At 49.9% G+C, this 55,523-nt stretch carries 71 protein-coding genes and 1 tRNA gene (1 of these 72 only partly in view); 3 read left to right on the top strand and 69 right to left on the bottom strand.

The features are described 5' to 3' along the window. From G451_RS0121670 to G451_RS0121630, 9 genes are all read right to left on the bottom strand, one after another. On the bottom strand, window positions 1–794 hold the 5' portion of the coding sequence (locus G451_RS0121670) for an FAD-binding oxidoreductase (protein WP_027185888.1). The gene continues 598 nt to the left of window position 1, outside the view; only the first 794 of its 1,392 coding nucleotides appear in the window; it begins with the start codon at window positions 792–794; its stop codon lies beyond the left edge, outside the window. Next, a complete protein-coding gene (gene smpB / locus G451_RS0121665) occupies window positions 791–1,252 on the bottom strand; it encodes an SsrA-binding protein SmpB (protein ID WP_027185887.1) in 462 nt (153 codons plus the stop codon). The genes G451_RS0121670 and smpB overlap by 4 nt, the downstream gene beginning before the upstream one ends. Before the next feature lie 251 nt (window positions 1,253–1,503). Next, window positions 1,504–3,291 (bottom strand): phosphoenolpyruvate--protein phosphotransferase, encoded by a 1,788-nt coding sequence (gene ptsP / locus G451_RS0121660; RefSeq protein ID WP_027185886.1) that lies wholly within the window; start codon window positions 3,289–3,291, stop codon window positions 1,504–1,506. A 20-nt stretch (window positions 3,292–3,311) separates the two neighbouring features. Further along, complete coding sequence (locus G451_RS0121655) at window positions 3,312–3,650, bottom strand: HPr family phosphocarrier protein (RefSeq protein ID WP_245587858.1); 339 nt, start codon at window positions 3,648–3,650, stop codon at window positions 3,312–3,314. Between the two features lie 195 nt (window positions 3,651–3,845). Beyond that, window positions 3,846–4,634 (bottom strand): PTS system mannose/fructose/sorbose family transporter subunit IID, encoded by a 789-nt coding sequence (locus G451_RS0121650; RefSeq protein ID WP_084448710.1) that lies wholly within the window; start codon window positions 4,632–4,634, stop codon window positions 3,846–3,848. 44 nt (window positions 4,635–4,678) lie between these two features. Further along, complete coding sequence (locus G451_RS30965) at window positions 4,679–5,089, bottom strand: hypothetical protein (protein ID WP_051261756.1); 411 nt, start codon at window positions 5,087–5,089, stop codon at window positions 4,679–4,681. 105 nt (window positions 5,090–5,194) lie between these two features. After that, window positions 5,195–6,022, bottom strand: coding sequence for a DUF3859 domain-containing protein (locus G451_RS0121640; RefSeq protein ID WP_027185883.1), 828 nt, complete (start codon window positions 6,020–6,022; stop codon window positions 5,195–5,197). Further along, the gene (locus G451_RS30960; protein WP_051261755.1) at window positions 6,009–6,695 is read right to left on the bottom strand and encodes a TIGR04282 family arsenosugar biosynthesis glycosyltransferase; all 687 of its coding nucleotides are present in this window, start codon (window positions 6,693–6,695) and stop codon (window positions 6,009–6,011) included. The genes G451_RS0121640 and G451_RS30960 overlap by 14 nt, the downstream gene beginning before the upstream one ends. Further along, complete coding sequence (locus G451_RS0121630) at window positions 6,685–7,419, bottom strand: TIGR04283 family arsenosugar biosynthesis glycosyltransferase (RefSeq protein WP_245587857.1); 735 nt, start codon at window positions 7,417–7,419, stop codon at window positions 6,685–6,687. Before G451_RS0121630 ends, G451_RS30960 begins: the two co-directional genes overlap by 11 nt. Window positions 7,420–7,484: 65 nt before the next feature. Between G451_RS0121630 and G451_RS0121625 the strand changes: the two genes are divergently transcribed. Both G451_RS0121625 and G451_RS0121620 read left to right on the top strand, forming a co-directional pair. After that, complete coding sequence (locus G451_RS0121625) at window positions 7,485–7,955, top strand: pyridoxamine 5'-phosphate oxidase family protein (RefSeq protein WP_027185881.1); 471 nt, start codon at window positions 7,485–7,487, stop codon at window positions 7,953–7,955. Between the two features lie 47 nt (window positions 7,956–8,002). After that, window positions 8,003–8,587: a GDSL-type esterase/lipase family protein gene (locus G451_RS0121620; RefSeq protein ID WP_027185880.1), complete on the top strand. Its 585-nt coding sequence runs from the start codon at window positions 8,003–8,005 to the stop codon at window positions 8,585–8,587. A 181-nt stretch (window positions 8,588–8,768) separates the two neighbouring features. Here the strand turns inward: G451_RS0121620 and G451_RS0121615 are convergent, their stop codons facing one another. The 9 genes from G451_RS0121615 to G451_RS0121575 all read right to left on the bottom strand — a co-directional run bounded on the left by G451_RS0121615 (window position 8,769) and on the right by G451_RS0121575 (window position 16,844). Beyond that, the gene (locus G451_RS0121615; protein ID WP_034643379.1) at window positions 8,769–9,389 is read right to left on the bottom strand and encodes a 3'-5' exonuclease; all 621 of its coding nucleotides are present in this window, start codon (window positions 9,387–9,389) and stop codon (window positions 8,769–8,771) included. A 92-nt stretch (window positions 9,390–9,481) separates the two neighbouring features. Next, window positions 9,482–10,033, bottom strand: a complete 552-nt coding sequence (locus G451_RS0121610; protein ID WP_027185878.1) for a single-stranded DNA-binding protein — start codon at window positions 10,031–10,033, stop codon at window positions 9,482–9,484. Between the two features lie 91 nt (window positions 10,034–10,124). Next, a complete protein-coding gene (locus G451_RS0121605) occupies window positions 10,125–10,472 on the bottom strand; it encodes a hypothetical protein (RefSeq protein WP_027185877.1) in 348 nt (115 codons plus the stop codon). Between the two features lie 16 nt (window positions 10,473–10,488). Next, on the bottom strand, window positions 10,489–11,139 hold the full coding sequence (locus G451_RS0121600; protein WP_027185876.1) for a hypothetical protein: 651 nt from the start codon (window positions 11,137–11,139) through the stop codon (window positions 10,489–10,491). 75 nt (window positions 11,140–11,214) lie between these two features. After that, window positions 11,215–13,476, bottom strand: a complete 2,262-nt coding sequence (locus tag G451_RS0121595; RefSeq protein ID WP_027185875.1) for a carboxyl transferase domain-containing protein — start codon at window positions 13,474–13,476, stop codon at window positions 11,215–11,217. A 68-nt stretch (window positions 13,477–13,544) separates the two neighbouring features. Then, entirely contained in the window at window positions 13,545–14,963 is a 1,419-nt protein-coding gene (locus tag G451_RS0121590) for a biotin carboxylase N-terminal domain-containing protein (RefSeq protein ID WP_027185874.1), read from the bottom strand. Continuing rightward, complete coding sequence (locus G451_RS0121585; RefSeq protein ID WP_027185873.1) at window positions 14,960–15,355, bottom strand: PilZ domain-containing protein; 396 nt, start codon at window positions 15,353–15,355, stop codon at window positions 14,960–14,962. The genes G451_RS0121590 and G451_RS0121585 overlap by 4 nt, the downstream gene beginning before the upstream one ends. 6 nt (window positions 15,356–15,361) lie before the next feature. Next, window positions 15,362–16,099, bottom strand: a complete 738-nt coding sequence (locus tag G451_RS0121580) for an OmpA/MotB family protein (protein ID WP_027185872.1) — start codon at window positions 16,097–16,099, stop codon at window positions 15,362–15,364. Then, on the bottom strand, window positions 16,086–16,844 hold the full coding sequence (locus G451_RS0121575; RefSeq protein WP_027185871.1) for a motility protein A: 759 nt from the start codon (window positions 16,842–16,844) through the stop codon (window positions 16,086–16,088). Before G451_RS0121575 ends, G451_RS0121580 begins: the two co-directional genes overlap by 14 nt. A 125-nt stretch (window positions 16,845–16,969) precedes the next feature. Between G451_RS0121575 and G451_RS0121570 the strand changes: the two genes are divergently transcribed. Beyond that, window positions 16,970–17,797: a purine-nucleoside phosphorylase gene (locus G451_RS0121570; RefSeq protein ID WP_027185870.1), complete on the top strand. Its 828-nt coding sequence runs from the start codon at window positions 16,970–16,972 to the stop codon at window positions 17,795–17,797. A gap of 80 nt (window positions 17,798–17,877) precedes the next feature. Here G451_RS0121570 and G451_RS0121565 read toward each other — a convergent pair whose 3' ends face one another. The 51 genes from G451_RS0121565 to G451_RS35105 all read right to left on the bottom strand — a co-directional run. After that, a complete protein-coding gene (locus G451_RS0121565) occupies window positions 17,878–18,297 on the bottom strand; it encodes a PqqD family protein (RefSeq protein WP_027185869.1) in 420 nt (139 codons plus the stop codon). Further along, on the bottom strand, window positions 18,284–19,132 hold the full coding sequence (locus G451_RS0121560) for a hypothetical protein (RefSeq protein ID WP_034643376.1): 849 nt from the start codon (window positions 19,130–19,132) through the stop codon (window positions 18,284–18,286). Before G451_RS0121560 ends, G451_RS0121565 begins: the two co-directional genes overlap by 14 nt. Window positions 19,133–19,236: 104 nt before the next feature. After that, window positions 19,237–20,706: a sensor histidine kinase gene (locus G451_RS30955; RefSeq protein ID WP_034643375.1), complete on the bottom strand. Its 1,470-nt coding sequence runs from the start codon at window positions 20,704–20,706 to the stop codon at window positions 19,237–19,239. 82 nt (window positions 20,707–20,788) lie between these two features. Then, on the bottom strand, window positions 20,789–21,517 hold the full coding sequence (locus G451_RS0121550; protein ID WP_027185867.1) for a molybdopterin-guanine dinucleotide biosynthesis protein MobB: 729 nt from the start codon (window positions 21,515–21,517) through the stop codon (window positions 20,789–20,791). A 78-nt stretch (window positions 21,518–21,595) separates the two neighbouring features. Continuing rightward, a complete protein-coding gene (locus G451_RS0121545) occupies window positions 21,596–22,105 on the bottom strand; it encodes a hypothetical protein (protein ID WP_027185866.1) in 510 nt (169 codons plus the stop codon). 129 nt (window positions 22,106–22,234) lie between these two features. Next, window positions 22,235–23,281, bottom strand: a complete 1,047-nt coding sequence (gene selD, locus G451_RS30950) for a selenide, water dikinase SelD (RefSeq protein WP_084448707.1) — start codon at window positions 23,279–23,281, stop codon at window positions 22,235–22,237. A 15-nt stretch (window positions 23,282–23,296) separates the two neighbouring features. Beyond that, window positions 23,297–24,199, bottom strand: coding sequence for a selenium metabolism-associated LysR family transcriptional regulator (locus G451_RS0121535; RefSeq protein WP_027185865.1), 903 nt, complete (start codon window positions 24,197–24,199; stop codon window positions 23,297–23,299). A gap of 84 nt (window positions 24,200–24,283) precedes the next feature. Continuing rightward, window positions 24,284–24,745, bottom strand: coding sequence for a 50S ribosomal protein L17 (rplQ, locus tag G451_RS0121530; protein ID WP_027185864.1), 462 nt, complete (start codon window positions 24,743–24,745; stop codon window positions 24,284–24,286). Beyond that, window positions 24,732–25,778 (bottom strand): DNA-directed RNA polymerase subunit alpha, encoded by a 1,047-nt coding sequence (locus tag G451_RS0121525; RefSeq protein WP_027185863.1) that lies wholly within the window; start codon window positions 25,776–25,778, stop codon window positions 24,732–24,734. The genes rplQ and G451_RS0121525 overlap by 14 nt, the downstream gene beginning before the upstream one ends. Window positions 25,779–25,806: 28 nt before the next feature. Then, window positions 25,807–26,433 (bottom strand): 30S ribosomal protein S4, encoded by a 627-nt coding sequence (gene rpsD, locus G451_RS0121520; protein WP_027185862.1) that lies wholly within the window; start codon window positions 26,431–26,433, stop codon window positions 25,807–25,809. Between the two features lie 108 nt (window positions 26,434–26,541). Then, complete coding sequence (gene rpsK, locus G451_RS0121515) at window positions 26,542–26,928, bottom strand: 30S ribosomal protein S11 (RefSeq protein WP_027185861.1); 387 nt, start codon at window positions 26,926–26,928, stop codon at window positions 26,542–26,544. A gap of 64 nt (window positions 26,929–26,992) precedes the next feature. Continuing rightward, on the bottom strand, window positions 26,993–27,364 hold the full coding sequence (rpsM, locus tag G451_RS0121510; RefSeq protein WP_027185860.1) for a 30S ribosomal protein S13: 372 nt from the start codon (window positions 27,362–27,364) through the stop codon (window positions 26,993–26,995). Window positions 27,365–27,376: 12 nt separating this feature from the next. After that, window positions 27,377–27,490 carry a 50S ribosomal protein L36 gene (rpmJ, locus tag G451_RS0121505; protein WP_027185859.1) on the bottom strand — a complete coding sequence of 38 codons (114 nt, stop codon included), beginning with the start codon at window positions 27,488–27,490 and terminating at the stop codon, window positions 27,377–27,379. A gap of 41 nt (window positions 27,491–27,531) precedes the next feature. Continuing rightward, window positions 27,532–28,296, bottom strand: a complete 765-nt coding sequence (gene map, locus G451_RS0121500; RefSeq protein WP_034643486.1) for a type I methionyl aminopeptidase — start codon at window positions 28,294–28,296, stop codon at window positions 27,532–27,534. A gap of 2 nt (window positions 28,297–28,298) precedes the next feature. Next, entirely contained in the window at window positions 28,299–29,612 is a 1,314-nt protein-coding gene (secY, locus tag G451_RS0121495; RefSeq protein ID WP_027185857.1) for a preprotein translocase subunit SecY, read from the bottom strand. A 1-nt stretch (window position 29,613) separates the two neighbouring features. Beyond that, entirely contained in the window at window positions 29,614–30,072 is a 459-nt protein-coding gene (gene rplO / locus G451_RS0121490; RefSeq protein ID WP_027185856.1) for a 50S ribosomal protein L15, read from the bottom strand. Then, the gene (gene rpmD / locus G451_RS0121485) at window positions 30,069–30,251 is read right to left on the bottom strand and encodes a 50S ribosomal protein L30 (protein ID WP_027185855.1); all 183 of its coding nucleotides are present in this window, start codon (window positions 30,249–30,251) and stop codon (window positions 30,069–30,071) included. Before rpmD ends, rplO begins: the two co-directional genes overlap by 4 nt. Window positions 30,252–30,255: 4 nt before the next feature. After that, complete coding sequence (rpsE, locus tag G451_RS0121480; RefSeq protein WP_027185854.1) at window positions 30,256–30,747, bottom strand: 30S ribosomal protein S5; 492 nt, start codon at window positions 30,745–30,747, stop codon at window positions 30,256–30,258. Window positions 30,748–30,766: 19 nt separating this feature from the next. Further along, complete coding sequence (rplR, locus tag G451_RS0121475) at window positions 30,767–31,126, bottom strand: 50S ribosomal protein L18 (RefSeq protein WP_027185853.1); 360 nt, start codon at window positions 31,124–31,126, stop codon at window positions 30,767–30,769. 9 nt (window positions 31,127–31,135) lie between these two features. Further along, the gene (gene rplF, locus G451_RS0121470) at window positions 31,136–31,675 is read right to left on the bottom strand and encodes a 50S ribosomal protein L6 (RefSeq protein ID WP_027185852.1); all 540 of its coding nucleotides are present in this window, start codon (window positions 31,673–31,675) and stop codon (window positions 31,136–31,138) included. Between the two features lie 9 nt (window positions 31,676–31,684). Further along, window positions 31,685–32,068 (bottom strand): 30S ribosomal protein S8, encoded by a 384-nt coding sequence (gene rpsH, locus G451_RS0121465; RefSeq protein WP_027185851.1) that lies wholly within the window; start codon window positions 32,066–32,068, stop codon window positions 31,685–31,687. Between the two features lie 10 nt (window positions 32,069–32,078). Beyond that, window positions 32,079–32,264 (bottom strand): type Z 30S ribosomal protein S14, encoded by a 186-nt coding sequence (locus G451_RS33880; RefSeq protein WP_084448706.1) that lies wholly within the window; start codon window positions 32,262–32,264, stop codon window positions 32,079–32,081. Between the two features lie 12 nt (window positions 32,265–32,276). Next, on the bottom strand, window positions 32,277–32,816 hold the full coding sequence (gene rplE / locus G451_RS0121460; protein ID WP_027185850.1) for a 50S ribosomal protein L5: 540 nt from the start codon (window positions 32,814–32,816) through the stop codon (window positions 32,277–32,279). 11 nt (window positions 32,817–32,827) lie between these two features. Then, complete coding sequence (gene rplX / locus G451_RS0121455) at window positions 32,828–33,160, bottom strand: 50S ribosomal protein L24 (RefSeq protein WP_027185849.1); 333 nt, start codon at window positions 33,158–33,160, stop codon at window positions 32,828–32,830. A 12-nt stretch (window positions 33,161–33,172) separates the two neighbouring features. Beyond that, a complete protein-coding gene (rplN, locus tag G451_RS0121450) occupies window positions 33,173–33,541 on the bottom strand; it encodes a 50S ribosomal protein L14 (RefSeq protein ID WP_027185848.1) in 369 nt (122 codons plus the stop codon). Window positions 33,542–33,552: 11 nt separating this feature from the next. Then, complete coding sequence (gene rpsQ, locus G451_RS0121445; protein ID WP_027185847.1) at window positions 33,553–33,819, bottom strand: 30S ribosomal protein S17; 267 nt, start codon at window positions 33,817–33,819, stop codon at window positions 33,553–33,555. Continuing rightward, the gene (gene rpmC, locus G451_RS0121440; protein ID WP_027185846.1) at window positions 33,820–34,020 is read right to left on the bottom strand and encodes a 50S ribosomal protein L29; all 201 of its coding nucleotides are present in this window, start codon (window positions 34,018–34,020) and stop codon (window positions 33,820–33,822) included. It abuts the gene before it with no gap. Window positions 34,021–34,023: 3 nt separating this feature from the next. After that, complete coding sequence (gene rplP / locus G451_RS0121435; protein ID WP_027185845.1) at window positions 34,024–34,437, bottom strand: 50S ribosomal protein L16; 414 nt, start codon at window positions 34,435–34,437, stop codon at window positions 34,024–34,026. Continuing rightward, a complete protein-coding gene (gene rpsC / locus G451_RS0121430) occupies window positions 34,437–35,078 on the bottom strand; it encodes a 30S ribosomal protein S3 (protein ID WP_027185844.1) in 642 nt (213 codons plus the stop codon). Before rpsC ends, rplP begins: the two co-directional genes overlap by 1 nt. An 8-nt stretch (window positions 35,079–35,086) precedes the next feature. Further along, window positions 35,087–35,419, bottom strand: coding sequence for a 50S ribosomal protein L22 (gene rplV / locus G451_RS0121425; protein WP_027185843.1), 333 nt, complete (start codon window positions 35,417–35,419; stop codon window positions 35,087–35,089). 22 nt (window positions 35,420–35,441) lie between these two features. Beyond that, window positions 35,442–35,723 carry a 30S ribosomal protein S19 gene (gene rpsS / locus G451_RS0121420; RefSeq protein WP_027185842.1) on the bottom strand — a complete coding sequence of 94 codons (282 nt, stop codon included), beginning with the start codon at window positions 35,721–35,723 and terminating at the stop codon, window positions 35,442–35,444. A gap of 9 nt (window positions 35,724–35,732) precedes the next feature. Next, window positions 35,733–36,563, bottom strand: a complete 831-nt coding sequence (rplB, locus tag G451_RS0121415) for a 50S ribosomal protein L2 (RefSeq protein ID WP_027185841.1) — start codon at window positions 36,561–36,563, stop codon at window positions 35,733–35,735. A gap of 2 nt (window positions 36,564–36,565) precedes the next feature. Next, a complete protein-coding gene (gene rplW / locus G451_RS0121410) occupies window positions 36,566–36,856 on the bottom strand; it encodes a 50S ribosomal protein L23 (protein WP_027185840.1) in 291 nt (96 codons plus the stop codon). A gap of 2 nt (window positions 36,857–36,858) precedes the next feature. Then, on the bottom strand, window positions 36,859–37,479 hold the full coding sequence (gene rplD / locus G451_RS0121405) for a 50S ribosomal protein L4 (protein ID WP_027185839.1): 621 nt from the start codon (window positions 37,477–37,479) through the stop codon (window positions 36,859–36,861). Window positions 37,480–37,490: 11 nt separating this feature from the next. Next, window positions 37,491–38,123 (bottom strand): 50S ribosomal protein L3, encoded by a 633-nt coding sequence (gene rplC / locus G451_RS0121400; RefSeq protein ID WP_027185838.1) that lies wholly within the window; start codon window positions 38,121–38,123, stop codon window positions 37,491–37,493. Between the two features lie 11 nt (window positions 38,124–38,134). Then, the gene (rpsJ, locus tag G451_RS0121395; protein ID WP_027185837.1) at window positions 38,135–38,452 is read right to left on the bottom strand and encodes a 30S ribosomal protein S10; all 318 of its coding nucleotides are present in this window, start codon (window positions 38,450–38,452) and stop codon (window positions 38,135–38,137) included. A gap of 3 nt (window positions 38,453–38,455) precedes the next feature. After that, the gene (gene tuf / locus G451_RS0121390; protein WP_027185836.1) at window positions 38,456–39,649 is read right to left on the bottom strand and encodes an elongation factor Tu; all 1,194 of its coding nucleotides are present in this window, start codon (window positions 39,647–39,649) and stop codon (window positions 38,456–38,458) included. 9 nt (window positions 39,650–39,658) lie between these two features. After that, complete coding sequence (gene fusA, locus G451_RS0121385; protein WP_027185835.1) at window positions 39,659–41,731, bottom strand: elongation factor G; 2,073 nt, start codon at window positions 41,729–41,731, stop codon at window positions 39,659–39,661. Between the two features lie 15 nt (window positions 41,732–41,746). Further along, complete coding sequence (rpsG, locus tag G451_RS0121380) at window positions 41,747–42,217, bottom strand: 30S ribosomal protein S7 (RefSeq protein ID WP_027185834.1); 471 nt, start codon at window positions 42,215–42,217, stop codon at window positions 41,747–41,749. Window positions 42,218–42,235: 18 nt separating this feature from the next. After that, window positions 42,236–42,607, bottom strand: a complete 372-nt coding sequence (rpsL, locus tag G451_RS0121375; protein WP_027185833.1) for a 30S ribosomal protein S12 — start codon at window positions 42,605–42,607, stop codon at window positions 42,236–42,238. A 213-nt stretch (window positions 42,608–42,820) separates the two neighbouring features. Further along, complete coding sequence (gene rpoC, locus G451_RS0121370; protein ID WP_027185832.1) at window positions 42,821–46,975, bottom strand: DNA-directed RNA polymerase subunit beta'; 4,155 nt, start codon at window positions 46,973–46,975, stop codon at window positions 42,821–42,823. A 126-nt stretch (window positions 46,976–47,101) separates the two neighbouring features. Further along, on the bottom strand, window positions 47,102–51,202 hold the full coding sequence (rpoB, locus tag G451_RS0121365) for a DNA-directed RNA polymerase subunit beta (protein WP_027185831.1): 4,101 nt from the start codon (window positions 51,200–51,202) through the stop codon (window positions 47,102–47,104). A 219-nt stretch (window positions 51,203–51,421) separates the two neighbouring features. Then, complete coding sequence (rplL, locus tag G451_RS0121360; protein ID WP_027185830.1) at window positions 51,422–51,811, bottom strand: 50S ribosomal protein L7/L12; 390 nt, start codon at window positions 51,809–51,811, stop codon at window positions 51,422–51,424. A 43-nt stretch (window positions 51,812–51,854) separates the two neighbouring features. Further along, the gene (gene rplJ, locus G451_RS0121355) at window positions 51,855–52,376 is read right to left on the bottom strand and encodes a 50S ribosomal protein L10 (RefSeq protein ID WP_027185829.1); all 522 of its coding nucleotides are present in this window, start codon (window positions 52,374–52,376) and stop codon (window positions 51,855–51,857) included. Window positions 52,377–52,543: 167 nt separating this feature from the next. Then, on the bottom strand, window positions 52,544–53,251 hold the full coding sequence (gene rplA, locus G451_RS0121350) for a 50S ribosomal protein L1 (protein WP_027185828.1): 708 nt from the start codon (window positions 53,249–53,251) through the stop codon (window positions 52,544–52,546). Between the two features lie 28 nt (window positions 53,252–53,279). Next, on the bottom strand, window positions 53,280–53,705 hold the full coding sequence (gene rplK, locus G451_RS0121345; protein WP_027185827.1) for a 50S ribosomal protein L11: 426 nt from the start codon (window positions 53,703–53,705) through the stop codon (window positions 53,280–53,282). 36 nt (window positions 53,706–53,741) lie between these two features. Next, entirely contained in the window at window positions 53,742–54,317 is a 576-nt protein-coding gene (nusG, locus tag G451_RS0121340) for a transcription termination/antitermination protein NusG (protein ID WP_051261754.1), read from the bottom strand. Then, window positions 54,314–54,619, bottom strand: a complete 306-nt coding sequence (secE, locus tag G451_RS0121335; RefSeq protein WP_027185825.1) for a preprotein translocase subunit SecE — start codon at window positions 54,617–54,619, stop codon at window positions 54,314–54,316. The genes nusG and secE overlap by 4 nt, the downstream gene beginning before the upstream one ends. 85 nt (window positions 54,620–54,704) lie before the next feature. After that, a tRNA-Trp gene (locus G451_RS0121330) sits at window positions 54,705–54,780 on the bottom strand. A gap of 65 nt (window positions 54,781–54,845) precedes the next feature. After that, window positions 54,846–54,995 (bottom strand): 50S ribosomal protein L33, encoded by a 150-nt coding sequence (rpmG, locus tag G451_RS0121325; protein WP_027185824.1) that lies wholly within the window; start codon window positions 54,993–54,995, stop codon window positions 54,846–54,848. Between the two features lie 3 nt (window positions 54,996–54,998). Beyond that, window positions 54,999–55,523 (bottom strand): EF-Tu C-terminal domain-related protein (locus tag G451_RS35105; RefSeq protein WP_034643372.1); only part of this gene is annotated, 525 nt, incomplete at its 5' end.

Below are 55,523 nucleotides of genomic sequence, written 5' to 3'. Positions count from 1 at the left end.
GCATCCAGCACATCTTCGGCCATAAACTCCATCGCCGTTGGAAGTACTCCGGCCGCAAATAATGCCTGTGCGGCAATAAGCGCTTCTTCCAACCCGAGGAAGCCTGCCAAAACCGACGCCGTCGCTTCTGGCAAAGGAAGCAGTTTGACCGTAATTTCTGTAAAAAAACCGAGTGTACCCTCGGAACCAACAAACAACTTGGTTAAATCATAGCCAACAACATTTTTATGGGTACGGCTTCCCGTCACGATGACCTCTCCCCCGGGAATAACCGCTCGCAGTCCAAGGATATGGTCACGCGTTGCACCATATTTTACGGCAGACATGCCCCCCGCTCCCGTGGCAACATTCCCTCCAATGGAACAGAAGTTTTTGCTTGCCGGGTCTGGAGCATAAAACCGTTTATGTTTGGCTAACGCGGCCTGCAAATCGGCCGTCACAACGCCGGGTTGGCAACGTGCAATGAAATCATCGTCTGAAATTTCGAGAATCGCATTCAAATGGGCTGTGGAGATGACAATCCCTTTGGGGTCGGGAATACACAGACCGACAACATTTGTTGCCCTGCCCCGCGGATAGAGAGGAATGGCTTCTTCGTGGGCAAACTGAAACAGTTCCCGCAACTGGGATTCATCCCGAGGTCTGACAACTGCAGCAGGCAATGAAAACAATCGGCTGGCATCGGACCCAAAAACGGCTGTTTCTTCATGAGAAAACAGTGCATCGTTTTTATCGAATAGCGACTCCAGCCGTTTTTTCTGATTGTCGCGAAGCCCGGGGCAAACGTCGCTCATGCTCTCGCCAGCTCCCGTGCTGCATCGCGTTTAAGATCGCGGTCTTTGCGGTCTTCCTTGCGGTCGTAGACTTTTTTGCCTCGTGCAAGAGCGATTTCCAATTTGACTTTCCCTGCTGAAAAATACAGCCGGACCGGGACAACGGTCAGCCCGCGCTGTTCCACCTTGCTCTTCAAGAGTCGGATTTGCGCAGCATGCAACAGAAGCTTTCGTTCCCGTTCCGGATCGTGGCCATCGTATCGGCCGGCATGTTCATAGGGAGCAATATGAACGCCAACTAAATAGGCCTCGTTCCCTTTAAATTTGACATATCCGTCTTTGAAGCTGACACGTCCGAGACGGAGCGACTTGACTTCAGGTCCAACAAGTACCAAGCCAGCTTCATATTTATCGAGGAACTCATACAGGTGCCGCGCCTTTTTATTGACGCCAATCACCTTTTCCCCACGACTTTTCATAACATACTCTCACTTTGGCAAACAAAAAGACTGAACGAAGCGTTACCACACCTAGTGGTTCACTGTGCTCACGGCGTCATATCTTGCCCGCGTTGAAGTCGAAAAACTCAGAATGCATCCAGACGATACAATCATTGCAATAACGCCGCGTATCCCATATCCGCCTGTTGCAGTACCTCTTTGTATATAATCCAGAATAGTGTCGTATAATCATCTTGGGCAGACAAGGCAAATCGGAGTCTTGGCATTGATCAGGACAAAGGGACTTCTTCTGTATCCAATAAGGAGGAGAAAAAGGTCAATTCTTCGGGAAAACGTTGAAAAATCCGATTCTGAACAAGATGGTTGGAAGTGCTGACCGCAGTGCTCTGAAGAACCTGCCTGAGGAGGCTTTTACACTCTTCCATGGTCGTTTGTCTGATAATGCGCTTAATGCCTGGAATAGCCTGTGGATTGAGACTAATGGTGTCGATCTGCATGCCGAGCAGTATCGGGATGCAATACGGATCAGACGCCATTTCTCCACACAAACTGACTTCGATGCCTGCCTGGTGGGCAGCATCCACGGCATGTTTGATACTGCGGACAATGGACGGGTGCAACGGTTGATATAAGTGCGACACATACCGGTTTGTGCGATCGATACCCAATGTGTATTGAATAAGATCGTTCGTCCCGATACTGAAAAAATCGACTTCCCGAGCCAGAACCTCGGCAATCATAATCGCCGAGGGCAATTCAATCATAATACCGATAGGAAGATCAGCATTGTGAGCAATGCCATCCTTTCGCAACGAAGCCACACATTGACGCAGTTGATGCATCGCTTGTCGTACTTCGCTCAATGACGAAATCATGGGAAACATGATGGCGATATTGCCGGTCGTCGCTGCTCGCAAAATGGCACGCATTTGTGTCCGGAACAAATCGGTATGGCGCAGGCAAAAACGGATGGCACGCAATCCCATAGCCGGATTTTGCTCTTCCAACGTGCCAAAATGCGCCATGAATTTGTCGGCACCCAGATCAAGCGTTCGGAGGACAACTCGCTTGGGAGACATAATCGCAGCAAGGTCTTTGTACTCTTCGTACAACTCGTCTTCCGTCGGCAAGGTCTTGCGGTTGAGATACGAATACTCGGTCCGATAGAGGCCGATGCCTTCGCCTCCATTATCGATAGCGGAGGTGACTTCTTCGAAGCGCTCGATATTGGCCAAAACCTTAACCCGATACCCATCGATGGTTTCCCCGGGCAAATGGCAGGTACGAAAAATCTGAGCCTGGTAATCCTCAAATTTATATTTGAGGTCAGAATAACGAGCGAGTTCCTCTTCGCTCGGCTCAACAAGGATAATTCCTTTGAGCGCATCGACAATAACGAGCTGGCCATCGCTGACGTAGTCTTCGAGTTCGGTTACGCCAACCACCGCCGGAATCGCCAATGAACGGGCCAAAATACCGGTATGCGACGTTTTGCCACCTTGAACCGTGACAAATGACATGATCTTCGACGTTTCCATCTCTACCGTATCGGCTGGCGTCAAATCGTACGCCATAAGAACGACACGAGATTCAATAGCACGCATTTCCTCGGTATCGCCGGCAAGCTTGGCCATCACCCGCTCGGCCACAAGGCGAACATCTTGAACACGCTCGCGAAAATACGGATCATCCAAAGCATTAAACGCTTCTTCAATCTCCGCTACGGCCTTTTCCAAAGCCCATTCGGCATTTATTCCGAGTTCCTTGACATGACCTATAGCTTTGCCTGCCAACTTGGGGTCACGCAAAATCATGAGATGCGAATCAATGATCATAACATGATCACGTAATTCAGCAGGCATTCGCTCTCGAATAGCGCTTAACTCGGAATCTGCGTCGCGAAAAGCGTTCTCAAGACGTGCTTCTTCATGAGGCAACGCCGCTTGGGACAACGTTTGACGAGGGAGAATCCGGTAGTGCGACCGGTTGAGAAAAAAAGCCTTTCCGATGGAAATCCCCACAGAAATGGCAATACCACGAAGAATATGTTTGGCCACGCCGGGTGCCCTTGTTATGTTTAACGAAACCGGTTTTTGAACATTTCGGAAAGATGGTCCAAAGCCTCACTGGCATCGTCGCCTTCTGCACGCAACTCCAGATTGGATCCTTGGCCAGCGGCCAACGTCAGAATATCAAGAATGCTTTTTGCGTCGACTTCGGTATCAGCTTGGCACAAAGTTATCATCGATTTAAACTTCTGTGCCTCCTGTGCGAGCCTGGCCGCAGGACGGGCATGCAGCCCTTGATCATTAATGACGCAAACTTGAACAGAACATACTCCAGCTCCATTCTCGGCCACAACGCCGACCTGACCGGTTTCCGAGGCTAACTCTTCACTGTGCATAGAATCATTCATAATATTGCACGGGCACACTTTCCGCCCGGATGTTTTTCACGGATCCCAAAAACAACAGGACAGGCTAGATTTTTTTTCATTTTGACACGCATTGGCGTGTGACGAGTGCCGAAAAACACTTCTCTTTCCCGGCATGTTGATGCTGACAGTGCATACAATTCCACATCATCCTGATTTGTCAAGCACTTCACCGAATCAGTCTCCAAAAAGACATACACTAACATCATTTCCCGCCACAAGAAATGCAATCACCAGGGCAGCGACGAAAAGTTCACGGGGAATTGGAAAACGTTTCATTGCCACAGCCGAGCCTACAATCAGCAGAATGCTTATTGCCCAATTTCCAGCACAAGAAAACGGCCGGGCGAGCAAATACCATAAAGCAGCCAAAAGCACGGCGTTAAAAATTTTCAATCGACGGCTCCAGTCGATGAAATTCCACCGTTTGAGCCGATTCAAGACTTTATACCCTTCTCGGTATCCAAGCCAAAATGTTACCGCTTTGAAAACTTGTGCCGCAACGAGAAGAAAAATCGTTAACGCAATGAACCAGCCCAGATTTCCATGTATTGCCAATATTGTCGCGCCAATGGACCATACCCCAATAAGCGCGCTTCCGAAAAAAGCATCCCCCACACCGGACAGTGTATATACCAGCGTGTCTTTAATGGCTTGCAACGTGGTTTCAGGAATGACCCCTCGGGCAATCCTGATTTCCATAAATAAAAACACCCCCACTAAAAGCGGTGTCCAAAAGGGATGCGTATTATAAAACGACGTATAGCGCCGCCAAGCGCGATGCCGCTTTGCCGGATCGGAATAAATGCTATTGAGGCCCGGTTCCATGATGTATGCGAGGCCAATATTCTGCAACCCTTTGGAGTTGTAGGCTGCTCCGACAAAATAGCAACGAAAGAACGTTTGACATAATACCGAAAAATTCGGTTCCCCTGACATGGCGGCATACTCCATCGTCTTGCGCATAAAGACTTCGAACCCAGATCTTGGCGCAAGCCCCTCCGAAAGACTTATTGGATAATGACGGTCAGTTTATAATCCGACCCGCCGCGCATGGCTCCGACATCAATCTTGTAGTTTCCCGAAACAGCCAGACGACCACGCCAATTGGCCGCATCGCTTGTGATAAGGCCGCCCTTTGGACCATACAAATTAAAGACTGCATTTTGCTCAACAGAGGAGACAATCACTTCCATCATTTGACCGGCATTGGCTTCAAGCTCATAGCAAGCATGCTCGCCACGAGCGATGCCATTTTCAAGAGACGCCGAATACGCTCCTCGCTTGAACTTGATCGTAGAACACTTGGCTTGGGCATGCAGTACCGATCCCAACATCATCATGCCAGCAATGCCAAGCACCATGACGGTCCGAGAAAACCACGCCATACCCCGATGAGAATTCCACTGCAGTTTCGACACCGTCTCTTTCTCCTCGTTGTAAATTCATTGCAGAGACCGTTCACACAGTCCAACCATCACGAATCATACATAGAGCGGCCAGCCTTTTCAAAGAAAAAAGTAGGCCTATTTATGATTTGCACTATCCGTTTTTCCCAACACTCCGAAAAACGGCGTTTTGATGCCGATCAGTTCACCATAGCGTTCTTGTGCTTTGGGTTCTCTGTAATAGATGGTGACGTCCTCTCCTGATGCGAGACGCGAGACCACATCGACCACTTGTATATAGAATTCCGGATTCTCTTTGGCTGATAACATGAACTCCCCTTTCTCCGTAGCCAAGAAAGCGGCTTGTCCCATGGTGGAGACACGGAGAAAATGCGTTTTAACAAAACGAATTGGGGAAGGCTTTGGCGGGGGCGATGCGTTCTTTTGCGACGTTGCTCCTTCCGATGCGACCGAAACGACAAAGGTCTGTTCGGCAAGGGGAAGTTTGCCATTAAAAATACGCCAAACGTATTGTCCGGGAACAAGCTCATAGGATTTTTCAAAGACAAAATACTCCGCTTCTGATCGTCCTACGGCCGATTGAAGCTGATAGACTTGCCCCGTTGTTGCTTCACCCGTTGCCGGGTTTGTTATTGGCGGGTGTTTGAGGGCCACCGTCAATATGATCGGAGCGCCGTCGGGATGTCCCGATGTCGTGTATCGAAAGCCAAATCCTGTCCCTAAACTGGCCTGGACCTTGGACGCATGCCCGACAAACCGAATATCACCAAGTCCCTTTTGGGAAGTGGTCGCGGCGATAGTGCCGGATTCCGTGACCAACACTCCATCGACCAATGCACTCTGAGCATAGGCATCGTGTCCGGAGGCTAACACAATCAACATTACGCACAGAAGCCAACACGCATTCATGAGCATGCTGAACCGTTCTTTTTCACATCGAGTCATGAATCTGCTCCACGACGGCCGCACTTCGAGGAGCAAGCTCCTCATCTACTGCTCGCAAATCGGCCCACGTATCAACATCCTGGTACGTTTGCATTACGACCGGCGACATACCTGCGCGAGAAAATCGTTTCATCGTTTCCTCAAAAACCTGCCCTGTACCCCATGTCATATTGGAAAACACCTCAGGCAGTAGTGCATGGCGTTGGAACCCGATAAGATAGTATCCCCCATCAAGCGCCGGACCGATCACCGATGGAGCTTTCTCCAAACACGTTAATGCTGACTGTATATCGTGTGTTTGCAATTGTGGAATATCACTCCCGATTAATACAGCTCGTTGGTCTCCCTGAGCAAATCCCCATTCAAACGCTTTATACATGCGTTCGCCGAGATCGTTTCCAACTTGAGAAATCGTCTTGCATCGCGTTTTCCCATGTAGATGCAACCATTCTTCAACGCGCAGGGGACGATCATCGGCATGAATTGTCGTTGTCACTCCGGAGCCAAGGCGCTCAAGCATATCGAGCATATCCAAAACAAAGGCCTCATACGCATGCAGCGCAAGATCATGTCCCACCGTCGCGGCGAGACGTGTTTTGACCCGACCCCGCTGGGGCAACCGCATAAAAAAATGTACACGGCATGGATTCTTGGCAACGGCATCATGCGTCATAGCGATAGAGCCGAGATAATTTCTGCGGTGAAACACCAAGAAAGTATAATCCCACCAACAACCAGTTGCGAAACGTACATGCCCAAATTCCTTCGCGTTCCCAACGTCTTGCCGATGTCATGACCTTTTTTCCAAGAATCTCCATCTTTATGCCCGACCGTTTAACGCGCCGCATAATGTCAACATCCTCCATAATGGGAATATCAGCAAATCCTCCAAGCGCGTCAAATACATCGTGTCGAAAAAATTGTGCCTGATCACCATATGGCAGACGTGTGAGGCGAGAACGCCATGTTCCCACCCGTTCGACAAGACGAAGAGCCCAACGACTCGAACGAATACCGAGATCAAAGGCTCCACAACCCGCTCCACGACGAATAGCATCCTCCATGGCCTCGAATGCTCCTGACGGCAAATGGGTATCGGCATGCAAAAATACAAGAATGTCACCGCGCGCGCGAGCCGCGCCGGCATTCATTTGCCTGCCACGACCACGCCCCGAAGGGACCGTTGTCACGTTCTGCCGATGCAAGGCTGCAAGGGTTCCGCGATCGGCAGCCCCGTCAACAATGACGATCTCAACAGGCTTCCCGTATCCAACAACTCGGATATGGTCCACGAAGTTGTTGACGTGTTCCTCTTCTCCCAGCACGGGAACAACAACGGAAAACGTTACGGCCATATCTCCCCCACATTCTCGCATCGGTCCGGTCTTGCTCTTCACTGCCACTGTCCTGTATTATTGCTCCGCCTTTGCTGCCTGAAACGCTTGAAAAAAGGAAGACGCCTGTGCGCAGACATGAAAAAGAAGTGACCGATTCCAACGCCCTTGAATACATTCTCAAACATGCGCAGATTTGCCATCTCGCCATAAACGACGAAGACATTCCGTACATTGTCCCCGTCAACTTTGGATATGAGGACAACGCGCTTTATATCCATAGCGCCACGGAAGGCAAAAAAATTGATTTGCTCAACGCGAACCCGCATGTCTCTTTTTGCATCGTATCTCAAGCTGAAATCCAGCCAGCTCCCAAAGCGTGCGGATATACGACGATCTTCTCCAGTGTGACCGGACAAGGAAAGGTAACGTTTCTTTCATCAATGGATGAAAAAAAATATGGCCTCTCTGTCATCATGAAGCACCATAACGGCCCACATGATGATTTTCCCGATGACGTTATGCAACGGACCGCCGTTATTCGGATATCGATTACATCCATGATAGGAAAAGCATCAAAAGAAGCATTGCCCGCATAATAAGGAAGACGAGGACCAACACAAGAGATTACGAAGAGGAGAATACCATGCGTATCTGTTTTCTTGGAGATTCCATCACCAATGGCATCGGAGACCCTGAGTTCCTCGGGTGGCCTGGCCGATTGTGTAAACGGGAAGCTCCATCACTCGCCGACCTGACAGCATATAACCTCGGGGTACGTGCCGATACCACAGCGTTGCTCCTGGAACGTGCTCTTCCCGAAATTACCCATCGCCTGCCAGACGGTGTCGATGGACGAGTTGTTGTCTCGTGTGGCGTTGCCGATGCATTTCTTATGGGTGACCTTCCCCGCATCCCGAGTTTCGATTCGCTTGCCAACCTCAGGCAAATCCTTGACCAGTTAACACCCCGTTACCCTCTTCTCGTCGTCGGCCCAACACCCGTGGCTGATCCCAGACGGAATGCTCAAGTCGCCGAAATCAACTCTGTCTATGCGAATGGCCTCGCGGAGACCGATATTCCCTTCTGCAATGTGTATGAGAGGCTCGGCCAATCCGCAGCATGGCAACATGACTTACAAATTGGCGACGGAGTTCACCCTAAAGCAGATGGATATACGGCAATGGCCGATATTATTGCAGATTGGAAGGGTTGGCGGTCCTGGTTTTAGAGAAGAAGGACAACTTTATGACGATACAAGTCGAACAAATCCAGCCTTTTGTCGTGGGATAACACGACGCGAAGACATGAGTCGGAGGAAAGACAGGCGGTGCGATAGCGTCTCTCGTGAAAAGGATATCTTTTCTCTTTCCTCTGGACTCTCGGACAAAAAAACTGTGAAACAATGCCACTCACAGAAGCTGTAGGCCCTTCATCGCTTGGTGAAGTTGAAGGCTGACCCAGGCGTCAGTTGCCGCATAGTCTATCTGCTGTCTCGTGAGATTGACTTTGCTCCAATTGGAGCACTGGGCTTTTTTGGAAATGCGTATTCTCAACAAATTGGCCGCAAGCGTCCGCAGACCGCTCGTTTTGAGTCCCCAATGTCTCGCAACTTCTCCTAAATCGACAAAAGCTTGCGCGTCAAGTGGGTGGATGCGTCCAAGACCGGTAATATCGTCTCGCACGGCAACCCCCGTTTTCACAACATCGGGGCGCTCTAACAGTGCCCAAATTCGATTTGGATAACGTAGCGCTTTAAGCCGAAAGAGATAGACTACATTGACACCGGCAAGTTGTAAGATAGCAGGAGGATACGAACGGCCTTTCTTGAACGAAGGCCGTGTCTCCGTATCGAATCCAAGAACAGCCTGGGGCTCCAGTACGTCGGCGGCGCGATCGGCATGTTCTTGAGATAGAACATATTCAACACGCCCTTCATAACGACGTAAAGGCAACGTGTTGATTTCGTCTTTGGTGACTTGACGCTGCAACTCTTCAAGTTGTTCTGCGTCAATGAGATTTTGAAAATGCATGCCTAGCTTCGAATCATAAAACAAGAGGTTTGCGAGACACCATGTCTCACACACAGAAAGTGCCTGCGTAGCCCGACGTTACTGTTCGCACGTTAGAAAGGAACGTCGTCCATTCCACTGGCTTCTGAAGGGAAAGCCGGTCCCATGTCATCCTGGTCCTCGTAAAGAGGAGCCTTGGCAGTTTGTCCAGCAGGAGCGCGGTTTGCCTGTCCCGGTGCTTGTTGACGTTGCGGAGGGGCACCATACTCTTGCCGCCCTTGCTGTGGGGCTCGACCGGCATACCCACCTTCAGCTTGGCTGCGTGACTCCAAGAACGTGACGGTTGATCCCGGTCCGGAAACAACAATCTCGGTGATATATCGCTTTTGCCCCTGTTGGTCATCCCAACTCCGGGTACGAATTTGCCCTTCAATATAAACAAGGCGGCCCTTACTCAAATAGTTGGAACAAATCTCGGCCACCCGACCAAAAACTTTAATTCGGTGCCATTCAGTTTGTTCGACTTTTTGGCCATCGCGATTCGTGTAGGATTCGTCGGTCGCCAAAGAGAATTCGGTCACTGGGCTGCCCGAAGGTAAATACTGAAGCTTCGGATCCTGGCCGAGTCGACCAATCAACATGACTTTATTCAGGCTTCCGGCCATATCCTCTCCTCTTCAATGAGTTCTTCTGCATATCGAATCAATATAGCGCGCTGAAGCAATATCTGCAAACACATCTCGACGACGTGCGCTTTCAGATTTTTGGCGCTACCCGCTCCATGTCGGTGAGTATATCTTCCAGTTCATACGTTAATGTGTCGGCTTGGGAAGCACGACGTTCGGCAAGTGCATTGTCTAACTGCTCTTTTACGGCGAGTGCCTTTTCGACAAATGGACTCAGCGTGGTTTTTACGGTTTTATCAAGATCACCGTAATGGACGATGTCCCAAAGGGCATCAACCAGCTCAAGGACCCCTTCCGGCTCGTGGGGTGGCGTGGGCCTATTCGGTGTCACCAGGCCGAAAAGACGCGGCCAGGCGCGCTGTACCTCACTCGGATCATACGTCGTTGCAGACACGCGAATCTGTAAAAACTTCCCCACGGCACCCTCCTTCAGGCTAGTCCCGCTCTTCCCATTCCGATTGTACCCGATTGACCACGTCCTGGATGAGGCCGACCTGATCTTCAGGGCATACCCCAATGAGCGGACTCCCTGCATCAACGTTTTGATTGTGCTCGAAATACACCGTGTAAATTTTTCCTTCAGGCCCGGTATAATGCAGGAGCTTTTCCCGCTTCATACGAGATACGATAAACAGCTCCATCCCGTCGATGACGGTCACCGTACGGCTCCCCGAGGCTTTGATCTTTTTATCCACATCGGGCGTAAAATAATAGGTAGCACGTTCAGGCGCCTCAAACAAATATAACACTTGCTTGAGAATGGTTTCGATGACCTCGTCACTGGAAAGAAAGTGACGAATCGTCAACAAGGGTGTCCCCGCTTCAACAAAGCGAGAGTTTAAATCCATATTGATGGATTGAATCTCGCCTTTCAGTTGAGCATGAATAAACTTCTTATTACGCTCCCGCTCCAGTGAAGCCAAAAGCGTGCCTGGCTTTTCACGCCAAGTTCCCGACGGACCAACCACTTTTTGATTCGAGGTCAGCTCGGCAAATTCCACCACGCCGGTATGCGGCGCCAAAACCTCTATCTCTTCGAAAGGCGAGGCCTTGATTTCATCCAGTAGCTCTTTGACGTCGATCATAGTCATATACTCATTACAGCCTCGTATCACCCCAGCGACGCGGCCGAAGCCTAGTCTCGCCGGGCGTACCGGCGATTAGCGATAATACAGGTTGCGTCCACCGATGGTCAAAAAGGCCTGTGACAGATTCTTTTTGATGTCGCGTCGATCCCATATTCCCTGAATGTGGCCACGGGCCAACGCTTGATGGGCTCGGTGGTAATCAGGAGGCATGTCAACACCCGTCGTTTCCTTGATGACCCCGGGACCGGCAAAACCGATATTCGCCGAGCGCACCGAAAACTGATACGGTGAGCAGCCAAGAAAGCTCGCCACAGGACCAGCGTACGAGTTCGTATCATACAGCACAACGTAAAGGCCACCAGCTTCAATATATCGACGGACAGCAAGTGTACATCGTGGCATCTGGATAACACCGTTGGTGCCTTCCTGGATACGGATACCAGCCGTCCCATGGACGTAGGCCAAAAACGGATAGTGTTTTTTTCTGGCTCGTGATGCTGCCCGGATAAACTTTTCCCCTTCTGCCGCGCCGACAGTTCCTCCACGGAACGGCGCAAGGAACAACGCGACAACAAGCTTGACCCCATCAATACGTGCTTCAAAAGTAATGCACGAGGAAAGTCGACCGGTCTTTTTCTTGGCAATATCCAACTTATTATTGAACCCGGCATATTCCAAAGGATTTCCGGCTTCAACTTCGGCGTTAAACTCTATCACCGAACCTTCGTCAAAAATATTATTGACAAACCACTGGTATTCCATGGGAAAATGATGTCCACAATACGAACATACCCCGGCAAAATCACCATACAGGTCTGGTGCCCACAAATCGAGGCATCCATGAGTTTTCGCATTGGGGCAGGTGACAGCACGATCCTCTTTGGACAACGGGCTAATATAACTCCACCCCCAGTCCTCAAGGCATACCCCCTCTTCCGGGCAGGAAAGCTGTGTCAATTTCTCGCGCTTTTCCTGATCAAGCCCATTTTTAGGAGCAATTTTGTTCCCTATCTTACGGAAAGGTGAAAGCAGCTTGTTCTGAACAACGTGTATCTCGGCTTGCATTTCTTCAACCGTGCGCGAGACTTTCTTTTCGTGTTTCCCTAAGAAGTCATAACGCAGAAAAGAATACGCCGACCATAACGCATTTTGTGCACCGGCATATGCTTTTGCCGCCGAAGTACTCGAGTCGATATAGGCATGTTTCGCCATACGACGAAACTTCTGATAGCGTTTCCAAATCAAACGATCGACCGATCCCGGTTCCAGTCCCCAGCGCACATGCATGCTGTCTGAATCCACACCATGCAACTTCTTCCGGCGCTGAATCGCCATGGATCGAAAGAGCTTAAAGCCTTTGACCCCCAGAAAGACTTCATCGGTGGCCAACACGACTTCCTGACGCAATTTTTTGAAAAAATCATAGTGATGCGGTCTGGCACCTAAAGGAGGTTCTTCAATAACGCGATCAATGTACCCCATCGAGAGGTTGTCTTCAGCAGTAATTTTCAACCGCTTGACACACTCCTCCACCAATCCAGCTGGAGCCCGCTGGCCCTGGCGAATGCCGGATTCGATTGCGGCTGCACCTTCAGGAGAAATGACCGAATAATATCCATGGGAAAGCATCAACCGAACATCAGCTAATGCGATGGCTTCAGCACCACCGGAACCACCTTCGGAAAACACGCTGATAACTGGCACTTTGAGGTGTGCCATTTCATATAAATTGCGTGCAATCTGCTGGGCTGCACCCGGGTAATCTTCGACAGGAAACGCCCCAGGGGTAAAAACATATGTATGAATGGGAATATTTTCGGTTTCCGCGACCTTCATATATTGCAACGCTTTCGCGTTACCCCACGGTTTCACCGAACCACCATTCCGAAAATCCTGACCATGGCCTTTTTCCTGACCAATAACCATGACAGGCTGGTTGAACACCTTGGAACCTCGACGCCGTGTGATATAGGCGCGAGCGATAATCATGGCCGGATCGATGCTGTATTCGTCCTGACCGCCGATTTCAGTATAGTTGTCGTAGACGTTTTCAAGAATATCTTTGAGGCTGATGCGATGTGGATGTCGTACGACCCGGACCTTGTCCATGGGGGTGAGTTGATCGTTGAGCTTCTTTTCGAGAAAATCGAAAAGATCCTCAAGTTGCGCGAGCAGCTTGATCGCCTCATGCAGAGGAACAGTACTTTCACGTTGGAGAAACTCTTCAAGCTTCGTCTCCAACAGTTTGATATTTTCGTTACTATGCGAATCGAAAATATCGTGAATATATTGAAGCCTATCCCGGAGTTCTGTAATACGTTTGTCGATGTCCATACTCATATCTATGTCAACGTAGACCGGAGCCTCGTTGTATTTTTGAGAATTGATGAAGCGGCGTGTCGTTAGAACCGCAGAAGATCGGCCGTTCTGTCACGCAAGAAGGCGACATTGGATCGGAGCGGTTGGCCTGCTTGATCCTCGCCGGTCAGTTTGAAATCGTCGAGAAAGGAAACCCCACGTTGTTTTGCATCAGCGAGATTCGATCCCCAGATGATGGCCAAAGCCAAGTTCGGGTCGTAATCCGTCGGGATTTCGTAGGGTTCGTCACGAGGAATCTGGCTGTGGACAGATAACCAATCATGCTCGGGCGGTGAAAAGGTATCAATCCGTCCAACCCATGGAGTGAATTTATTATCGGGATCTTCCGCAATTATACGGTATTCAATCCCCACTCCCTCAAAGGATATGTCGGCTTGCGTATATCCCAAAGGATCCCCCAGGCCGGTTCGAATTTGCTCGGCGATAAGGTCCACTCCGCCAGTACCACGAATGCGGGCAATCGCTGCGGAAACACCATTTTCAACCTGAATGCGGGTATTGACTTCCATGAGGAACGGATGCCCAGCTGGCGACACAATCCATTCCCATGTCCCGACCGAATCGTATCGCACTTCTTTGGCCATAGCCAAGGAGTGGCGAATAATATCGTTCAGAACCTGTGCCGCATTGAATCCATAGTCGAGCTCATCAGGCGAAAAACCAGGCGCAACTTCAATGCGCTTTTGCCGTCCAGTACTCTGCACCGTGCAGTTTCGCGTACCGAAATGGACAATGGCTTCACCAGTCCGGTCGCCAATGATCTGAACTTCCAAATGGTTGAAATCGTAAATGCGTTGCTCGATGAGAACGCCTTCATCATGGAATTGGCGTTTAGAATAGTTTCGGATTCGACGATAGACGGTTTTAAAGGAGTCGAGATCATCGACTTCTTCGATTCCCATTCCCCCGCCTCCAGCTGAGGCTTTGACCAGAACAAGCGGCTTCTCTACTCCTTGCTCTGCCTGAAAAGAAAACAGGTTTTCGGCAATTTCCTCGGCTTCCAATTCGTCATACACCGGTCGGTCAGAACCTGGCACAGTCGGTACGCCAAGGCTACGCGCCAATCGTTTTGTGTTAATTTTGTCGCCAAGAGATCGGATAATGCGCCAGGACGGACCAAGAAAAATCATTTTATTAGTCCGCTCGCTCACGCGCCGAGCAAAACGATAATCCTCGGCAAAAAAACCATAGCCTGGATGCACGGCGGTTGCGCCAGCATGATCGGCGACGGAGAGAATTTCGTTGGCGTCATGATAAGACGAAACCTTAAATGCGGCCTCTTCTCCTCCCAATTCGCGGGCAAGAGTCAGGTGGCCGGAATGTTTATCGGCTTCGGTGTACACACAGACAAAATCCAGAGCCAATTTTTTACAGGCCTGGATAATACGCATGGCGATTTCCCCTCGGTTCGCCACCAGAACTTTATGTGATGATGCTGTCACGGATTACTTGACCCATTCTCGTTTTTTTCAGCGTTTTTCTTCAATTCAATCAAGCGCTTTTGGACTTCGAGTACGAGCTTGTCCAGCCGGACCTCCTGACGTCGTTCAAGTTCACTGAACTTGATGCCAGCAGTACCATCGGGCAAAACCCGTAAAATCGAGCACGGCAACCCCTTAAGATAGAGCCGCTTGGATATGAAAAGATCGATCGTAGTTTGTTGGCCTTCTTTGACATGTGAAGCGGCGTCTATAATGCCCAAACCCGAAACACTCAAGTCTTTTACAGTGAACTCTTCGTCGTAATCCCCCAATTTGGCAGTCAAGCCAGGGACTTTTGTTCGAAAGGCGCCGCGTCGCAGTTCGTGTGACGAGAGTTTGAAGTCGAAATCCATATGGCGCTACCCCCCGATGCGTTTTTCCAGGACGAACTCGACGCGCCTGTTCTTCTGCCTGTTTTGCTCCGACGTGTTTGGGTAGAGGGGTTCTAAATCAGCTAACCCCGTAGCTGTCAATCTATTGGGTGACATTCCTTGCGACACAAAGTATCGAAGCACATTGACGGCACGCATCGCAGACAATTCCCAATTATCTTTATAATGAGACCCCATTTCAAGCGGGGTATCGTCTGTAAACCCTCGAATATTGATGGTTTCGTCAGGCACTTTGATGAAGTAGTCTTTCAAACTCTTGAGGACACGTTGCCCTGCTGGCGTTAATTCTGCATCTCCTCGTTTAAAAAGCACCTCGGACGGCACCTTGATCGTAATTTTCCCAGAATCAAGTTTCGCCGCCACAATACCTTCAATACCCTTTCGCGAAACATAGGATTCAAAATCCTGATATGTTCGGCGTTGTTCCCGTAGAATCTGCTGTTTGAGCCGAGCCTGTTCAACAAGCAGCGTGGCTTCGGTTGGTGATGTCGGCCCCGTCATCAGTTGCTTGCCCGAGGCTCCAAGCGCCTTCTTGACCGACTGAAACGAGTCGAGAAACTTTTCCACATCCGGAGAGGACATGGAATACAGCAGAACGAAGAATGTCATCAAAAGAAGCGAGATGTCAGCGAACGTTGTCAGCCACTGCTCTCCACATTCATTTTCCTTTTCGTCGTCTATTTCGAATTCATCATTTTCGATCATAGGTTCTGTCCTTTGGCGCCATGAACGAAGACAGTTTCTCGTAAACAAGCCGCGGGTTATTGTTTTCAAGAATGCACTTGGCTCCCTCGAAAATAATGTCCAGGTGCAAGACTTCCTGCTGCGTTCGGGCTCGGAGTTTACCGGCAATTGGTAAAAACAAGAGGTTTGCCATGATCGACCCATAAAAAGTGGTGATGATGGCAACAGCCATGGCTGGGCCGACGGTTTTGGGATCTTCCAATCGCGTCAGCATTTGGACGAGACCGATGAGTGTACCGATCATCCCAAAAGCGGGAGCAAAAGAACCAAATGATTTGAAAACATTTTCACCAATAAGATGGCGACGTTTCATTGATGCGATTTCAATATGTAATGTATCTCGAATCAAGGTAGGATCGGCATTATCTGCAATAAGCTGACAGGCTTTTTTCAAGACGGTGTTTTCAGTCTGAATATTTTCAAGAGCAAGGAGACCTTCACGGCGACTTATTTCCGCTACCCGGACCATGATATTGACGACTTCGCTGTCCTTGACTTTCCGTGAGGCAAAAATTTTAAATCCAGCATAAAATGCCTGGACCACCTCCTCGAAAGGAAATGCGACACAAACAGCCGCCAAAGTCCCACCGGCGACGATCATAAGGCTTGGTAAGTTAACGAATTCACGGAGGGTTCCCCCCATGAAGATCGCGCCCAATACAAGTCCAACGCCGGTTGTCAATCCAAGTAACGTAGAAATATCCATGGAGCGGCCTCTGGTTTTTTTTCCGGGGTACGCGTAGTAAACGAAGCGCCTTTACAGTAGTAATCTTGTGTATGTCGTATCAAAACAGAACGACAGTATTGTTACCCTCGAGCACCCGGAGAATTATGCAAATTCAAGATATTGTCCAGAACGCAGCGGCATATTTGCACAAAAACCTCCCTCAACAACCGCCCAAAACTATCGGCATCATAGCTGGAACCGGGCTTGGAGGAGTGGTCGATCTCCTAGAAGACCCTATTATCACTCCCTATACCGCCATTCCGAATTTCCCGGTTTCCACAGTGGAAAGCCATGCTGGCCAACTTGTTGTAGGATCAGTCGCCGATACACAGGTCTACCTTTTCCAAGGTCGATTTCATCTGTATGAAGGATACAGTCCTGCACAAGTTGTTATGAGCGTACGTACGCTCGGGGTTCTCGGTGTCAAAAAACTCATTTTGACGAATGCAGCCGGCGCAATCAACCCCCTCTTTCACGAGGGGGAAATCATGGCGATTACCGACCATATAAACTTTACGGGAACCTCGCCTCTTATCGGTCCCAATGTCGACAATTGGGGTCCACGCTTTCCCGATGCAAGCGAAATTTATTCGCGAGTGCTTCTCGACCTCTGCGCGAAGCAGGCTCTGCAACTCGGCATCCCGTTATACCAGGGCGTATACGCTGGTGTCGTCGGCCCCAACCTCGAAACACCTGCTGAAACACGTATGTTCAAAATGCTTGGTGCCGATGCAATCGGTATGTCCACCGTCATGGAAGCATTGGCGGCCATGCATATGGGTATGGATATTCTCGGGTTGTCGTGTTTGGCAAACCAAAATTTACCCGACTGCATGGCAAAAGTGAGTCTCGAACAGGTTGTTGCCACAGCCGGAGCAGCCTGCGATAAGCTTGTCCGACTTCTCAGCCACATTCTTCCTCAAATCGCATAGTACCTGTGGGCCGGCATTTTCAAGTAAAAGTACGCCTCGTTAACGCGAAACGCCGGCCCCCCTTCCGGGGATGCATCATACTACCGCTTCTCACTCGCTGTATCACGTTCAGCCAAAGCAATTAAGCCACGCCGACCGAGTTCCCGTAAAAACGCCGCCAGACTCGTTTCGGCCTCTCTGTTTTGAAGATTGTAGCGTTTCGCAAAAGTATCGACAAGGTCAAGAAATCGATTGTGCCCATCGATCAGTTCCCACGCTGCCGTTCCCATCTCATCAAGTTCAATCGTTTTTTGCGTGGGTTTTCCATCCCATGCACCAAATCGCTTGGCGAGCGATGCAAACCATGGTTTCACGGTTACAGGATACGACAAGCGTATCACTCCGGATGCAAGACGCTCTTCACTCACCTGCCGATTCTTGACCGGACACATATCAAGCGAAACATTTCGAGAAGGCGAACTCGTGGTCCCCTTGGGATTTATTTTTTTAAAAAGTCGCATATGCAGACACAAATGGATTGAGATCATCACGTGTCACGACATGACGCGATGAAAGCAAGATCCCTAGAAGCTTATTGGCAGTTGCCACATGCCAAAATTGCGCGACCCGATATGGCCGTCGACTTGTTTTTGCCATAAGATCGTACAGAGCTCCACCCAATCCTTGGGGCCTGATCGTATCGACCCAAATGCAATTTTCTTCATCTTCGGACATCACTTGTAATCGGCCGGAAAACGCAGCGACAACCCCTTCTTGCACGAGTTGTTCAAATGAAAATCGTCGCAAGAGTACATCGGCTGGAGCAAATCGATACAATCGTAATGTGTCGTGTCCGCGGACAAATTCAATATCAAATCGCCCCGGGGCAAATGACGATGAGGATAATGCCCAGGCAGGAGCGAGTCGAATGCGGATATCGTAGACCATCCAATCCACACGCTTTTCAGTACATAGATCGGTCAATGAAGAAAAAACTTGAGCGAATTGTTTATAAAAATCTGCAAGAAGACGTGATTGTACAATAACAATACGGCCACAGCGTCGACAACACAGCACGGCTCCCAATTCCTGAACATTCAGTTTGTCTGTCCGGCCAAAATAGACGACATCAAATCCTTGTGGTGAATCGACTGCAAAAGGCCATACCTGTGCAGAACGCGTTTCAAAACGTGCAGAAGAAGGGAGGCGTCGACGAATTTCACGTACAGCCTGGTCCAGCGTTTTTCTCGGACGACTTACAGACCACTTTGCTTCAAGTAGCGGTCCAACAGCATTCTCAAGCCCTATCTCTCCCTTGCCAATCCGCCCAGGAACCCAATCTTCAGGGACTTGCATACGCAATCCATCCCAAGCGATAAGACGCCGATCATGCATCGAAAGAGTAGTGCGAGAAGATGACGACAAGAGAATGATCTGGTTGCAGTGAATTTGAAGTGACATTACGCCGTGCGCAAATCGCAGGCGTCGCTTTCTGGTCCAAGATCGCGGGGTAAAATAAAATAGAAATTATTTCCCTGAGGTGTGGGTTCATATCCACACACTCCACCATGGAGACGAACAACTTCTCGAATAAAATACAATCCATGGCCTGTTCCGTACTCTCCCTTGGCATTGACCCCACGAAACCCTTCGTCAAAAAGATTGGACGATTCCTCCTTACTCAAAGGTGGACCAGAAGAAAACACGTTGAGCTTCACTCCATCACGTCCCGGCCCAAAATAATTCTTCATCACATCCCAGCCATACGACAAAAACTTTCGAAGCCGCCCGCGGTCATCCACTTCACGGGCATATTTCACCGCATTGGAAAACAGATTCGAATAGACTTGGCTTATAAGGCCAATATCGGCAACGACCTCAATCTCTTCATCAGGAACACCACCAAGCGATGTATCGATTTCAACTTGGCGCTCAGCCAAACGAGGCCGGAATCGTTCAAGTTGTGGGTCAATGATTTGGCTTTTGAAATTACACGCACGCTTTTCAAGAACGTATCGCCCTTTTTCAAAATGACTTCGTCGCAATAACGTTTCCAGAAAAAGACTCGTATTTTTATAATGATTGTAAATTTGCTTATATTGGTCGCGTAACCCCTTATAGATATACCCCATTTCGTCCGTCAGTTCCTGGCGTCGCTCTCTATCCAAAGCACCTTGTGCTTCACACCGTTCTAAAACACCGTCAAGTTTTTGCGCGAACTCGTCGATGAGATTAATTCTGGCATCCAATCGACGATAAAACAATTTGAAGTACATATTGGGAACAATAACATTGTGCCCGATATCTTTTACGAGGGTACGAATGAATTGAATATGTTCTCGATTTTTTTGACCAATAATACGATTATGCAACTGGTATCCGATACGATTCGCATATCGCTCCCAAAAAAGTCGATCATGCTCGCATAATGTCTTGGTGGGATATATTTCCAAAACACCAATGATATCCCCTTGGCAATCGAATGGCAGAAGAGAGATCAACTCGTGATTCCCTTTGATGGGGATGATATAACGTCCGTCAACGTGTTTCGGTTGAACAGGTAAAGGCAGTTCACAGAGATCTGGGGTTGCAACGGGGCTCTCTTGCAGGGTTGATCGAACAACAACATCCCCTTCCGACTGTAAAATATATAATGTAGCGTCAAGACTAAAGAGGATTTTAGGGATCATTACGCAAATAGCGTAGAGATCTTCAACATCGTTGAATTCTTGGGCGAGATCGAAAAAAATATTGAGCGCTGAACTTTGTTCAGGATTAAAATTATACTCTGTATAGTCGTCTATTTTCTCATGGATACGCTTTTGAACACTCATAAGCCGCAGTTTACCAAACGGTGATAATGGATTGGGAACATCATTCGGACGTATTGTGTCCAGGGTGAATTCGTCTGTCAAATTTTTTTCGACCATCCCAGGACCCCTGATAAAAAAGGAAAATTAATGTTTTCCCTTGTTATATGATATATTCCCGGTGAAATAGCAAGCACTTACCTCAGGTAGATTTCCCGCCTCCCTTGAGATGAATGTGAACGTCTGTTCCAGCATATCCTTTGAGCTGGGCAAGCATACCGCGAATACTGCCGGCCACAATCGATGCGACAAAAGGATTGAGTCCGAGTTCGGCACCTCCGACTGAAATTGAAAGCTCCGACGAAGTCGCTTTGCAGTCTGAACGAGAACACTGACCGGATACAATGCGGGCCGCCATCTCACGGCACGTTTCAAAGCCACATGCAGAACAATCAAGCCCAGGAAGGAGAAAGCCTTGCGCTAAAACAATATCAGCTAAATCCGCCACGGTTTCAACGTGCGGAATGCCTGGGACAGCAATCGAGCCAAACGTTGCCAGAGTAATACCACCAGGGACAGCTCCAAGATCAGCTGCTTCAGATGGATCGCGCAGGACAACAATTTGCGGCAAAAATCCTAACGCTTTGCCCCCCTCAACGACAAGAGCTTCGCCGCGTAGCAAGGGGAGCAAGTCGAGTAACGAACGCTTTTCAGGAAAAGCAACGCCACATTGGGTCGGTGCCAATGCGGCGACAGACGTCGCAACTTCCAGCAATCTGGCGGTATCAGTATCGGCCTTATCCAGCGTGAGTTGATGCGTCGATTTGGCAGCTGCGGTCTGCACATTGCGCCGCATGAGTTCGGCAACGAGATCGACAGTCAGAGTAGTTTTACCCGATTTTTTAAAACCTACAATCTTCACGGCAATCATTCATCATTCTCCACATGTATAGGCCAAAAAAAACCGGACGAAGTCGCCCGGTTTTTCATGAAAAAAAGGCGAGTCAGATTATTCTTCAGACTGCACCTGCTGCAGCAGTTCAATGGCCTGCGTCAGCTTCTCAGTCTGAGACTGGGAATCAAGCTGTGTACGCAGAAAAGCAGCCTGCTGAGCAATCTGAACTAACATGTTGTTATAAATAATCTTTTTCGTTTTTTCAGGCAAAGTTTCAAGCTCAGCCAGACGCGAATCAAATGTACCCACAGTCTGGGAAAGTCCAGTCATGTCACCCTTTACAGCGTCAACGGCGCTGGCAACATTCTTGGATTCTTCCATAGCGCTAGCAATCTGCGTGTCCATCTCATGCATATGCTCTTGAAGTCCGGCCATTTTTTTCGTGCCAGCAAAATAAAGCACAACAGCGATAACGACGGCCAGCATGGCGATAATCATGCCGACACGCCCCATGTCATGGGCAGTTTTCGTCATAATTTCAGCACGCAGTTCTTGTTCCTTTTCCTGCATGCGAGATTTTGCTTCATCCAAAACTATGACCTTTTCGTTGCCATTCTTTTCCAATGTCTCCTCCTTGAAGTGAACGTGAATCAACACTCTCGTGGCGTTGTTTCGTATCTGCAAAACTGTGATTAAATACGCCGCGAAACTCGAAATGTCTACTTTGTTTGCATTCTCACATCCAAAAAAGTGTCATCGGATATGGAGCATACTCGCCTGTGTTTCACGAGCTGTGACGTGGCCAATAACAGCAGCCAAGTCCCCTTCCTGCAACAACATGGCCTGAACCGATTCAACAAATTTCTCCGGCACAGCAAGCACCAGTCCGCCAGATGTTTGAGCATCGAAAAAAAGATCGACAAAGACAGGGTCAACATCTGGATGAATATCGACGGAGCATGAAAAAAAACGTTTGTTGGCAAAACTTCCAGCCGGCACAAGACCAATTGATGCGAGGTCGTATGCTCCGGGTAAAAGCGGTACGGATGTTGAGTCAAGCACAACATCAACAGTCGATGCTTGTGCCATCTCCAAAAGATGCCCTCCTAGTCCAAAGCCAGTTATATCCGTCGCTCCTTTAAGTCCGAATTCACGCACAGCTTGCCCAGCAGTTGCGTTGAGTCGTGAGGCCCATCGAAACAAATCGCGCGAAAAAGAAGTGGCGCCTTCCCAATCGGCTTTGATTGCAGTGGCCAAAACACCGGTTCCAATGGGTTTGGTTAAAATGAGACGATCGCCAGGGCGCAATCCTCGGTTACTTGCATAACGATCAGGGTCAACAACTCCAGAAACAGATAAGCCAAATTTAATCTCGGCATCTTCTACGCTATGCCCTCCAACAGGAGCAGCGCCGGCTTCAAGAACTTTATCGACTCCGCCTCGCAAAATAGAGCGCAAAATGCTTTTGTCCATGGTCTGTATAGGAAAGCAGACAATATTCATCGCACATAACGGGGTTCCGCCCATGGCATAAATATCGGACAAAGCATTTGCTGCAGCGATCTGACCAAATTCATAAGGATCGTCGACAAGAGGAGTAAAAAAATCGAGTGTTTGGACAAGAGCCTGTCCATCTGGAAACTCCACAATAGCAGCATCCTCGTTGTCTTGAAGCCCAACAAGCACGCGTGCATCACGAGGCACATTGAGATCACTTAAAATATCCTCCAGGTCCCCTGGAGTAATTTTAGCGGCTCAACCGGCTGCTTTGACGGATTGTGCCAATCGAATTGTGGCCATGAGGTCTCCTAAATATTAATGCTCCAGGAATTCAATAAAATAGCGCATGGCTGGAAAAAAATGTCGTTTGCCATGATATACAGCATAAAAAGCCCGGTGCATACGTAATTTTGGAACACTGACACAAACAAGTTCATTCCGTGCCAAGAAGTCTGCCGCTGCCAGTCGAGACGTGACTGATAATCCAATCCCTGCTGCAACACATTGCAATACAGCCTGATTTGTCTGTACTTCAACAGCAATATTCAGGCAACGAATATCGAGACCAATAGCAATCAAAGCATTCTCAAATGCCTTTCGTGTTCCTGATCCTTGCTCACGCATAACCCAAGGCCAAGTACAAAGTTCTTTTGTTCCAATAACAATATTATCTTCTGCATTCAAAGAATACCGTGACGCTATTTTGGCAGACGCGACAACAATAAGCTCGTCTTCCATCAAGGGAGAAAATACCAGGTCAGGATGATCCATTGTCATGCCAATAATGCCGACAGTGAGGTCACCGTGGGCGACACGATCGATAATTCCTTGCGAGTCATCAACGTGAAGTTGAATACGCACTTCTGGATATTTTGCAGTAAATTTGGCTATGATTCCAGGAAGAAGATAATGTGCAGGGATGGTACTTCCCCCAATGATGAGATCACCGGCAACACGCTCTTGTAATAAATGAATTTCAGCCAAAGCATTATCAAGAACGGTAAAGGCTTGTTGCGCATATTTATAGAGAATATCAGCAGCCTGCGTTGGCATGACGATGCGACCAAGCCGATCAAAAAGTTGCGTCTTAAGCTCGGATTCCAAAGCAGAAACATGCGCGCTTATCGTTGGCTGTGAAAGTAAAAGGTCTTGACCAGCTTTGGAAAAACTTTTCAGCTCGTAGACTTTGCAGAATGCTTCCAATCGTCTTATATCCACGAATCCAATCTCTTCTATTATATTTTTCTATACTTAATGAGAAAAAAAAGGCAGAGAGAGATCTCTCTGCCTTATATATGCCTCTTAAGAATTCTCGCCGTCAGCAGAAGCTTCAGGAGCTGTTTCCTCAGCGGCAGGAGCTGCTTGCTCAGCCGGCTTGGGCTTAGGAGCTTCAGCTACTTCGCCAGCCTTGCGAGTCAATTCAATAATTGCCATGGAAGCGCAATCGCCAGCCCGGGGCAAACCCAGTTTTGCAATCCGGGTGTAGCCGCCATTTAATTCTTTAAACCGAGGTCCAATTTCATCAAACAATTTTTTGACGAGCTGGTGGTTTTCAAGAACCTTATAGGCTTGACGACGGGCGTGCAGGTCATCACGAGAAGACAGCGTAATCAACTTTTCAGCGATCTTACGCAATTCCTTGGCTTTCGCTTCGGTTGTCCGGATGCGCTCATAGGTCAAAAGAGAACGCACCATGTTGCGGAACATGGCATTTCTATGGGAAGAGTTTCTGCCCAGTTTTCTGCCCGATTTATTGTGCCTCATTATCTTGCTTCCTCTTAAGCCACTCTTGATACTTCTGTTCGAAATTATCCAGTTTCATACCGAAGTCAACGCCAAGCTCTTCGAGGACGCGGCGAATCTCTTCCAAGGATTTCTTCCCGAAATTCTTGGTTTTGAGCATTTCATTTTCCGTACGCTGCATGAGTTCGCCAACAAGAGAAATGTTGGCACTCTTAAGGCAGTTGGTAGCACGTACAGAAAGTTCAAGTTCGTCAATGCTTTTGAACAGATTCGGATTGAGTTCAAGATCGTCGCCGCTGTGTGAAGATTCACTTTCTGACTCTTTTTCATCGAAGTTGATGAAAACTGTCAGTTGTTCCTTCAATATCTTGGCACTATAGGCCAAAGCGTCATCCGGTGTAATAGATCCGTCAGTCCACACATCAAGAATAAGCTTGTCGTAATTGGTCATTTGGCCAACACGAGCTTGGTCGACAGTATAGGCGACTTTCTTGACGGGAGAATAACTTGAATCCATCGGGATAAGTCCGATCTCCTGGCTCAAGCCCTCGTGCATATCGGCAGGAACATAGCCCTTGCCCATGCGAACTTCGATTTCAATCTTGAATTCCTTGTCTTCGGACAGCGTGGCTATAGGCTGTTCCGGGTCAAGGACTTTCACATTCTGGTTCTCAATAATGGAGCTCGCGGTCACAACGCCCTTGGTGTTAGCCAGAAGCGTAAGATGCTGCGGTTCTTCCGAAGACATAGCGAACCGAACCTGTTTCAGGTTCAAAATGATATCGGTTACGTCTTCGAGAACACCAGGAATGGTCGTGAACTCGTGTTGAACGCCTTCTATCTTTACGGCGACAATGGCGGCGCCTTGCAGTGAAGACAAAAGAACGCGCCGCAAGGAGTTGCCTAGGGTCGTCCCGAAACCGCGTTCCAAAGGCTCGCAAATAAACCGGCCGTATGTGGAGGAAGATTTCGCGTCCCGAAAAAGCTTTTCAGGACGAACCAGCTCCGACCAATTGCGGGTGTTGATGAGCCTGTCACCGTTGCGGATAAGCATAATCTACACCTATTGGATTGAAATCCGGTTATTTGGAGTACAATTCAACAATGAGCTGCTCGTTGATAGGGAATTGCAGATCTTCCCGGGTCGGCAAGGTCGTGACTTTCCCTTTGAGATTCTCACCATCAACTTCAACCCAAGCAGGATTCCCACGGCGGGCTATAACTTGCTGGGCTTCGGCAATAACCGGAGATTTTTTGTTTTTCTCACGCACAGTGATTTCATCACCGACGCGGACAAGCAAAGACGGCACGTTGACACGGCGACCATTCAGCAGAAAAATGCCGTGACGAACAAGCTGACGAGCCTGATCGCGAGAGTTTGCAAATCCCATACGGTAAATGACATTGTCAAGGCGACGTTCCAAGAACATCAACAAGTTGGCGCCGGTAACGCCCTTGCTCAAGTCAGCACGATGGAAATAATCGCGAAACTGCTCTTCAAGGACACCGTACATACGGCGAACTTTTTGCTTTTCGCGAAGCTGAATAGCATAGTCGCTCATTTTTTTGCGAATACGACCATGTTGGCCGGGAGCGTACGGACGACGCTCGTGGGCGCATTTATCAGTATAGCAACGATCGCCTTTCAAAAACAGCTTGGCGCCTTCACGCCGGCAGAGGCGACATTTAGGTCCGGTATAACGAGCCAATTTTTCTTCCTCCTGAAGTATGCAGCGCAAGGCAGAACCGCACCAGTCCCTTCTTCCCTTCCATAAAATAAAGAAGTGCCGGTTGCGCTCGCCGCGCGAAAAATATCACTAGACGCGACGGCGTTTGGGAGGCCGGCACCCATTATGCGGAATGGGCGTAGTATCGCGAATGTAACTTACTTTAAAACCGGCGTTGTTGATTGCACGCATGGCGGCTTCACGTCCGGAACCGGGTCCATTGACCAGAATGCCGACGGTACGCATACCATGATCCTGTGCCCGGCGGGCAGCCTGCTCGGCAGCCATCTGCGCGGCAAACGGTGTGCTTTTGCGCGATCCCTTGAAGCCGGCACCGCCAGCAGTTGCCCAGCTGACAACATTGCCTCTGGGATCGGTAAACGTCACTATCGTATTATTAAACGTCGCCCGAATGTGGGCAACACCAACGGGAATGTTTTTCTTTTCTTTTTTCCCGGTGCGACGAGGTCTGGCCATAGAAATATCTCCGAATCCTGATGTGGAAACTGCCGCCGGCGTAATACGCCGTCAACAACAGTGGTTATTTTTTCTTCTTGCCAACAACGGCCCGACGGGGGCCCTTTCTGGTCCGCGAGTTGGTATGCGTACGCTGACCACGACAGGGCAAGCCACGACGATGGCGCAAGCCACGGTAGCACCCAATGTCCATAAGCCGCTTAATGTTAGCGGAAATATCGCGACGCAAATCCCCTTCGACCTTGTGATGCTGTTCGAGTTCCTTACGGATATCGTTCGTTTCATCAGCAGTCAGGTCGTCGCTGGATTTGGTCCAATCGATTCCGGTAGCATCCAGAATCTGAAGAGCTGTTGCACGACCAATGCCGTAGATATAGGTCAGTGCAATATCCATCCGCTTCGCTTTGGGAAGATCAATACCTGCAATTCGAGCCACAATGACACCCCTTTATCCTTGGCGCTGCTTGTGGCGAGGATTATCGCAAATAACGCGAAGCACGCCGTGACGCCGAATGATTTTGCATTTGGAACAAAGTTTTTTGACAGAAGGTCTGACTTTCATTTGGCTACTCCATCCAAAAATATGTTTCAGGAACCTCAATTTCAGGAAACACTCAAAATCGAAGGTCCATCCTTGGTAATGACAACGCTGTGTTCAAAGTGCGCAGACAAACTGCGATCCTTGGTGACGGCTGTCCACTTGTCGTCCAGTATTTCAATGTCGGGCGCACCGAGCGTCACCATGGGCTCAATGGCCAAAACCATGCCTTTTTTCAGTGGGATATCAGCCCCACCAGACGGTACAAAGTTCGGGATCTCCGGTCTCTCGTGCAATTTCTTACCGATGCCGTGACCAACGAAGCGTCGTACTACAGAAAAGCCATGCTTTTCAACAACATTTTGGACGGCTCGTGATATGGAAAACAGACCGTTTCCCTCTCGAGCCTCGCGTATGCCCTGCATAAGCGACATTCGAGCCACATCAACAAGCTTTTTTGCTTCAGCCGACACAGTGCCAACAGCGAATGTTCGGGCTGAATCTCCGTAAAACTCCTTGTAAATGACGCCCATGTCAAAACTGACCAAGTCGCCTACCTGAAGGACGCGATCCGAAGGAAATCCATGGACAACGACCTCATTTACGGAGCAGCAAAGAGCGTACGGAAATCCGTAGTATCCCTTAAAAGCAGGGATAACATGAAATTCTTCGCAAAGTCGAAGAGCTTCTTCTTCAAACACCATGGTCTTGAGACCGGGTGCAATCATCTTTCCCAACGCATCTAAAATGCGTGAAACGATCCGATTGGCTTCGCGAAGAATTTCAATTTCGGAATCATTTTTCAAAACGATTCCATTATATACGTTCAAGGTCACCGCCTACCCTTGATTCGACCTTTTTGTACAAGTCCCTCATATTGGCGGGAAATGAGATAGGACTCGATTTGTGACATGAAGTCCATGGCGACACCGACAACGATGAGTAACGATGTTCCACCGAAATAAAACGGTACATTGAACTGCGCTATCATAACCATCGGGAGCACACAAACAGCTGATATATACAGAGAACCCCACAAAGTAATGCGGGTGAGTACTTTGTCAATATACTCCCGAGTCTTCGCACCAGGTCTGATCCCTGGGATAAACCCGCCCTGCTTGCGTATATTGTCGGCTATCTGCTTGGGATCAAAAATAATCGCCGTGTAAAAAAAGCAGAAAAAGACAATGAGACCGACAAAAACAACATTATACAGGATGGTTTGTGGCCTGAACATATTTGAAAATGTGTTCAACCACTCGACTTGAGAGAAGTTTGCAATTGTTGCCGGAAAAAGGAGGATGGAAGACGCGAAAATAGGTGGTATAACACCCGCAGTATTCACTCGAAGAGGAAGGTGGGTCGTTTGTCCACCATACATTTTTCGCCCAACCATCCGCTTGGCATATTGGATGGGTATCCGCCTTTGGCCTCGCTCCATAAAGACAATTGCAACAAGTACGGCGACCATGAGTGCAATCATAAAAACAAGTACGAAAACACTCAATTCACCAGCTTTGAGCAATTGGAACGTATTGATAACAGCTCGAGGAAAACCGGCAACAATACCGGCAAAGATGATCATAGAGATACCGTTGCCGATGCCTCGCTCAGTCATCTGCTCGCCGAGCCACATCAAAAAAACCGTTCCTGCGGTCAAAGTGATGACGGTCATAAGCCGAAAAGCCCAACCAGGGTCTATAACAACAGGCGCACCAGTTGGACTGGTCATATTTTCAAGGCCAACAGCAATACCAAAACCTTGAATGACCGTTATAAGAACGGTTCCATAGCGGGTATACTGGGTAATCTTTTTTCGGCCTTCGGCACCCTCTTCTTTCTGCATCCGTGCAAGTTCAGGACTCACGACCTGAAGGAGTTGCAAAATAATGGATGCAGAAATGTAGGGCATAATGCCCAAAGCGAAAATCGACAGGTTGCGTAAACCACCGCCTGAAAACATGTCGAACAATCCGAAAAGTGTATTCTTTGCACTTTCGAAAAAGTCGGCCAAGGCGATGGAGTCCACGCCCGGAACCGGGACGTGGACGCCAATGCGGTAAATGAAGAGAAGAAAAAACGTCCAAAGGAGTTTTTTCTTCAACTCCGGCAACCGCGCCAGATTTTCTACACCGCTCATGGACACGTTATGAATCCGCCTGTTTTTCCAAGGCGTTGGCCGTACCGCCGGCCTCGGTGATTTTCTGCTGGGCACTTGCGCTGAACTGATGCGCTTCAACCGTAACAGCACGGGTCACGTCACCGCGACCAAGTACTTTCACAGGCATGCCCTTGCGAGCTAAACCACTTTCATAAATAGCATCCAGAGTAATTTCAGCCTCATTCTCGAAAACTTCAAGGAGGCGATCAATATTCACCGGAGCATATTCAACGCGAAAGGGATTTTTAAACCCGCGCTTGGGAAGGCGGCGTGCCAGAGGCATCTGACCACCTTCAAACCATGCTTTGGTTCCGGTGCCAGCACGTGCGTTCTGGCCCTTGTTCCCTTTACCGGATGTGCAACCCCATCCCGAACCTCGGCCGCGGCCGATACGCTTTCTTTCTTTGCGTTCTTCAGGAAAAGGATAGATTTCATGCAGTCTCATGATGCTTCAACCTCAACCAGGTGTTTGACCTTTTCGACCATTCCCTGGACTGCAGAAGTGTTGGGCAACTCTTTGACCTGCCGAATGGAACGCAGTCCCATGGCGGCCAATGTCTTGCGCTGCTTGGGTGTACACCCGATTTTGCTGCGCACCAATTTGACCTTGATTGTCGCAGACATATCGTTACTTCCTCGGAGTCATGAGTTGTTTGCCGCGCAAGGCACCGACATATTCTGCACTACGAATAGACTCAAGACCGGCCATGGTCGCCCGAAGCACATTGTGCGGATTGTTGGTGCCAATAGCCTTAGTCAAAATGTCATGAATGCCAACCGCTTCCATAATAGCGCGAACCGGTCCGCCAGCAATGATACCCGTCCCTTTCGAAGCCGGTTTCAGCATAACCCGGCCAGCTCCGAAGCGACCCAACACCTCATAGGGCAACGTGCCATCAATAAGGGGGATCTCGACCATTGATTTCTTGGCTTGCTCAGAAGCCTTACGAATGGCTTCGGGGACTTCGTTGGCTTTTCCAAGCCCGTATCCGACCGAGCCTTGACCGTCTCCAACGACAACGAGAGCGCTGAAGCTGAAACGCCGGCCGCCTTTGACGACCTTGGCTACGCGATTAAGGTAGACGATCTTCTCGATATGAGTGAGTTCAGCTTGTTCCATAAGGAATATACCTTGATCGTTAGAATTTAAGGCCCGCTTCGCGCGCTCCGTCGGCCAAAGCTTTAATACGGCCGTGGTAGAGATAGCCGTTTCTGTCGAAGACGACCGACTCAATATTGAGATCTTTAGCCTTCACAGCGAGGTCCTTGCCGACTTTGGCGGCAGTTTCACGATTGGGGGAGAGTTTGCCTTCGGTCTTCTTCAGGCTCAAAGTCGAAGAAGAGCACAAAGTCTCGCCCGTCAGATCGTTAACGATCTGAGCATAAATGTTCAGATTCGAACGATAAACCACCAATCGAGGGCGGGACGGCGTGCCATTGATTTTCTTGCGAATGCGCACCTTGCGGCGCTTACGCGCATTTTCTTTGCTGTATTTCATAGCCGTCACCTATTTCTTGCCGCCGGATTTGCCGGCTTTGCGGCGAATCTGTTCATTTTCGTACTTAATACCCTTGCCCTTAAACGGTTCGGGCGGACGGACACGACGAATTTGAGCAGCAACTTCACCGACGAGCTGTTTGTCGATACCGGAAATGGTCAGTTTAATCCCCTCAGCCTTGGCTTCAATACCAGCGGGCAAGGGAAAGTCAACAGGATGCGAATAGCCGACGTTCAAGACGACACTCTTAGCCTGGACAGAAACTTTGTAACCAACACCGATGACTTCAAGGGTCTTGCTGAACCCTTTCGTAACACCTTCGACAGAATTGAAGAGAAGGGTCCGACGCAGTCCATGCTGAGCGCGTGCTTCGCGAGTCTCGTCAACACGATTGACAGTTACAGAACCGTCTTCAATCGCATAAACGATCTTGGGGTGGACAGCGGTTGTCAATTCACCTTTCGGTCCCTTTACGGAAACGATCTCATCGGTGACCTTGACCTCAACCCCTTTGGGAATCTCGATGACTTTTTTACCAATTCTGGACATGGTCAACCCCTACCAGATTTCACAAAGAAGTTCGCCACCGACGTTCTCACTGCGTGCCGCGTAACCGTCAAGGATGCCCTTCGACGTGGACAAAATGCAGATTCCGAGTCCATTCTGGACATCGGGAATATCGGAGACACCGACATATACGCGACGACCAGGTTTGCTGATCCGTTTGGTGCCCGCCACCAAGGGTTTCCCCGAGGAGTACTTGAGCTTCACGACCAGTTTGGCGTCTTCAATGGAATAGTCAGTAATATAGCCTTCATCCTTCAAAATGCCAGCAATAGCAGCTTTCGACTTCGAAAGGGGCATTTCAAGGGAATCATGCAGGGCCTGATGCGCGTTGCGTATGCGTGCGAGCATATCGGCAATAGGATCCGTCACGGACATGATAGACTCCTTACCAGCTTGATTTACGCACGCCGGGCAGTTCGCCGGAAAGCGACATGTTACGGAAACAAATACGGCAGATGCCAAACTTACGCAAAAACGCACGGGGACGACCGCAGATAGGGCAGCGGTTGTAGGCCCGGCTGGAAAATTTTGGCTTGCGGGTGGCTTTCACCATTAGGGCTTTGCGTGCCAAAACGAATCCTCCCTATTTTTTAAAGGGCATACCAAGCAGGGTCAGAAGGGTCTTGCCTTCTTTATCCGTGCCCGCTGTCGTAACGACAGTAATGTTCATGCCCTTAATGTTTTCAACCTTATCGATATTAATCTCTGGGAAGATAGAATGCTCTTTGATTCCCAGAGTAAAATTGCCACGGCCATCAAATCCACGGTCGGGAATTCCGCGGAAGTCGCGTACGCGCGGAAGTGCAAAATTGACGAGTTTATCGTAAAAGTCCCACATCATGTCACGTCGAAGCGTCACACGCACACCTACTGGCATGCCTTCACGAAGCTTGAACGCGGCAATGGACTTCTTCGCCCGGGTGATGACCGCTTTCTGGCTAGCAATCAAAGTAAGTTCATTGACTGCTTCTTCGATAAGCTTGTTGTTTTGGCTGCCTTCACCAAGCCCCATGTTTAAAGAAACAAATTTGAGCTTGGGGATCTGCATGGGCGACTTGTACCCGAACTCTTTTTGCAAGGCCGGTACGACCTTCTCAGAGTAATTCTGTTCGAGGCGCGTCATTTCCTTGATCCCTACTTCGTGTCTAAAACTTCGTTACATTTCTTGCAGAAACGGACTTTTTTACCATCTTCAGTCATCTTGTATCCTACACGAGTCGGTTTCGCGCAGGCATCGCACATGAGTGCAACGTTAGAGATGTCCATAGCGGCTTCCTTTTCCACAATACCACCGGCGGTTTGGGCATACGGATTGGCTTTGGTGTGGCGCTTAACCAAGTTCACCTTTTCAACCAATACACGATCATGCTTCGGGAGAAGTTTCAGCACTTTGCCGATCTTCCCTTTATCCTTGCCAGCGATAACCATTACCTTATCGTCTTTCAGAATGCGGTACTTTTTGCTCATAGTGTCACCGCCTTAAAGTACTTCCGGAGCCAAGGAAACAATTTTCATGAAGCTCTTTTGACGGAGTTCACGAGCAACCGGTCCGAAAATACGGGTGCCGACGGGTTCAAGCTGATTGTTAAGCAACACAGCAGAATTGTTGTCGAACTTAATATAGGAGCCATCAGGACGACCGACTTCCTTTTTCGTACGAACAACAACGGCCTTCATCACGGCACCTTTTTTGACCTTGGAATGCGGCATGGCTTCTTTAATCGAAACCACGATAATATCGCCGACACTGGCATAACGCCGACGGCTGCCGCCAAGGACCTTGATGCAGCTCACTTTTTTTGCGCCGGAATTATCGGCGACATCGAGCTTGGATTCAACCTGGATCATGGCCTTTGTCCCTATACGGCTTTTTCAAGAATTTTGACCAAATGCCATCTCTTCCGTTTGGAGAGAGGCCGAAACTCGATGATTTGCACCTTGTCGCCGATGCCGCACGCATTTTCAGGATCGTGTGCCATCAATTTTTTACGACGACGAATGTATTTTTTATACAGCGGGTGCTTCACCAACGTTTCAACGCGGACTACGACGGTTTTATCGGACTTGTCCGAAACCACGACGCCGGTGAGTTTACGGCGATTGGATTGGAGAATACTCTCTTCCATTTATGACTCCCTGCCGCTTTCCTTTTCCTTGAGCACCGTAAGAATGCGAGCGATATTTTTTTTCACTTCGGGAATTCGGTGCGTCTTTTCAAGCTGCGCCGTTGCGTGCTGAAAACGAAGTTTGAAAAGTTCTTCGCGGTTTTTTGCCAGTTCTTCAGTCAATTTCTGCGCATCAAGTTCGCGCATTTCGCTCATCTGCATGATTTACAACCCCTCCTTGAACACGATCTTCGTCTTCACGGGAAGTTTGTGCGATGCGCGAACCAAAGCGGTTTTGGCCAATTCGAGATCGACGCCCTTGACTTCGTAAAGAATGCGACCCGGTTTCACCGGAGCATACCAACCAGCCGGAGCGCCTTTCCCTTTCCCTTGACGAACTTCAGCCGGCTTGGCTGTGAACGGTTGGTCAGGGAAAATACGAATCCAAACTTTCCCACCACGTTTGATGTGGCGCATAATAGCAATACGTGCGGATTCGATCTGCTGGCTCGTCAGCTTACCGTGTTCCAGAGATTTAATGCCGATTTCACCGAAATCAACACTATTACCACGTTGTGCTGCTCCGCGAATACGCCCTTTTTGGCGTTTGCGGAATTTCGTCTTTTTGGGGCTAAGCATTACTGTTCCACCTCTTTATCCAAGATCTCGCCCTTGGAGATCCAGACTTTGACACCGATAATACCATAGGTCGTCTTGGCCGTAGCCAGACCATAATCGATGTCGGCGCGAAGAGTCTGCAAAGGAACGCGACCATCGCGGTACCACTCGGTGCGGGCGATTTCGGCACCGGCCAGACGGCCAGCACACGCAACCTTAATCCCTTCAGCACCGAATTTGCGTGCCAATCCGACGGTGCGTTTCATAGCACGACGAAAGGCAACACGGCGTTCAAGCTGCAGAGCGATATTTTCGGCAACCAGCTGAGCATCAATTTCAGGACGGCGAATTTCGTTTACTTCAACGGTAAATTCCCGACCAAAATTACGCTTAAGGTCCGCACGAACTTTTTCGATTTCAGTACCTTTACGGCCGATCACGATGCCAGGACGCGCAGTGTGAATGATGAGGCGAATTTTGCCGCCAGCGCGCTCAATTTCAATCTTGGAAATCCCGGCGTGATACAGCGTCTTCTTGACGAATTTGCGAATTTTATTGTCTTCGTAAACAAAAGCCGGATAATCTTTTTTGCTAAACCAGCGAGACATCCAGTTTTTGTTGTACCCGAGCCGGAACCCGTAGGGATGAACTTTCTGACCCATGACCGCTCCTAACTTTCCTCGACAATAACCGTAATATGGCTAGTGCGTTTTAATATCTTGAACGCCCTGCCCATAGACCTAGGCATAATACGCTTCCAAGTGGGACCTTCGTTAACAACGACATCCTTAACGCGAAGCGTGTCGACATCGACTCCCGAGATCTGTTCGGCATTAGCAACAGCCGAAGTCAGGACTTTGTTCAAGATCGAGGCCGCTTTTTTGGGCGTGAACTTCAAAATGTTCAGGGCATCCTCTACCGGTTTCCCCTTAATATTGTTGGCCACCAGGCGCGCTTTGCGGGGAGATACGCGGATGAATTTGGCCTTAGCTTTGGCTTCCATGTCCGTAACCCTTCAGGCAAAGCTATTTTTTGCCTTTGCTTTTCTTGTCAGCAGCATGCCCGTAGTAGGTCCGGGTCGGAGAGAATTCTCCCAGCTTGTGGCCGACCATGTTTTCAGAAACAAAGACGGGAACAAACTTTTTGCCATTGTGAACAGCAAAGGTCAGTCCAACCATCTCAGGGATAATAGTGGAACGACGCGACCAAGTTTTGATAACGCGGCGATCCTTCGTTTCCACGGCAGTTTCCACCTTTTTAATAAGGTGGCCGTCAAGGAACGGTCCTTTTTTGAGCGAACGAGGCATTGGCGTCTCCTACTTTTCCCCGCGTCGCTTGACGATAAGCTTGCCGGAGGACTTTTTGCGGTTTCTGGTTTTGTAACCCTTCGTGGGAACACCCCAAGGCGAAACAGGATGACGACCGCCAGAACTGCGACCTTCACCACCACCCAACGGGTGATCGACGGGGTTCATGGCCACACCGCGAACTTTGGGACGACGACCAAGCCAACGATTGCGACCAGCTTTGCCGATGGAGATGTTCTCGTGCATCACATTGCCGACCTGACCAATGGTGGCCAAGCAGGTGACCAGCACGTTGCGGACTTCACCTGAAGGCAGGCGCAAAAGAGCGTATTTCCCTTCTTTAGCAACAAGCTGGGCATACGTTCCGGCAGCACGGCACAGTTGGCCGCCGCGACCGGGGTAAAGCTCGATATTATGCAGAAGCGTACCGACGGGAATCTTGGCCATGGGCAACGCATTGCCGGGCTTGATATCCGCGCCTTCGCCGGCGGAAATAACATCCCCTACCTGAATTCCAACAGGCGCAAGAATGTAACGTTTCTCGCCATCAGCGTAATGCAAAAGACATATTCTCGCGCTACGGTTCGGGTCATATTCGATGGTGGCGACTTTCGCCGGGACATCGAATTTATTACGCCGAAAATCGATCAAACGATACAGGCGTTTGACACCGCCACCGCGACGGCGCGAAGTAATCCGGCCGTAATGGTTACGACCAGCTTTTTTAGTAATCCCGGTGACAAGGCTCTTTTCGGGTGTGGTCTGCGTGATATCATCGAAGGTATCGACCGTTTGAAAGCGCCGTCCGGGAGACGTGGGTTTAAGCTTGCGCATAGCCATAGCTAGACTCCCTCGAAAAATTCAATTTTTTCACCCGGAACCAACGTCACGTAGGCTTTTTTGTACCCGGAAATTTTGCCCACAGCACGACCATGACGACGACGCGTCAACGGACGGCGGCGAACAATATTGACATCAGCCACCTTGACGCCAAATGCAGCTTCAACAGCGCGTTTGACCTCAATTTTGTTGGCCTCTGGAGCAATATAAAACACAACCTGGTTCGCCACTTCCTTGGCCAAGGTCGCCTTTTCTGAGATCAGAGGCTTTATGAGTATCTGTGCGTAGTTCATGATTATTTCAACCTTTCTTGAACCTCTTTCGCGGCGCCCTCAAGAAAAATGACATGCTCATGTCGCAGTACATCGTAAACATTGAGCATATCTTGGCGGACAACCTTGATTCCGGAAATATTGCGTGCAGAAAGCTCAAGAGTGTTATCAGAACCAGGGAGCACAATCAAGGCTTTTTTCACACCAAGCGTATTAACCACGTTGGCGAACAGCTTGGTCTTGGCTTCGGGCAACTCAATCTTGTTAACAACCATGAGTTCATCGCCACTGACCTTCGCAGAAAGAGCCATACGCAATGCCAAACTCTTGACCTTCTTATTCACCTTAAAGGTGTAATCACGCGGCTGCGGACCATGGGCCACAGCACCACCGCGCCACAAAGGAGACCGAGTAGAGCCGGCACGAGCACGGCCCGTACCTTTTTGGCGCCAAGGTTTTTTGCCACCACCGGTGATGACTTTTCGGTTTTTTACGCTGTGCGTGCCAGTGCGTTTGGCTGCCAGCTGGGAACGGACAACGAGATGCAGAATTTCTGGCTTGGCAGGAATTTCGAAAACTTCCGGAGCAAGCTCCATCTCGCCGACTTCACGCTTGTCTTGATCGTATATTTTGACGGTAGCCATGTTCAGATCCTCTAGGCCTGCTTACGCACGAACACCAAACCATTCTTGGATCCAGGCACTTGGCCTTTGACCAGAAGGAGATTGTCCTCGGGACGAACGTCCACGACTTCAATATTGATGCACGTTACACGCTTGCCGCCCATGCGGCCGGCCATTTTCTTGCCCTTCATAACTTTTCCGGGCTCGGTATTGTGACCGATGGAACCGCCGGAACGGTGGGCTTTTTCCGTGCCGTGGGTGGCTCGAAGTCCTGCAAAATTCCAGCGCTTCATGACACCCTGAAAACCTTTGCCCTTGGAGGTACCGGTCACTTTGACCTTGTCTCCGGGAACAAACGTTTCCACAGTGATGTCCTGACCGATTTCATAGCCATCAACGGAATCAAGGCGAAGTTCCTTGAGTTCGCGATACAGTCCACGTCCAGCTTTTTCCTGATGGCCTTTCCCTGGCTTGTTCACTTTGCGTTCCGGAATTTCATCGAAACCGAGCTGCAGGGCGTTGTAACCATCTGTTTCCGACGTTTTGATCTGGATGACAGGGCACGGTCCGGCATTAATTACGGTCACCGGAATGATGGTGCCGTCGTCGCCGAAAATGCGCGTCATACCGACCTTACGGCCGAGAATTCCAAGTGTTTTCGCCATGTTATCCCTCGCTACAGCTTGATTTCAACGTCAACGCCAGCAGGCAAACTCAATTTGCCCAAAGCATCAACAGTTTGCTGAGTCGGCTCAAGAATATCGAGGAGGCGCTTATGAATACGCATCTCGAACTGCTCGCGCGACTTCTTGTCCACGTGAACCGAACGGTTAACCGTTACTTTGTGGATGTTGGTCGGCAACGGAATCGGTCCGGCAATAGCCGCGCCCGTGTTGCGGGCCGTATCGACAATTTCCGTCACTGCTTTATCAAGGATACGATAGTCGTATGCCTTCAGCTTGATACGGATTCTATCGCTTTGCATCGCAACCATGGTTTACTCCGTAATTTCCGAAACAACGCCGGCGCCAACAGTACGGCCACCTTCGCGAATAGCGAAGCGCAGACCTTTTTCCATGGCGATGGGGGCGATCAGTTCGACATTAAAAGTGGCGTTGTCGCCGGGCATGACCATTTCCACGCCTTCTTCCAAAGTAACGACACCGGTGATGTCGGTCGTACGGAAGTAGAACTGAGGACGGTAACCCGAGAAGAACGGAGTGTGACGGCCGCCTTCTTCCTTGGTCAGAACGTAGACTTCAGCTTTAAATTTTTTGTGTGGCGTGATCGAACCGGGCTTGGCAAGAACCTGGCCGCGTTCGACATCATCACGCTTGATACCGCGAAGCAGAGCACCGACATTGTCACCGGCTTGGCCCTGATCAAGGATCTTGCGGAACATTTCAACGCCCGTGCAGGTCGTTTTAACGGTGTCGCGGATACCGATGATTGCAATTTCTTCACCGACTTTCAGAACACCACGTTCAATACGACCAGTAACAACAGTACCACGGCCCGAGATGCTGAAGACGTCTTCGATGGGCATGAGGAACGGCATATCGATATCGCGTTCCGGCTCAGGAATGAAGTCGTCACAAGCCTGCAGCAATTCAAAAATGGGCTTCGCTTCGTCGGAGTTGACATCATCGGATTCCAACGCTTTCAGGGCGCTACCTTTGACAACCGGAATGTCATCGCCGGGGAAACCGTATTTGGACAACAATTCACGAACTTCGAGTTCAACGAGTTCGAGCAGTTCTTCGTCATCAACAAGGTCAACCTTATTGAGGAAGACGACGAGCTGAGGCACACCGACCTGACGAGCGAGCAGGATGTGCTCACGAGTCTGCGGCATAGGACCGTCAGTAGCAGCCACAACCAGGATACCGCCGTCCATCTGGGCAGCACCAGTGATCATGTTTTTAATGTAGTCGGCGTGGCCGGGGCAGTCGACGTGGGCATAGTGCCGCGAGTCGGTTTCGTATTCAACGTGAGCGGTAGCAATTGTGATACCGCGTTCTTTTTCTTCAGGCGCCTTATCGATTTGGTCGAAAGGAATAAATTCACCGCCGCCCTTCAAGCTGGCCAATTTAGTGATGGCCGCAGTCAGGGTCGTTTTGCCGTGGTCAATGTGACCGATGGTGCCAATATTGACGTGAGGCTTTTTGCGCTCGAATTTAGCTTTGCCCATGATTTCCCCCTACTTTTTCTTCGTGATTTCTTCTGCCAGGCTGGCAGGTACTTTTTCGTAGTGATCGAATTGCATGGTAAATGTCGCACGGCCCTGCGTACGAGACCGGAGGTCGGTCGCGTAGCCGAACATTGCGGAAAGCGGAACCTGGGCGCTGATAACCTGGGCACCGGCACGAGCTTCCATGCCAGCAACACGTCCGCGGCGACCATTGAGGTCACCCATGACGTCGCCGAGATATTCTTCAGGCGTCACAACTTCCACAGCCATAAACGGTTCAAGCAACACAGGAGCTGCTTTTGTCATAGCTTCCTTGAAAGCCATGGAGGCGCAAATGAAAAAGGCTTGTTCTGAGGAGTCAACTTCGTGGTACGAGCCGTAAACCAACTCAGCTTCGACGTCGACAACCGGATAGCCTGCAACGGCGCCGGCTTTCAGAGCATTCTGAAAACCTTTATCGATAGCGGGAATATATTCCTTGGGAATAACACCGCCAACAATGGAGTTAACGAAATTGTATCCGCCTTCTTCACGCGGACGCAATTCAAAAACAACATGCCCGTACTGACCACGACCACCGGACTGCTTCGCATATTTGTTTTCATGCTTAATAGCTTTGGTGATCGTTTCACGGTAGGCAACCTGAGGAGCACCAACGTTGGCATTCACACCAAATTCGCGCATCAGGCGGTCTACAATGATTTCCAGATGCAGTTCGCCCATACCGGCAATCAAAGTCTGGTTGGTCTCTTCGTCCGTTGTTACTCGGAAAGACGGGTCTTCTTTTGCCAGTTTCCCCAGAGCCTGAGACAATGTATCACGGTCTGCTTTGGTTTTGGGTTCAATGGCAACTTCAATAACCGGTTCCGGAATATTGAGCGATTCAAGCTTCACCGGCTTTGAGCCATCGCACAGCGTGTCACCGGTCGAAGTAATCTTCATACCGACAGCGGCAACGATATCGCCAGCAAAGGCTTCTTTGATTTCTTCACGCTTGTTGGCATGCATTTTCAACAAGCGACCAACGCGTTCTTTTTTCCCGGTATTCGCATTAATAACTGTCATGCCAGTTTCAATTTTACCGGAATAAAGCCGCAAGAAGGTCAAGTGGCCGATGTACGGGTCGCTCATGAGCTTAAATGCCAAGGCAGCCAACGGCAGCTTGTCATCACAAGGGCACTCAATGACTTTTTCTTCATCATCCGGATCGATGCCCTTAATGGCAGCGACATCGACAGGAGACGGAAGATAATCGATAACAGCATCAAGAAGCGGTTGGACACCCTTGTTCTTGAAAGCCGATCCGCACAAAACGGGACAAATGCTCAAGCCAATGGTCGCTTTCCGGATGCCGGAAATAAGTTCCGCTTCGGTCAGCTCTTCGCCGCCGAGGTACTTTTCCATCAGCGTTTCGTCTTCTTCAGCAATCGCTTCGAGCATTTCCAAACGAAGCTCTTCGTACTGATCGACGAGATCTTCCGGAATGTCCTCGATGGAATACTCTTTCCCCAAAGTGGAATCATCGAAAATGAGTGCCTTACCGCGGATCAAATCCACGACACCGCGAAATTCGTCTTCGGATCCTATGGGAATTTGCAAGACCACAGGCTTTGCATTGAGCCTTGTCTTAATCATATCGACGCAACGGAAAAAGTTGGCGCCGATACGGTCCATTTTGTTTACAAAGCTCATGCGCGGAACATGATACCGCTCGGCTTGACGCCACACGGTTTCTGTCTGCGGTTCAACACCGGCAACAGCGTCGAAAACGGCGACTGCTCCGTCCAGAACTCGCAGGGAGCGCTCCACCTCAATGGTGAAGTCAACGTGGCCGGGCGTATCAATGATGTTCACGCGGTGATCGCGCCAGGAGCACGTCGTCGCAGCAGACGTGATGGTGATACCACGCTCCTGCTCTTGCTCCATCCAGTCCATGGTGGCCTGGCCATCATGCACTTCACCGATCTTATGTGAAACACCCGTATAATAAAGGACACGCTCAGTGGTCGTGGTCTTGCCAGCATCAATATGGGCCATAATCCCAATATTGCGGCACTTCTCGATAGGAACCTTCTTGGACACGGCACTACTCCGTTCTTACCATCGGTAATGAGCAAAAGCCTTGTTGGCTTCGGCCATACGATGGGTGTCTTCCTTTTTTTTCACGGCGCCGCCGCGATTGTTATACGCATCGAGAAGCTCAGAGGACAGGCGAGCAACCATACCTTTTTCACCACGTTTCCGGGCGAATCCGACCAGCCAGCGAATGGCCAACGTAACCTGACGTTCAGCACGGACTTCCATGGGAACTTGGTACGTTGCACCACCAACACGGCGGGATTTGACTTCGGTGTGCGGCTTAACATTGCCAACCGCTTTCTCGAAAGCCTTGAGCGGATCCTCGTTGGTCTTCTCGGCCAGAATATCGAGAGAATCGTAAAATACGCCCTCTGCAACACTCTTCTTGCCGTCAAACATCATACGATTGATGAATTTCTTCACCAAAATGCTGCCGAACTGTGGGTCGGGCAGCACACTACGCTTAGGGATTGGGCCTTTGCGAGGCATAACGCGTTACTCCTTTCCTTATTTCGGACGCTTAGCGCCGTACTTGGAACGACCCTGACGACGATCGGCCACACCGGCTGTGTCGAGCGTGCCACGGATGATATGGTAACGCACACCGGGCAAGTCTTTGACGCGGCCACCGCGGATCATGACGACCGAGTGCTCCTGCAGGTTATGTCCTTCACCAGGAATGTAGGACGTCACCTCGATGCCGTTCGTCAAGCGAACACGGGCAACCTTACGCAAGGCTGAGTTCGGCTTTTTCGGCGTGGTGGTGTAAACACGTGTGCACACCCCACGACGCTGCGGGCATTCCTGCAGAGCCGGGGTTTTCTTGCGCTTCCCAATTTTCTGGCGTTCCTTACGAATCAACTGGTTGATCGTTGGCATGCTGCCTCCAATATTTTCGAATACGGCAAAGACGGGTGGATATAGATGACAACGTCACCCTTGTCAAGCATCTTTGCCCAAAAAAGCTTAACGGGCATCACTAATGATGTCCAACAAGCTGCCCACACAAGAATGTCCGGGAGCGAACTCCCGGACTTGGCGCGAATTCTTTTTACAGTTATCCGGCACCGTTGGCGCCGGGTGCCGTGCTAATTATCCGTCAATTAAGAGCGGATTCTCCTCAAGATCTTCAAGGAATTTATCGGGACGTTCAGGTTGTTCCGGAACTTCGATGTCGCATTCCATGTATTTGCGGAAGCCAGTGCCAGCCGGAATAAGTCGGCCCACAATGACATTTTCCTTCAAACCGCGCAGGCTGTCTTCCTTGCCCATAAGCGACGCTTCGGTCAAGACCTTCGTGGTTTCCTGGAAAGATGCCGCAGAGATAAAGGAATCCGTGGACAACGAGGCCTGTGTGATACCAAGAACAAGTGGTTCCGCCACAGCAGGCTTTAAGCCTTCACGCATGCACTTCTCGTTGACTTCCATGAAACGCATTTTGTCGACCTGCTCACCAATAAGGAAGTTGGTGTCACCAGAGTCGAGAATCTGCACTTTCTTGAGCATCTGACGCACAATGATTTCAATGTGCTTATCGTTGATGCTCACGCCCTGGAAGCGGTACACATCCTGAATTTCTTCAACAAGATATTTGGCGAGGTGTTTTTCGCCCTTAATCTTGAGAATATCGTGCAATTCAGGATGGCCTTCAGTGATGAGTTCGCCAGCTTCAACGAAGTCGCCTTCCTGAACCGTGACGTGCTTGCCGCGGGGAATAAGGTATTCCTTCGGCTCGCCCGTTTCCGGTGTCACAACGACTTTCCGTTTGCCTTTTGTTTCCGCACCGAAAGAGACAATACCGTCGATTTCAGACACAACGGCCAGTTCTTTGGGCTTCCGAACTTCAAAAAGTTCGGCAACGCGTGGCAGACCACCAACGATGTCTTTCGTTTTGGACGTTTCGCGAGGCTTACGGGCGATAACATCCCCTTCCAGAACGGTTTCGCCGTCGCGCACCATGAGAATGGCTCCGACAGGCAATTGGAAGATGGCACGAGAATTGGTATCCGATCGTGTTTTGGGATTGCCTTCCTCGTCGCAAATGGAGACGCTAGGACGAAACGATGTTGTCCTGTATTCAATAATGGTCTGCGTAGCCTTTTTGGTGACTTCGTCAGTCCGTTCTTGATACGTCTTCCCTTCTACGATGTCCGTAAACTTAATGGTTCCGCTGATGTCTGTGACGAACGGTTCGTTAAAGGGGTCCCATTCAGCGATAAGTTGGCCTTTTTTGACTTCTTGACCGGCTTCAACAGAAAGACGGGCACCAGAAGGCAGGCTATATTTTTCCCGCTCTCTCCCTTGATCATCAACCACGCCGACTTGGCCACTTTTACCCAAGATAATGGAGACGTCCTGCGTGTTCTTAATAGTCTTCACACGCGACAACGTGACGCGTCCAGGGTTCTGGGCAGTAATGGACGAACGTTCGATTTCACGAGCCGCCGTACCACCGATGTGGAACGTACGCATGGTCAGCTGGGTTCCAGGTTCACCGATGGACTGTGCAGCAATGATGCCGACAGTTTCCCCGACGTTAACAAGGTGACCACGTGCAAGGTCGCGGCCATAACACATGGCACAAACCCCATACGGGCTTTTACATGTCAGCGTCGAACGTATGGTGACGGCACCAATACCCGATTCTTCGAGCTTTTTGGCGTAGTATTCGTCGATAATCGTATTTTCAGGGATGATGACTTCGCCAGTTTCCGGATCATCCACACTAAACATCGTGACCCGGCCCAAAACGCGTTCATGCACGCGTTGCTTGATATCACCGGCTTTCTTGTAATGTTCGATCTCAAGACCATCAACGGTTCCACAATCATGTTCCGTGACGATGACATCCTGGACAACGTCGACAAGACGACGTGTCAGGTAACCGGAGTTTGCGGTCTTGAGCGCCGTATCGGCCAAACCTTTTCGAGCACCGTGTGTCGAAATGAAGTACTGCGCCACAGACAGACCTTCGCGGAAGTTCGACGTAATCGGCGTTTCAATGATTTCACCGGACGGCTTTGCCATAAGACCGCGCATACCGGCGAGCTGACGCATTTGGTCGGGGTTCCCTCGAGAACCCGATGTCGTCATCATGTAAATCGGGTTGAAACTCGTGTTCTTTTCCTGCTTGCCGGTTTTCTCATCGGTCAGCACATCGATGGAGATTTCTTTCATCATCTGGCTGGCAACGTTGTTTGTGGCTTGTGTCCACACGTCGACAACCTTGTTGTATTTTTCCGTACGAGTGATGATACCATCGGCATACTGTTTTTCGATTTCGGAAACTTCGTTTTGTGACGCTTCCAGAATCGACGCTTTTTGACGAGGAATTTCCAAGTCTTTCACCCCGATGGAGACACCGGCTCGCGTGGCATACTCATACCCAAGATCTTTGAGGCGGTCGCACAAAATAACGGTCGCCTTGGTGCCGGCACGACGGTAGGTCTCGCTGACGAGGAAGGCGATGGTTTTTTTCGTGAGGACGGTGTTGACCAAGCTAAACGGAACGTCATCAGGAAGAATTTCACTGAGCACGATACGACCAGGAGTCGTGTCGATACGTTCCCCGTCTATACGGACCTTGACCCGGGCATGGAGGTCAACGCAGTTTGCATCCAAAGCGCTGATGACTTCGTTCTTATCCGAGAAAATCTTTCCTTCACCGCGGCTAAAGGACCGTTCAACGCTCAGGTAATACAAGCCGAGAACGATATCCTGGCTCGGAATAATGATCGGGTTGCCGCTCGCCGGAGACAAAATGTTGTTCGACGACATCATAAGAACCCGGCATTCAATTTGCGCTTCCACGGAAAGCGGAACGTGAACAGCCATTTGGTCACCGTCGAAGTCGGCGTTGTAGGCAGCGCACACCAGTGGGTGAAGCTGAATAGCTTTACCTTCAACCAGTGTCGGTTCAAATGCCTGAATGCCAAGACGGTGCAACGTCGGTGCACGGTTGAGCATGATCGGATATTCGCGAACAACTTCTTCGAGGATATCCCACACGACAAGTTCTTCGCGTTCAACCATTTTCTTGGCGGTTTTGATGGTCGTAGCCAAGCCCTTCTCTTCCAGTTTGGCGTAAATGAAGGGTTTGAACAATTCCAACGCCATTTTCTTTGGCAAACCGCACTGGTGCAATTTGAGTTTGGGACCGACAACGATAACCGAACGTCCCGAGTAGTCGACACGTTTTCCCAAAAGGTTTTGACGAAAACGTCCTTGCTTCCCTTTGATCATATCACTCAGGGATTTCAGCGGACGACCGTTGGTTCCGGTAATAGCCCGTCCACGCCGACCATTGTCGAACAAGGCATCGACGGATTCCTGCAACATACGTTTTTCGTTGCGGATAATAATGTCGGGAGCACCAAGCTCAAGCAAACGTTTCAGACGGTTGTTCCGGTTAATGACACGACGATAGAGATCGTTAAGGTCGGAAGTGGCGAAACGTCCGCCATCCAGAGGAACCAAAGGACGCAATTCAGGTGGAATGACCGGAATAACTTCCATAATCATCCACTCAGCCCGGTTCCCGGACTCAAGGAACGCTTCAACAACTTTGAGGCGCTTGATTATTTTTTTCTTTTTCGTCTGTGAACGTGTCGTGAGTGACTCTTCACGTAACGTTGTACGCAGTTCAAGCAAATCGATTTCTTCAAGCAAGCCCCGCACGGCTTCAGCGCCCATGCCGACTGTCAGCGCATCTTCGCCGTAATGGTCGATCACCTGCAAGTACTGGTCTTCGGAGATGACCTGCATTTTGCTCAGGTTCGTCTCCATGGGATCTATGACAAGATACGAATCGAAATACAGTACCTTTTCCAGATCGACCATGGTCATATCAAGTAACGTACCAATTTTTGACGGCAGGGTCTTGAGAAACCAAATGTGTGCAACAGGTGCGGCGAGTTCAATGTGGCCCATACGCTCACGGCGAACTTTGGAAGCAATGACTTCAACACCACATTTTTCACACACAATACCGCGGTGTTTCATCCGCTTGTATTTACCGCAGTTACATTCGTAGTCTTTAACTGGTCCAAAAATCTTAGCGCAAAACAACCCGTCACGTTCCGGCTTGAACGTCCGGTAGTTGATGGTTTCGGGCTTTTTCACTTCCCCGAAAGACCATTCCCGAATTTTTTCAGGAGAGGCGATGGAAATCTTAATGGATTTGAGCGAACGGCTCGAAACCTGGTTTGCGGCCGCTCCCCGCATGCTGAAAAGATCGTCCAAGGTCATGTGTTCCCTCGCAATCTCTATATTATGGGGTTTCCCCCGTAAGGCCGTCCGAAGACGTTTCAGACGGCCGAATACGTCGCGTGTCTATCCTACAGAAAGGTGCTGTCGCGATACCGTTGCCTCACCCTAACGCTTGGGTTTGACCTTTCGCTCTTCCTGCAGAAGATTGACATCCAAACCAAGAGACATCAATTCCTTGACCAGGACGTTGAAGGATTCAGGCAGGCCGGCTTCAAGGAAATTGTCGCCTTTGACAATCTTCTCATACATTTTCACGCGGCCGGTCACATCGTCAGATTTGACGGTGAGAAATTCCTGCAACAAATACGATGCACCGTAGGCTTCCAGAGCCCAGACTTCCATTTCCCCAAGTCGCTGCCCACCAAATTGTGCTTTACCGCCCAATGGCTGCTGCGTAACCAAAGAGTAAGGCCCGGTCGAACGAGCGTGAATTTTTTCGTCGACCAAGTGGTGCAATTTCAACATATACATGACGCCGACAGTAACAGGTCGATGGAATCGGTCCCCTGTTCTGCCATCATGGAGATAAACTTTTCCGTCGTCGGGCAATCCGGCCATGGAAAGCCATCGCCAAATTTCTTCTTCTTCGGCCCCGTCAAAGACTGGTGTCTTCGCGATAATGCCATTTTGAAGTGATTTGACGGATTTCACAAATGTTTCATCATCCATGGCATCGACTTCCTGGTCGATTACCGGCGATTCAAAAACCTTTTTCACTTGAGCTCGAATTTCGGCCAGCGGCTGCTTCTCCGCAACCATTTCCGCAAGCTGTTGTCCAAGCTCACGACCAGCCCAGCCAAGGTGGGTTTCCATGATCTGCCCGATGTTCATGCGCGAAGGCACGCCCAAGGGGTTAAGAACGATATCGACGGCCGTCCCGGTGTCATGGAAAAATGGCATGTCTTCAATGGGCAAAATACAGGAGACAACCCCTTTGTTCCCATGGCGACCGGCCATTTTGTCACCGACGTTGAGCTTACGTTTCACCGCCACATACACCTTGACCATCTTGATGACCCCAGGCGGCAAATCATCACCTTCGGTGACTTTGCCTCGCTTTTGATCATAGATGTTCTTGATGTATACCACCTGATTTTCATAGTGTTCAAGAAGTTGATCGATTTCATCGTTCACTTCTCGTGTAGCGAATACGCCGGCAAGCTTTTTGACGGGAAGCACCTGCAGAATATCTTCGCGCAGGGGCTGGTTGGCTTCGAGAAGCACTTCACCTTTTCTGTGTCCCATGATTGTTGTGGCAACAATCTTTCCACCAGCTATGGCCCAAATTTTCTCACGCGTTGTCACGTTGAGAGCGGCGATCTGCGACTCTTCTTTGACATCAAGTTTGTTGAGTTCAAAATCTTCAATCGACTTGGTGCGCTCGTCTTTGTCACCACTGCGCCGGTTGAAAACGCGAACATCAATGACCGTCCCTTCGATTCCGGGCGGCACCTTAAGCGAAGTATTTTTCACATCCCGGGCTTTATCTCCGAAGATCGCCCGAAGCAATTTTTCTTCCGGCGTTAACTGCGTTTCACCCTTCGGCGTGATTTTCCCAACCATGATATCATCAGGCTTCACCTTGGCGCCAATGCGAATAATGCCGCAATCGTCAAGGTCTTTCAGCATTTCTTCGCCCACGTTGGGAATGTCTCGTGTGATTTCTTCCGGTCCCAACTTGGTATCACGGGCAACAACTTCGAATTCTTCGATATGCACGGACGTGAAAACATCTTCTTTCACGACGCGCTCAGAAATGAGGATCGAGTCTTCGTAGTTGTATCCGCACCACGGCATAAAGGCGACAAGCAGGTTCTTACCCAAGGCCAATTCGCCATGTTCAATACCAGGACCATCGGCCAGAACGTCGCCCTTCTTGATCTTTGTGCCAACAGGCAGGCGGGGACGTTGACCAAAACACGTATTTTGGTTGGATTTATGAAACTTCTGCAGTTCGTAGGCGCGTACTCCGCCGGTTTCAGGGTAAATATCCCCTTCATACCGCACCACAAAACGCTCGGCATCGACGAAAAAGATTTCGCCATCGGCCTCAGCTAAAAGACAGGCACCCGAGTCACGGGCCACTGGCCCTTCCATCCCGGTACCGACAAGTGGTCTATCGCAACGCAACAACGGCACAGCCTGACGTTGCATGTTGGATCCCATGAGCGCCCGGTTGGCGTCATCGTGTTCCAAGAAAGGAATAAGTGCAGCAGAAATCGAGACAATCTGACTCGGCGAGATGTCCATTAAGGTTACGTCTTCGGGCAACTGCGTAATTAAGTCGCCTTTCACACGTGCACTAACGAACTCATGTTTAAAGCGCCCATCGTCATCGAGCTCGGTGTTGGCACCGGCAATGACTTCATCGGCTTCGCGTGTCGCATCCAGATACTTAACGTCCTCAGTAACCACTCCATCTTTCACGACACGATACGGAGTTTCGATGAACCCGAAGTCGTTAACACAGGAGTAGGTTGTCAAAGAAACGATAAGACCAATGTTCGGTCCTTCCGGAGTTTCAATCGGGCAGATACGACCGTAGTGTGAAGTGTGCACGTCGCGAACTTCAAAACCGGCGCGTTCGCGTGTCAGACCACCAGGTCCCAGAGCGGACAAACGACGTTTGTGAGTCACTTCGGACAAAGCATTGGTCTGGTCCATAAACTGGGACAACTGTGACGTGCCGAAAAATTCCTTCAGCACAGCCGCGACTGGCTTCGGGTTGATCAAGTCATGCGGCATGAGCGTCGCAACTTCCTGCAGGCTCATGCGCTCCTTAATCGCCCGTTCCATACGAACAAGACCGATGCGGTATTGGTTCTCGACGAGTTCACCGACCGGACGAACACGACGGTTCCCCAAGTGGTCGATGTCATCAGCAGGTCCGTGGCTGTCCTTCAACCAGGTCAGATGCTTAACCGAACGCAAGATGTCGTCATTGGACAATGTGCGGTGATCGAGAGGCAAATCCAAGTTCAGACGTACATTGAGTTTGTACCGGCCAACTGGCGACAGATCGTAGTAGTCGGGATTGCGAAAAAGATTTTCAAAAAAGTTGGCCGCAATTTCAGGGGTCGGAGGCGAACTCGGACGCAGGCGACGATAAATCTCAACCTGTGCCCCGATCATGTCGACGGTCTTGTCGAGAATAAGCGTATCGCGCATAGACGATGATACATCAATGCCGCGCGTATACAGCACAGGAATACGGGTGTTTTCTGACTCTTTAATGCTTTCGATGATTTCCGGGGTCAATTCATCGCCAGCTTCAGCCAAAATTTCACCAGTTTCAGGGTCAACGACATCGTCAGCAACAAAAGAACCAGGAAGAAATTCCGGCTCGATTTCCATCGTCTCAACATTGGCTTGCATCATAAGACGCCAGCCGCGCTTGTTGATCATCTTGCCTTCGGCGATGATGACGTTGCCATCTTTGTCCACGATATCAGCGATCGCTTTTTCCTTCCGGAAAAAATCTTCGTGAATTTCGCGAAAAACCTTGTCGCCTTCAAGACGGTAATACTCGGTTTTATAGAAGTATCCAAGGATATCGGCTTTCGACATGCCCATTGCCTTAAACAAGATGGTGGCGGGCATTTTTCTGCGACGGTCAATACGAACGTGCAAAATATCTTTGTGATCGAAATCGAAATCAAGCCAGGAGCCACGCATGGGGATGATACGGCATGAGTACAACACCTTGCGGGAGGTATGACTTTTGCCGGAATCATGTTCGAAAATAATACCGGGCGAACGCTGCAATTGGTTGACGATAACACGTTCGGTGCCGTTGATGATAAACGTGCCCTTTTCAGTCATAAGGGGCACGGTACCGAAATAAATGACCTGTTCCTTGATATCGCGAATGGTCCGGTTTTCGGTTTCTTCGTCAACGTCATAGACCACCAATCGCACTTTGATGCGAAGCGGAGCCTCGTAGGTCAATCCTTTGGTGATGCATTCGGCCTGATCGTACTTGGGCTCCCCGATCTCGTAGCTTACGTATTCAAGGCTGGCTGTCTTGTTAAAATCCTCAATGGGAAAAACCGACCGAAAAACGCCTTCGAGACCGACGTCTTCCCGGCTGGCCGGAGAAACATCACGCTGTAAAAAAAGCTCATAGGAATCGACCTGCAAATTCAGCAGGTGAGGAATGGCCAGCGTGTTTTTGATTTTTCCGAAAGTTTTGGTAAGCTGCGTCATTTTTCCCTCTGGGATGGTGGTTTGGCGACGGGCGAAACCGTTTCAGCAAGCCAAGGACGTCTTAATATGTGTCCATCCGTCGGCTTCGGGGCAAGGGGGATCAAAATCGTTGCCGTATGCAGGGTCAAAGACCATAAATCGCAGAAAGGGGAAAAGAGCGCACCTCTCCCGCAAGCGGGGGTGCGCTCTTTTGAACCGATACAAAACAGAAGAATCGGGTTACTTGATTTCGCTTTCAGCTCCGGCTTCATCCAGCTGCTTCTTGGCTTCCTCAGCTTCACCCTTGGAAATGCCTTCCTTGATGGTGGAGGGCAGCTCGTCAACCTTGGCCTTGGCTTCTTTGAGGCCCAGACCGGTCAAAGCGCGAACAACCTTAATAACAGCGATTTTGTTACCGCCAGCGCTCTTCAGGACGACGTCGAATTCAGTCTTTTCTTCTTCAGCAGCAGCAGCTTCGCCCCCAGCAGCAGGAGCAGCAGCAACAGCAGCAACAGGAGCGGCTGCAGAAACACCGAACTTCTCTTCGAGTTCTTTGATGAATTCAGAGAGTTCGAGAACGGTCATGTTCGCAATAAAATCAACAACTTGTTCTTTGGTAACATCGGCCATGGGATGGTCTCCTTTTCGGCTAATTCTTTGACTTGTGTCGAGATTAGGCGGCTTCTTTTTGATCCTTGACGCCGTTTAAGACATTCAACATTCCGCGAATAACGTTCGCCATCAAGCTGACGAAGTTGGTCGGAACGGCGTTCATGGTGCCGAGGGTCTTGGCAAGTAATTCTTCTCTGCTCGGCAGCTTGGACAGGTTCTTGAGACCGTCAGTATCAATGAGCTGACCCTGCAAGCTGGCCGTTTTGAGAACAAACTTCTTATTTCCCTTAGCGTATTCCACCAACACCTTTGCGCACGATACAGGATCGTCGTATCCAAAAGCGACAGCGCAGTTTTCCTTGAAGGAATCCTTGAGCACCTCATGCTGTCCGTCGGTCACTGCGATTCGGGCCAAGGTGTTTTTGACAACCTGGTAGTCTACTCCGCTCTCACGAAGTTTGCTGCGCAGGATAGTCAATTCCTCCACCTTCAGGCCCTTGAAATCGGTGACGACGGCAATGCTCGCGCGATCAGCCTTTTCTTTGAGCGCCTCAATGATTTCGGCTTTTTGAGCGCGTTGCACGTATTGCCTCCTCCAATTTCAGGTTATCAAGGCAGAAGTCGGAGCCAAAGCGCGGTCTCGGCAGGAAATTAAGGAGTGTTTCATCCACCTGCTTTCTTTGACTCGCTCCCATGCCTTTGAAATATACTGTGCCGGGAAGACCCAAAAATCTTCCCGGCAAATCGCTTTTAGCCCTCCAGAAAGCGGCGGACAGAAAGCGGATCAATCTGGATACCCGGACCCATGGTGGAGGCCATGGCCAGGGACTTGAGGTACGTACCCTTAGCGGCCGACGGCTTCATACGCATCACGGTCTCAATAAGGGTTTTAAAATTGTCGAGCAGTTTATCTGCACCGAACGATTTCTTTCCAAGGGGCGCATGCAAGACACCGGCTTTGTCAACTTTGAATTCGACACGACCGGCTTTGAGCTCTTGGATGGCGTTGGCAATGTCAAACGTGACCGTGCCGGTTTTGGCGTTCGGCATGAGGCCACGAGGACCAAGCAAACGACCAATTTTCCCGACTTGAGCCATCATGTCAGGCGTTGCAACTGCCTTGTCAAAGTCAAGCCAGCCACCTTGAATTTTTTCGATCAGTTCATCGGCACCGACGAAATCTGCGCCGGCTTCCCGAGCTTCAGCTTCCTTGTCGCCTTTGCAGAAGGCGGCGATGCGCACTTGCTTGCCAAGACCGTGAGGAAGCGTGACTGCTCCACGAACCATTTGATCCGAATGTTTGGGATCGACACCGAGGCACATGGCCACGTCGACTGTCTCATCAAACTTGGCGAAAGCCGACTGCAAAACGAGCTTCATTGCTTCGCTTACATCGAATTTCTGGCTCAGATCAATATCTTTAACCGCATTGCGGTACAGTTTACCATGTTTGGGCATTGTTCTTCCCCTTTTATCCGTAAGCAGCCTAACCGACTACGTCGATGCCCATGCTCCGGGCTGTTCCGGCGATGGTATTGCAAGCGGCTTCCAAGTCTTTCGCGGTCATGTCGGGCATTTTGAGCTTGGCGATTTCCTCAACCTGAGCCATGGTCACTTTCCCGACCTTGTTCTTGTTGGGTTCACCAGAACCCTTGTCAATCTTGGCCGCTTTCAATAAAAGGACAGGCGCGGGCGGCGTCTTTGTAATAAATGTAAAGGAACGATCCTGAAAGACGGTGATTATCACGGGAATAATCATGCCTTTCTGCTCCATCGTACGGGCATTGAACGCCTTGCAGAATTCCATGATATTTACGCCGTGCTGACCGAGCGCGGGACCCACCGGGGGCGAAGGGTTGGCAGCGCCCGCCGGAATCTGCAACTTGATTTTCGCCATTTCTTTTTTGGCCATAACCTACACCACTCCTGAAATTCGTTCGCCTTCAGGCTAATTTTTGCTCACTTGCACGAAATCAAGCTCAACGGGAGTCTGACGTCCGAAAATGGAAACGGACACGCGAAGCTTGCCCTTGTCATAGTTGACGTCTTCGACTACACCATTAAAGCCGCCGAACGGACCGTCGATAACGCGAACGTCGTCGCCGCGTTCGAAATGGAATTTGGGCCGAGGTTGCTCCTGCCGTTTTTCCATCATACTCAAAATTCTTACGGCCTCGCTGTCGCGCATGGGGGTCGGCCTGTTTTTTCCACCCACAAATCCCGTCACACGAGGAATATCCTGTACTAAATGCCAGGAAGCATCATTCATGACCATTTTGACCATGACGTAGCCGGGATAGAATTTCCGGGTGGAAGTTCGCTTTTCCCCCTTCACCAGCTCAATGACTTTTTCGGTGGGAACCACCACTTCTTCGATGAGGCCTTCAGCCTGCCCCGTACGGATCATTTCACGAATAGTCTGTTCGACACGATGTTCGAAACCAGAAAATGCGTGAACGATGTACCACCGCGCCTTGGGTGTCGATTCGCCTTGCAGATCAGGGATGTCGAGATCAGAAATCATGACAATATCAACTCGATCAGCTTAGACAGACTCAGGTCAGTAACACCCAAAAACAGAGAGAACACGACGACGAGAACAAATACGGCAGTGCCGGTGGTAGTCGTCTCCTTACGAGTCGGCCACGTTACTTTTTTGAGTTCGACCTTGGACTCTTCGAAAAATTGCTTGGCTTGGGCGATTTTGCCCGAGATGCCGCCAGCGCTTTCAGACGACGCCTGGGCTTGTACCGGCTTGTTCGTCTGTGCCTTCACGCCCTCTGTCGCGGTCTGCTTGGAGCTTTTGTTTGCCTTTTTTTTGGCCATTTGACTTGCTTCCGAAGGTTTGGACCGTCGTTTTCGGACGCGGCCGTCTTGAGGATGCGTTTACGAAACAGTGCGGCATAAAAAATGGCAGGCCAGGAGGGATTTGAACCCCCAGCCCTCGGATTTGGAGTCCGATGCTCTACCGTTAGAGCTACTGGCCTGCATGAAAGTTCATCAGCGTTACGGCCCCGGCTGTCCCGAGGCCGCACTTAATACTGTGAACGAGCTACTTGGTTTCGCGATGAACCGTATGCTTTTTGTCAAACGGGCAGTACTTCTTCAGTTCGAGACGCCCGGTCGTATTCTTTTTGTTCTTGTTTGTCGAATAGTTGCGTCGCTTGCACTCAGTGCATTGCAACAAGATGTTGATGCGCATGAATTACTCCGTAATCTCCGAAACAACGCCGGCGCCAACGGTACGGCCACCTTCGCGAATAGCGAAGCGCAGACCTTTTTCCATGGCGATGGGGGCGATCAGTTCGACATTGAAAGTGGCGTTGTCGCCGGGCATAACCATTTCCACGCCTTCTTCCAAGGTAACGACACCGGTGATGTCGGTCGTACGGAAGTAGAACTGAGGACGGTAACCCGAGAAGAACGGAGTATGACGGCCGCCTTCTTCCTTGGTCAGAACGTAGACTTCAGCCTTAAATTTCTTGTGCGGGGTGATCGAACCGGGCTTGGCAAGAACCTGGCCGCGTTCGACGTCGTCACGCTTGATACCGCGAAGCAGAGCACCGACGTTGTCACCGGCTTGGCCCTGATCAAGGATCTTACGGAACATTTCAACACCCGTGCAGGTCGTCTTCACGGTGTCGCGGATACCGATGATTGCAATTTCTTCACCGACTTTCAGAACACCACGTTCAATACGACCAGTAACAACAGTACCACGGCCCGAGAT

The organism is Desulfovibrio inopinatus DSM 10711, from assembly GCF_000429305.1.
GTDB classification, from domain to species: Bacteria; Desulfobacterota; Desulfovibrionia; order Desulfovibrionales; family Desulfovibrionaceae; genus Alteridesulfovibrio; species Alteridesulfovibrio inopinatus.
Note: the sequence above shows the minus strand (reverse complement) of the source record. Positions and strands in the feature narration are given on the sequence as shown.

Excerpts from the sequence above, each read along its gene's own strand:
- smpB (WP_027185887.1), bottom strand. The coding sequence starts at position 1,252 with ATGAAAAGTCGTGGGGAAAAGGTGATTGGCGTCAATAAAAAGGCGCGG.
- G451_RS0121655 (WP_245587858.1), bottom strand. The coding sequence starts at position 3,650 with ATGAATGATTCTATGCACAGTGAAGAGTTAGCCTCGGAAACCGGTCAG.
- G451_RS0121650 (WP_084448710.1), bottom strand. The coding sequence starts at position 4,634 with ATGCGCAAGACGATGGAGTATGCCGCCATGTCAGGGGAACCGAATTTT.
- G451_RS0121640 (WP_027185883.1), bottom strand. The coding sequence starts at position 6,022 with ATGACTCGATGTGAAAAAGAACGGTTCAGCATGCTCATGAATGCGTGT.
- G451_RS30960 (WP_051261755.1), bottom strand. The coding sequence starts at position 6,695 with ATGACGCATGATGCCGTTGCCAAGAATCCATGCCGTGTACATTTTTTT.
- G451_RS0121620 (WP_027185880.1), top strand. The coding sequence starts at position 8,003 with ATGCGTATCTGTTTTCTTGGAGATTCCATCACCAATGGCATCGGAGAC.
- G451_RS0121615 (WP_034643379.1), bottom strand. The coding sequence starts at position 9,389 with ATGCATTTTCAAAATCTCATTGACGCAGAACAACTTGAAGAGTTGCAG.
- G451_RS0121610 (WP_027185878.1), bottom strand. The coding sequence starts at position 10,033 with ATGGCCGGAAGCCTGAATAAAGTCATGTTGATTGGTCGACTCGGCCAG.
- G451_RS0121600 (WP_027185876.1), bottom strand. The coding sequence starts at position 11,139 with ATGATCGACGTCAAAGAGCTACTGGATGAAATCAAGGCCTCGCCTTTC.
- G451_RS0121595 (WP_027185875.1), bottom strand. The coding sequence starts at position 13,476 with ATGGACATCGACAAACGTATTACAGAACTCCGGGATAGGCTTCAATAT.
- G451_RS0121585 (WP_027185873.1), bottom strand. The coding sequence starts at position 15,355 with ATGGATTTCGACTTCAAACTCTCGTCACACGAACTGCGACGCGGCGCC.
- G451_RS0121580 (WP_027185872.1), bottom strand. The coding sequence starts at position 16,099 with ATGATCGAAAATGATGAATTCGAAATAGACGACGAAAAGGAAAATGAA.
- G451_RS0121575 (WP_027185871.1), bottom strand. The coding sequence starts at position 16,844 with ATGGATATTTCTACGTTACTTGGATTGACAACCGGCGTTGGACTTGTA.
- G451_RS0121570 (WP_027185870.1), top strand. The coding sequence starts at position 16,970 with ATGCAAATTCAAGATATTGTCCAGAACGCAGCGGCATATTTGCACAAA.
- G451_RS0121565 (WP_027185869.1), bottom strand. The coding sequence starts at position 18,297 with ATGCGACTTTTTAAAAAAATAAATCCCAAGGGGACCACGAGTTCGCCT.
- G451_RS0121560 (WP_034643376.1), bottom strand. The coding sequence starts at position 19,132 with ATGCAAGTCCCTGAAGATTGGGTTCCTGGGCGGATTGGCAAGGGAGAG.
- G451_RS30955 (WP_034643375.1), bottom strand. The coding sequence starts at position 20,706 with ATGGTCGAAAAAAATTTGACAGACGAATTCACCCTGGACACAATACGT.
- G451_RS0121550 (WP_027185867.1), bottom strand. The coding sequence starts at position 21,517 with ATGATTGCCGTGAAGATTGTAGGTTTTAAAAAATCGGGTAAAACTACT.
- rplQ (WP_027185864.1), bottom strand. The coding sequence starts at position 24,745 with ATGAGGCACAATAAATCGGGCAGAAAACTGGGCAGAAACTCTTCCCAT.
- G451_RS0121525 (WP_027185863.1), bottom strand. The coding sequence starts at position 25,778 with ATGCTTATCCGCAACGGTGACAGGCTCATCAACACCCGCAATTGGTCG.
- rpsK (WP_027185861.1), bottom strand. The coding sequence starts at position 26,928 with ATGGCCAGACCTCGTCGCACCGGGAAAAAAGAAAAGAAAAACATTCCC.
- rpmJ (WP_027185859.1), bottom strand. The coding sequence starts at position 27,490 with ATGAAAGTCAGACCTTCTGTCAAAAAACTTTGTTCCAAATGCAAAATC.
- rplO (WP_027185856.1), bottom strand. The coding sequence starts at position 30,072 with ATGAGACTGCATGAAATCTATCCTTTTCCTGAAGAACGCAAAGAAAGA.
- rpmD (WP_027185855.1), bottom strand. The coding sequence starts at position 30,251 with ATGTCTGCGACAATCAAGGTCAAATTGGTGCGCAGCAAAATCGGGTGT.
- rpsE (WP_027185854.1), bottom strand. The coding sequence starts at position 30,747 with ATGGAACAAGCTGAACTCACTCATATCGAGAAGATCGTCTACCTTAAT.
- rplR (WP_027185853.1), bottom strand. The coding sequence starts at position 31,126 with ATGAAATACAGCAAAGAAAATGCGCGTAAGCGCCGCAAGGTGCGCATT.
- rplF (WP_027185852.1), bottom strand. The coding sequence starts at position 31,675 with ATGTCCAGAATTGGTAAAAAAGTCATCGAGATTCCCAAAGGGGTTGAG.
- rpsH (WP_027185851.1), bottom strand. The coding sequence starts at position 32,068 with ATGTCCGTGACGGATCCTATTGCCGATATGCTCGCACGCATACGCAAC.
- rplE (WP_027185850.1), bottom strand. The coding sequence starts at position 32,816 with ATGACGCGCCTCGAACAGAATTACTCTGAGAAGGTCGTACCGGCCTTG.
- rplX (WP_027185849.1), bottom strand. The coding sequence starts at position 33,160 with ATGAGCAAAAAGTACCGCATTCTGAAAGACGATAAGGTAATGGTTATC.
- rplN (WP_027185848.1), bottom strand. The coding sequence starts at position 33,541 with ATGATCCAGGTTGAATCCAAGCTCGATGTCGCCGATAATTCCGGCGCA.
- rpsQ (WP_027185847.1), bottom strand. The coding sequence starts at position 33,819 with ATGGAAGAGAGTATTCTCCAATCCAATCGCCGTAAACTCACCGGCGTC.
- rpmC (WP_027185846.1), bottom strand. The coding sequence starts at position 34,020 with ATGCAGATGAGCGAAATGCGCGAACTTGATGCGCAGAAATTGACTGAA.
- rplP (WP_027185845.1), bottom strand. The coding sequence starts at position 34,437 with ATGCTTAGCCCCAAAAAGACGAAATTCCGCAAACGCCAAAAAGGGCGT.
- rpsC (WP_027185844.1), bottom strand. The coding sequence starts at position 35,078 with ATGGGTCAGAAAGTTCATCCCTACGGGTTCCGGCTCGGGTACAACAAA.
- rplV (WP_027185843.1), bottom strand. The coding sequence starts at position 35,419 with ATGGAAGCCAAAGCTAAGGCCAAATTCATCCGCGTATCTCCCCGCAAA.
- rpsS (WP_027185842.1), bottom strand. The coding sequence starts at position 35,723 with ATGCCTCGTTCGCTCAAAAAAGGACCGTTCCTTGACGGCCACCTTATT.
- rplB (WP_027185841.1), bottom strand. The coding sequence starts at position 36,563 with ATGGCTATGCGCAAGCTTAAACCCACGTCTCCCGGACGGCGCTTTCAA.
- rplW (WP_027185840.1), bottom strand. The coding sequence starts at position 36,856 with ATGAACTACGCACAGATACTCATAAAGCCTCTGATCTCAGAAAAGGCG.
- rplD (WP_027185839.1), bottom strand. The coding sequence starts at position 37,479 with ATGGCTACCGTCAAAATATACGATCAAGACAAGCGTGAAGTCGGCGAG.
- rplC (WP_027185838.1), bottom strand. The coding sequence starts at position 38,123 with ATGGCGAAAACACTTGGAATTCTCGGCCGTAAGGTCGGTATGACGCGC.
- rpsJ (WP_027185837.1), bottom strand. The coding sequence starts at position 38,452 with ATGGTTGCGATGCAAAGCGATAGAATCCGTATCAAGCTGAAGGCATAC.
- tuf (WP_027185836.1), bottom strand. The coding sequence starts at position 39,649 with ATGGGCAAAGCTAAATTCGAGCGCAAAAAGCCTCACGTCAATATTGGC.
- rpsG (WP_027185834.1), bottom strand. The coding sequence starts at position 42,217 with ATGCCTCGCAAAGGCCCAATCCCTAAGCGTAGTGTGCTGCCCGACCCA.
- rpsL (WP_027185833.1), bottom strand. The coding sequence starts at position 42,607 with ATGCCAACGATCAACCAGTTGATTCGTAAGGAACGCCAGAAAATTGGG.
- rpoC (WP_027185832.1), bottom strand. The coding sequence starts at position 46,975 with ATGACCTTGGACGATCTTTTCAGCATGCGGGGAGCGGCCGCAAACCAG.
- rpoB (WP_027185831.1), bottom strand. The coding sequence starts at position 51,202 with ATGACGCAGCTTACCAAAACTTTCGGAAAAATCAAAAACACGCTGGCC.
- rplL (WP_027185830.1), bottom strand. The coding sequence starts at position 51,811 with ATGGCCGATGTTACCAAAGAACAAGTTGTTGATTTTATTGCGAACATG.
- rplA (WP_027185828.1), bottom strand. The coding sequence starts at position 53,251 with ATGCCCAAACATGGTAAACTGTACCGCAATGCGGTTAAAGATATTGAT.
- rplK (WP_027185827.1), bottom strand. The coding sequence starts at position 53,705 with ATGGCCAAAAAAGAAATGGCGAAAATCAAGTTGCAGATTCCGGCGGGC.
- nusG (WP_051261754.1), bottom strand. The coding sequence starts at position 54,317 with ATGATTTCTGATCTCGACATCCCTGATCTGCAAGGCGAATCGACACCC.
- secE (WP_027185825.1), bottom strand. The coding sequence starts at position 54,619 with ATGGCCAAAAAAAAGGCAAACAAAAGCTCCAAGCAGACCGCGACAGAG.
- rpmG (WP_027185824.1), bottom strand. The coding sequence starts at position 54,995 with ATGCGCATCAACATCTTGTTGCAATGCACTGAGTGCAAGCGACGCAAC.